Source organism: Enterococcus sp. DIV1298c (genome assembly GCF_017316315.1).
GTDB classification, from domain to species: Bacteria; Bacillota; Bacilli; order Lactobacillales; family Enterococcaceae; genus Enterococcus_B; species Enterococcus_B mangumiae.
The window spans coordinates 1-49,686 of record NZ_JAFLWG010000033.1 but is presented as its reverse complement, the minus strand read 5'-3'; the positions used below and the strand labels follow the sequence as shown (position 1 = coordinate 49,686).

The 49,686-nt window shown below is 40.0% G+C and carries 39 protein-coding genes; 3 read left to right on the top strand and 36 right to left on the bottom strand.

Annotated elements, in window-relative coordinates:
* Positions 1-628: hypothetical protein (locus tag JZO83_RS08365; protein WP_242542525.1), on the top strand; the 628-nt coding region annotated here is incomplete at its 5' end.
* A gap of 17 nt (positions 629-645) precedes the next feature.
* Positions 646-1,263, top strand: coding sequence for a hypothetical protein (locus JZO83_RS08360; protein WP_207115485.1), 618 nt, complete (start codon positions 646-648; stop codon positions 1,261-1,263).
* Positions 1,264-1,461: 198 nt separating this feature from the next.
* On the opposite strand, the gene JZO83_RS08355 is transcribed toward JZO83_RS08360, so the two are convergent.
* The 13 genes from JZO83_RS08355 to JZO83_RS08295 form a co-directional block, all read right to left on the bottom strand.
* Positions 1,462-1,956, bottom strand: a complete 495-nt coding sequence (locus JZO83_RS08355) for a hypothetical protein (RefSeq protein ID WP_242542523.1) — start codon at positions 1,954-1,956, stop codon at positions 1,462-1,464.
* 18 nt (positions 1,957-1,974) lie between these two features.
* Entirely contained in the window at positions 1,975-2,529 is a 555-nt protein-coding gene (locus JZO83_RS08350; RefSeq protein WP_207115484.1) for a hypothetical protein, read from the bottom strand.
* Positions 2,530-3,053: 524 nt separating this feature from the next.
* On the bottom strand, positions 3,054-3,677 hold the full coding sequence (locus tag JZO83_RS08345) for a hypothetical protein (RefSeq protein WP_207115483.1): 624 nt from the start codon (positions 3,675-3,677) through the stop codon (positions 3,054-3,056).
* A 265-nt stretch (positions 3,678-3,942) separates the two neighbouring features.
* A complete protein-coding gene (locus tag JZO83_RS08340) occupies positions 3,943-4,524 on the bottom strand; it encodes a hypothetical protein (protein WP_207115482.1) in 582 nt (193 codons plus the stop codon).
* A 14-nt stretch (positions 4,525-4,538) separates the two neighbouring features.
* Positions 4,539-5,105, bottom strand: a complete 567-nt coding sequence (locus JZO83_RS08335; RefSeq protein ID WP_207115481.1) for a hypothetical protein — start codon at positions 5,103-5,105, stop codon at positions 4,539-4,541.
* A 499-nt stretch (positions 5,106-5,604) separates the two neighbouring features.
* The gene (locus JZO83_RS08330) at positions 5,605-5,871 is read right to left on the bottom strand and encodes a Txe/YoeB family addiction module toxin (protein ID WP_207115480.1); all 267 of its coding nucleotides are present in this window, start codon (positions 5,869-5,871) and stop codon (positions 5,605-5,607) included.
* The gene (locus JZO83_RS08325; RefSeq protein WP_206857299.1) at positions 5,871-6,134 is read right to left on the bottom strand and encodes a type II toxin-antitoxin system Phd/YefM family antitoxin; all 264 of its coding nucleotides are present in this window, start codon (positions 6,132-6,134) and stop codon (positions 5,871-5,873) included. The genes JZO83_RS08330 and JZO83_RS08325 overlap by 1 nt, the downstream gene beginning before the upstream one ends.
* 162 nt (positions 6,135-6,296) lie before the next feature.
* Positions 6,297-7,445: an LCP family protein gene (locus tag JZO83_RS08320; RefSeq protein ID WP_207115479.1), complete on the bottom strand. Its 1,149-nt coding sequence runs from the start codon at positions 7,443-7,445 to the stop codon at positions 6,297-6,299.
* A gap of 114 nt (positions 7,446-7,559) precedes the next feature.
* Positions 7,560-8,420 carry a shikimate dehydrogenase gene (locus tag JZO83_RS08315; protein WP_207115478.1) on the bottom strand — a complete coding sequence of 287 codons (861 nt, stop codon included), beginning with the start codon at positions 8,418-8,420 and terminating at the stop codon, positions 7,560-7,562.
* Between the two features lie 185 nt (positions 8,421-8,605).
* Complete coding sequence (locus JZO83_RS08310; RefSeq protein WP_206857304.1) at positions 8,606-9,376, bottom strand: ATP-binding cassette domain-containing protein; 771 nt, start codon at positions 9,374-9,376, stop codon at positions 8,606-8,608.
* Positions 9,377-9,378: 2 nt separating this feature from the next.
* Positions 9,379-10,260, bottom strand: coding sequence for an ABC transporter permease (locus JZO83_RS08305; protein WP_207115477.1), 882 nt, complete (start codon positions 10,258-10,260; stop codon positions 9,379-9,381).
* Positions 10,257-11,282 carry a tryptophan ABC transporter substrate-binding protein gene (gene trpX, locus JZO83_RS08300; protein ID WP_207115476.1) on the bottom strand — a complete coding sequence of 342 codons (1,026 nt, stop codon included), beginning with the start codon at positions 11,280-11,282 and terminating at the stop codon, positions 10,257-10,259. Before trpX ends, JZO83_RS08305 begins: the two co-directional genes overlap by 4 nt.
* Before the next feature lie 423 nt (positions 11,283-11,705).
* Positions 11,706-12,344, bottom strand: a complete 639-nt coding sequence (locus JZO83_RS08295) for a hypothetical protein (protein WP_206857307.1) — start codon at positions 12,342-12,344, stop codon at positions 11,706-11,708.
* A gap of 192 nt (positions 12,345-12,536) precedes the next feature.
* Between JZO83_RS08295 and efbA the strand changes: the two genes are divergently transcribed.
* Positions 12,537-14,237: a fibronectin-binding protein EfbA gene (gene efbA, locus JZO83_RS08290; protein ID WP_207115475.1), complete on the top strand. Its 1,701-nt coding sequence runs from the start codon at positions 12,537-12,539 to the stop codon at positions 14,235-14,237.
* A gap of 84 nt (positions 14,238-14,321) precedes the next feature.
* Here the strand turns inward: efbA and JZO83_RS08285 are convergent, their stop codons facing one another.
* The 23 genes from JZO83_RS08285 to JZO83_RS08175 all read right to left on the bottom strand — a co-directional run bounded on the left by JZO83_RS08285 (position 14,322) and on the right by JZO83_RS08175 (position 49,586).
* Positions 14,322-15,257, bottom strand: coding sequence for an ETX/MTX2 family pore-forming toxin (locus JZO83_RS08285; protein ID WP_207115474.1), 936 nt, complete (start codon positions 15,255-15,257; stop codon positions 14,322-14,324).
* A gap of 205 nt (positions 15,258-15,462) precedes the next feature.
* Complete coding sequence (locus tag JZO83_RS08280) at positions 15,463-16,365, bottom strand: LysR family transcriptional regulator (RefSeq protein ID WP_207115473.1); 903 nt, start codon at positions 16,363-16,365, stop codon at positions 15,463-15,465.
* A complete protein-coding gene (locus JZO83_RS08275) occupies positions 16,362-17,063 on the bottom strand; it encodes a carbonic anhydrase family protein (RefSeq protein ID WP_206857320.1) in 702 nt (233 codons plus the stop codon). Before JZO83_RS08275 ends, JZO83_RS08280 begins: the two co-directional genes overlap by 4 nt.
* 41 nt (positions 17,064-17,104) lie before the next feature.
* Positions 17,105-17,746 carry a YfbR-like 5'-deoxynucleotidase gene (locus JZO83_RS08270; RefSeq protein WP_206857321.1) on the bottom strand — a complete coding sequence of 214 codons (642 nt, stop codon included), beginning with the start codon at positions 17,744-17,746 and terminating at the stop codon, positions 17,105-17,107.
* Positions 17,747-17,948: 202 nt separating this feature from the next.
* On the bottom strand, positions 17,949-18,581 hold the full coding sequence (gene pyrE, locus JZO83_RS08265; protein ID WP_207115472.1) for an orotate phosphoribosyltransferase: 633 nt from the start codon (positions 18,579-18,581) through the stop codon (positions 17,949-17,951).
* A 3-nt stretch (positions 18,582-18,584) separates the two neighbouring features.
* Positions 18,585-19,295: an orotidine-5'-phosphate decarboxylase gene (gene pyrF / locus JZO83_RS08260; protein WP_207115471.1), complete on the bottom strand. Its 711-nt coding sequence runs from the start codon at positions 19,293-19,295 to the stop codon at positions 18,585-18,587.
* Entirely contained in the window at positions 19,292-20,221 is a 930-nt protein-coding gene (locus JZO83_RS08255) for a dihydroorotate dehydrogenase (RefSeq protein ID WP_206857327.1), read from the bottom strand. The genes pyrF and JZO83_RS08255 overlap by 4 nt, the downstream gene beginning before the upstream one ends.
* The gene (locus tag JZO83_RS08250) at positions 20,218-20,994 is read right to left on the bottom strand and encodes a dihydroorotate dehydrogenase electron transfer subunit (RefSeq protein ID WP_207115470.1); all 777 of its coding nucleotides are present in this window, start codon (positions 20,992-20,994) and stop codon (positions 20,218-20,220) included. Before JZO83_RS08250 ends, JZO83_RS08255 begins: the two co-directional genes overlap by 4 nt.
* Positions 20,995-21,160: 166 nt before the next feature.
* A complete protein-coding gene (gene carB / locus JZO83_RS08245; protein WP_207115469.1) occupies positions 21,161-24,346 on the bottom strand; it encodes a carbamoyl-phosphate synthase large subunit in 3,186 nt (1,061 codons plus the stop codon).
* Positions 24,346-25,425, bottom strand: coding sequence for a carbamoyl phosphate synthase small subunit (locus tag JZO83_RS08240; RefSeq protein WP_206857337.1), 1,080 nt, complete (start codon positions 25,423-25,425; stop codon positions 24,346-24,348). Before JZO83_RS08240 ends, carB begins: the two co-directional genes overlap by 1 nt.
* A gap of 4 nt (positions 25,426-25,429) precedes the next feature.
* Positions 25,430-26,710, bottom strand: coding sequence for a dihydroorotase (locus JZO83_RS08235; RefSeq protein WP_207115468.1), 1,281 nt, complete (start codon positions 26,708-26,710; stop codon positions 25,430-25,432).
* A 20-nt stretch (positions 26,711-26,730) separates the two neighbouring features.
* The gene (locus tag JZO83_RS08230) at positions 26,731-27,657 is read right to left on the bottom strand and encodes an aspartate carbamoyltransferase catalytic subunit (protein WP_206857341.1); all 927 of its coding nucleotides are present in this window, start codon (positions 27,655-27,657) and stop codon (positions 26,731-26,733) included.
* A gap of 12 nt (positions 27,658-27,669) precedes the next feature.
* Complete coding sequence (locus tag JZO83_RS08225) at positions 27,670-28,953, bottom strand: solute carrier family 23 protein (RefSeq protein ID WP_206857342.1); 1,284 nt, start codon at positions 28,951-28,953, stop codon at positions 27,670-27,672.
* 14 nt (positions 28,954-28,967) lie between these two features.
* Positions 28,968-29,507 carry a bifunctional pyr operon transcriptional regulator/uracil phosphoribosyltransferase PyrR gene (pyrR, locus tag JZO83_RS08220; RefSeq protein ID WP_206857343.1) on the bottom strand — a complete coding sequence of 180 codons (540 nt, stop codon included), beginning with the start codon at positions 29,505-29,507 and terminating at the stop codon, positions 28,968-28,970.
* A gap of 239 nt (positions 29,508-29,746) precedes the next feature.
* Positions 29,747-30,658 (bottom strand): RluA family pseudouridine synthase, encoded by a 912-nt coding sequence (locus tag JZO83_RS08215; protein WP_207115467.1) that lies wholly within the window; start codon positions 30,656-30,658, stop codon positions 29,747-29,749.
* Complete coding sequence (gene lspA / locus JZO83_RS08210) at positions 30,655-31,119, bottom strand: signal peptidase II (RefSeq protein ID WP_206857345.1); 465 nt, start codon at positions 31,117-31,119, stop codon at positions 30,655-30,657. The genes JZO83_RS08215 and lspA overlap by 4 nt, the downstream gene beginning before the upstream one ends.
* Positions 31,120-31,123: 4 nt before the next feature.
* Complete coding sequence (locus tag JZO83_RS08205) at positions 31,124-31,822, bottom strand: CBS domain-containing protein (RefSeq protein ID WP_206857347.1); 699 nt, start codon at positions 31,820-31,822, stop codon at positions 31,124-31,126.
* Positions 31,809-32,192: a hypothetical protein gene (locus tag JZO83_RS08200; RefSeq protein ID WP_207115466.1), complete on the bottom strand. Its 384-nt coding sequence runs from the start codon at positions 32,190-32,192 to the stop codon at positions 31,809-31,811. The genes JZO83_RS08205 and JZO83_RS08200 overlap by 14 nt, the downstream gene beginning before the upstream one ends.
* A gap of 100 nt (positions 32,193-32,292) precedes the next feature.
* The gene (locus tag JZO83_RS08195; protein ID WP_206857349.1) at positions 32,293-32,778 is read right to left on the bottom strand and encodes a DUF6773 family protein; all 486 of its coding nucleotides are present in this window, start codon (positions 32,776-32,778) and stop codon (positions 32,293-32,295) included.
* Complete coding sequence (locus JZO83_RS08190) at positions 32,765-32,974, bottom strand: helix-turn-helix transcriptional regulator (protein WP_206857350.1); 210 nt, start codon at positions 32,972-32,974, stop codon at positions 32,765-32,767. The genes JZO83_RS08195 and JZO83_RS08190 overlap by 14 nt, the downstream gene beginning before the upstream one ends.
* Positions 32,975-33,179: 205 nt before the next feature.
* A complete protein-coding gene (locus JZO83_RS08185) occupies positions 33,180-40,304 on the bottom strand; it encodes a QWxxN domain (RefSeq protein ID WP_207115465.1) in 7,125 nt (2,374 codons plus the stop codon).
* A 101-nt stretch (positions 40,305-40,405) separates the two neighbouring features.
* Positions 40,406-47,647 (bottom strand): QWxxN domain, encoded by a 7,242-nt coding sequence (locus tag JZO83_RS08180; protein ID WP_207115464.1) that lies wholly within the window; start codon positions 47,645-47,647, stop codon positions 40,406-40,408.
* A 268-nt stretch (positions 47,648-47,915) separates the two neighbouring features.
* The gene (locus JZO83_RS08175; RefSeq protein ID WP_207115463.1) at positions 47,916-49,586 is read right to left on the bottom strand and encodes a formate--tetrahydrofolate ligase; all 1,671 of its coding nucleotides are present in this window, start codon (positions 49,584-49,586) and stop codon (positions 47,916-47,918) included.
* Positions 49,587-49,686: the final 100 nt, after the last annotated feature.

The window sequence follows — 49,686 nt, the reverse complement described above, 5'->3', positions numbered from 1 at the left end:
GGAGGACAAAATGGAACTATTGGAAAAAGAAACACTTGCATGTTGGGATTGGAGTGGAGAAAATATACCAAATTATGTTAATTATAGCTTCTTTAATGAACCTAATTATCAAGGAATTCACAGTCACCAACAAGCCGTATTAGGATATCTAGAATTTCTAAATCGAATCGTACGATGTAACCGCTGGGCATCAGTCCTCAGAAAAAAAACTGGGAAACCTGCAAGTATAGAGCAATTCAACGATTATTTCTGTTCAATTAAAGCTGACCCACTCATCTATATCAAGCGAGATCCCGACTACTTAAGTTGGGAAACATACCCAATTTATGTCAATAAAAAAATGATGAAGGCCGAAGAAGTCACTCCCGATAATCTATTTAAAAATAGAGGAATCTATGAAAAAACTTTTTTCCATGAAACTCAAACAATCAAAGTGACTAGAGAGCAATTTTTAGCTCTCAATCAACGTCTCTTTCCTGAAAGAAACCAATTAAAAATTTACGAATGGAATACATCCTTCTCCAATCATTATAATCGTGCACGTGATTGTTTCGGTGCCTATCTATGGACTATTTATGATGAAAAAAGGCATCGTTTTACAGTTACCAGTATACTTTTGGAACCTTAGTAAAAGGAGACAAATAGATGGAACTATTAGAAAAAGAAACACTAGCATGTTGGGATTGGAGTGGTGAAAATATCCCAATTTATGTTAATTATGCCTTCTTTATTGAAAATAATAATCAAGGAATTCACAGTCACCAACAAGCCATTCTAGGATATCTAGAATTTTCGAATCGAATTGTACAATGTAATCATTGGGCATTCGACCAAAGAGAAAAAACTGGGAAGCCTACAAGCATAGAACAATTTAACGAATATTTTTGTTCAATTAAAGCTAACCCACTCATCTATATCAAGCGAGATCCTGATTACTTAGGTTGGGAAACATACCCGATTTACGTCAATAAAGAAATGATGAAAGCAGAAAAAATTAATCCTGAAATCCTATTTAAAAATAGAGGCATCTATGAAAAAGCCTTTTTCCATGAAACTCAAACAACTAAAGTGAGTAAAGAACAATTTTTGGTGCTTAATCAACGATTCTTTCCTGAAAGAGAGCATTTAAAAATCTACGCGTGGGATACATCCTTTTCTAATCGCTTTAGTCGTGCGCGTGATTGTTACGGTGCATATTTATGGAGTATTTACGATGAAAAAAGAAAACGATTTACAGTAATCAGTGTATTTTTGAATCCTTAGTGATGAACCCGAATTTGAAAAAATGCTTTTTCTTCACTTATTTACATATGCAACTGAGAGTCATCACATGACTTTCAGTTGCATATTATTATACTTGATCAATTGTGTCATTCAATCAGCTATTGAAATTCCGATCACTGTAAATTTATGTTGCGCTTTGTCATAAATCGTCCATAAAAATCCATCATATAATTCTCTTCAAAAAGAAAAGTAATTTGACCATTCGCTATTCCATGCATACACCGTTAGCGTTTTTTTGTTAGGAAACAACCAATCATTAAGTTGTATAAAGTGGTTTTTTTTACCACCATAACTGTACGGAGGATGAAGAAAAAGAAAGGTATACATAGATTGATAACCACCTGCACTTTTGTTGTCTATTGATATTAAGTCCTCGATCGTTGAGAGTTTTCCATACATTAAGGCTGGATTCACTGCATATCTATACTGGAGTTGATTGCCATATCTAGGTAAACAATCAAAATAAAGTAATTCAGTATAGTAAATTCCCGGAACATTCCTTTTTTCATTCATCACTTTAATAAACTCAAGTGCTACTTTTCGATGACTAGAGCGCCCTTTATACTCGGTCTCCTCAAAAAAAACATAATCTATCAAAAGACCCTGCACTGGAATGTTTCTCTTGTGGGCATTTTGTTTAAACTCGAATGTTTCTTTTCTCAATAATCTCATGATTGACCTCCTTCTTTCTCAAGTTCCTAAAACTGTGAACTTCTTACTTTCTTCATCGTAAACTGTCCATAAGTAAGCATCTCCACTCATCTTCTTTATGTAAGAAAAATAATCTGACCAAGTATTATTCCATTGATAAATAATCAGTTTGCCTCTATTCTCAAAGATGTGATTGTTCAATTGAATAAAATCTTTCTCTCCCCCTTTGTATAATGAAGATAATTTAAAGAAAGCAGTGGCATAATCAGAAGTATATTTCTTATCCGAATTATAGGCTGTGGAAAAGAAAACATTCTCTTCTACTAAAGACCCTTGCATCAGTGTTTGATTGATGGAATATGTTTTTCTCAAATTGACAGGGAAATTCACTCTATCCGTATACTCAATTCTTGTATGTCCTCTCTTTTGATTGATTGCTGTCACAAAGGCAAGTGCTGCTTCTTTGTGAGTTTCTTCCCTTTTGTAATTTTCTTCATGGAAGAAACCATAAGTAAGTACTAACTCTTTCATACAGATATTTTTCTCAACCATAGTCAGAACAAATCGATCTGTTTCCTTTTCCAAAAATTTCATCTTTACCTCCTCTAGAAATGTTGTAGGTACTTAAGAGTATTTTTCACGTATTGTTCAAAACCTAATCGAAGCACCTATCACTGTAAATTTTTCAGTTTCTCTCTCATAGTTTGTCCATAAATAAGCCCCGTATTCCTCTCTACCTATTGAAAAATAATTTGACCAATCATTGTTCCATTGATAGATAATTAATTTTTCTTGTATAGGAAATAGATACTCATTGGCTTTTAAAAAAATCTCTTCTCGCTGAGGTTTATATATCTGTGAAAGTATGGAATAAGCATAAGAGGATTCATATTTTCCATGTATGCAGTTAATAAGGCATTAAGCACTGCAAACTGGGCAAATTCTCATAGTTGAAATTTCTCTGCATACATTTCATGATTGTCAGATTTTCTGTTTCCTTATGTTTTATTACTCAATTATTTGCTTTCACAAAAGGAAAAGATAGGCGCCCCAGCCCACACGCGCATAATTGAAATAATTTTTTAAGTTCTAAAATTTATGAATTGAAATTGCATTTTTTAACCTTCATATCCTAAATAAATATTAATGACTGTAAATCTCTTTGTATTCGTATCGTAAATACTCCATAAATAGGCACCGATGCATGCTCTAGGATAGTTGAAGTAATTTGTAAACTCTGAATTCCATGAATAGATGATTAATTTGTCTTTTAAAGGAAAGAAACGTTCATTTACCAGATTAAAGTCTGTCTTAGATAACTTTGTACCATGAAATTCATCAAAAAAAGCTTCCTCATATACCCCGCCATCCATAAAAAATTCCTCCGCAGTTAGTTCAATGCCTGCCATCATTTCTTCATTGACTTCAATGGGGTATCCATCTAAGTTTAACGTAGTAGGATCAATATCTGTGTAAATAATTGAATCCGAATTTAGTTCACGAAATTTCGCTGCATACATTTCACGGGTAACATTTTTTCCAGTTTTTTTGCGTTTTTTTGATGACCAAAGATTTGTTCTTATTAAGCGACTTGTATAATTTAAGTAAGCCAAAATTGCCTCTTTATGGGTGATCTTTCCTTGGTAATCATTTTCCTTAAAGAACGTATAACCAACGTAATACGGAAAAAGTATATCCTTTTTTTTTCTTAATTCTAATGTTTCTTTTACCAATAATTCCATTTCTTTTCCTCCTCTAAAAATAGAGTATGTACTTCATAGCTATTTTTCTTATACAAAAAAATTACTTACACTAGAAATTCAATGTTTCTTTAAAATCTTCTTTCGTGTAAACTTATCTGATTTTCTAAATCGCTTATTTGTTTTAACCATACGACTTATGTAACCTAAGTTCCTTAAAACCGCCTCTTGAATACATCAATCAGACATGATTGTTGCTGGACTTACCTACTAAGCATGATGAAATATTTAACTACCTAAGTGAAACTCAATCTGTCATAGAAGATCCTATGACAGTCAGTTTATTCGATGCAGTATCGTAAATCGTCCAAAGAAAGGCATCCATCCATTCTCTCCCAGGAGAAAAGTAATTCGACCAATTGTTATTCCAAGCATAAATGATCAACGCACTTTTCTTAGGGAATAATAATTTATTCAAGGAAATAAAATCTTCTTCGTTCCCACTATATGAATATGGTGGGAAAAGAAATGTTTGTGCATACCAATTTAAATAGCTTCCAGAAGCTGTTTTTTCAACAGAAAAGAAAACATCTGTCTTCATCTGTTTTCCATACATTAACTCTGGATTTACGGCATAACTCAACTTAATTGGGCTACATCGTATGGGTAAGTGATCAAAATAATGCAAATCTGTATATAGAAGACCTGAAATATTTCTTTTTTCATTCATTACTTTGATAAATTGAAGAGCGGCTTTGCGATGACTGGAGTATCCATGATAACCTGTTTCTTCAAAAAATACATAATCGAGTAAAAGTCCATTGATTGGAAATTTTCTTAAATAGAGTTTTTGTTTAAATTGATACGTATCTTCTTTTAATAACTTCATTCTGTCCTCCTCATTCAACTCAATGTTGATGCCCCACATACCGTAAATCTTTTTCTTGTTGGCTCATAAATCGTCCAAAGGTACGCTCCTTTTCCGGAATGTTTTCCATAAGCGAAATAATCTGACCACGTGTTGTTCCATTGATAAATGACTAATGTTTCCTTCTCGGGAAACAAGTAATTGTTCAGTTCAATGAAATCTTTCTTACTTCCTCTATAAAAAAAAGGAATTTTAAAAAAAGCGTAGGCATAATCTGAAATATAATGCCCTTCTAAGTCACTATATGTAGAAAAAAAAGGATCGACTGGAATTCTTGTTGCTTCCATTAAATTGAGGTTTATGGAATAGGTTGCGAATATATTGACTGGAAATTCAAGTTTATTCGTATACTCAATTTGATCATGTCCTCTTCTTTGATTGAGGAACGTAACAAATGCCAAAGCTGCTTTTTTGTGACTTTCGTATCCTTGATTATTCTTTTCTTGAAAAAACGCATAGTTGATTGCTAGATCTTTCATCCAGATATTTTTTTCAACCATGGTCAGAACAAATCGATTTGTTTCCTTTTCTAAAAATTTCATTTTTCCCTCCTCTAGAAATGTTGTATGTACTTAACTATTATTCATATACTTTAAAAAAAGATTTATTTTATCCCTAAATTACCAGACTTATTCTTAAAATTCATATTGATCTTTCGAACCTCTAAAACATCAAATCGACAATCTGAAAACTAATTTAAAATCGTTATTTTATGTAAATCAAAATAGTGGGAAGATCTTTATAAATTTATATTATAGCATGATAAATAAATCGACAAGTTCTTTCGTTTAAACCATGTTGTTTTTTTATTACCTCATACCTATGAAACAAACATTTATTTTTTAAGAAATAAAGGTAAAAATAAGCGCATAAAAAAAGCGTTAAATAATTTTGGAACCTTAGGGATAAGTACGTTTTTAAGGAAATAAGCATGCGTTTGAAACTAGTAAAAAGGAAACACAAAAAGACTCTTCTAGAAGTAAATACTTCTAGAAAAGCCATAAAAAAATATTTGATGACAAGCTATCACTGTGTGACCGATTATTCATAGTGAGTCCATGCAGAGTAAATCTCAACAATTTTTTCTTTATCATTTATTTTATACACCACTCGATGTTGGCGATTCAATCTTCTTGAATACCTTCCTTCATGAGTTGGCTTTAGCTTTTCAAATGCTTGTTTAGGGCAATAAGGATCAGTTTTTAATGTTTCGACAATAGCAAGAAATTGATTTTTTAAATTAGAGCTCTTTAGCTTTTTTAAATCTGCTTTAGCTGAGTTTTTAACTACTACCTTATAACTTCCCATCAAAGGTCATCCCAATCAATCTCATCTACATTTGTAAATCCCGTATCGTCTTGTTCTCTTTTCTTTACGATATCAAGTGTACCCGTTTGTTCTAAAAGTAGCGTTTCTTTGATTGCTCGCCAATCTTCTAAACCAATCAAGACCGCGTTATTCTCACTACGCTCACTAATAATCTCGATTTCTGTATGATTTTCATTCACTTCTTTTAACAATTGATAAAATTTCTTACGGGCAGCACTCGGATTTAAAGTAGTATTAGACATTTTAATCCTCCTTTTTTGCATTTATCACCTACATTTTAACGTACTCAATTAAGTACGTCAATTATAAACCTATTCTTATAGCAAGCAAAATAAATTTACACCACAAAAAAGACTCTTCTAGAAGTAAATGCTTCTAGAAAAGCCTTTAAAAAACATCAACGATCATTCACTTAAAAATTGTTCAATCTTTTCGCGGTTCATTTGTTTATCTAAGACGAGGATACTACCAGCGTAATCACTCTGTCCATAACTCCAAGTATTATCTGCTGGAACACTTAAACGATCGATTCCACCAGCACCACGTAAGATAGAAAAACTATTTTTGACTAAAAAAGTCATCGGCACATCTGTGGAAGTATAGCCGATTGCTTTTCCAGCGGCATACGGCGCACGGATCAAGTTCAATGGATTTTTCAGTTGACCAAAAATCGCATCCATCACTTGTTGCTGTCTTCTGACACGACCGAAGTCCCCTTCTTCATCCATACGGAAACGTGCATATTGCAACAGCACGTGACCGTCCATCCGTTGTTTACCTTTGGCGATATCGACACCATCTAGATTCAAGTCTTTTTCAGCGTCGATCGACACACCATTCATGAACATCGCATCGATCACTTTTTCAAATGATTTGAAATCGACTTTCATATAGTATTGACAGTTCAACCCAAAGTTTTCTAATAAAGTCTGGCGAACCAACTCAGCGCCACCGTAGGCATACGCCGCATTGATTTTATTGTCTCCAACACCTGGGATCGTCACGAAGCTATCACGCATGAATGAGATCAATTTTGGTTTGCGGGCAGGCCCATCTAATTGTAGGACCATGATCGTATCTGCTCGCCCTGCGTCTTCGCCCCTTGTATCGCTACCTAAAATCAGGATGTTATGCGCGCCACTTGTTGATTGGGCACCATTGAATGTTTCTGAAGTCGCTGGTTCAAGTGACTGATCATTTTCGGCTACGAATTTCCCAACGAAAAATGAAATCAGCGAAAAGACAAATAAAATCAATAAGATCCCTAAGATGATCTTCCACCAAGAACGTTTTTTACGTGGCTTATTGGATGGTTTCTTTTTAAAGAACCCTTTTTTCTGTGGTTGTTGCCCTGAATGAACGTGTTCTTCGTAAGGTGTTGGTCTTCGAGGGTCACTGGTTCTTTCTTCGTAAGAACCTTCATACGAAGCGTTTGGTTCTTCTCCAAGATCTTCCTGTTTCCTATTGGTGCGTCGCCAAGATAACGGCGATGATTTTTCATTGATTGGTTTTGCTTTTTTATGGATGTTCTTATAACGATCCATCCGACTCATTGTAGTTCCTCCCTTTGTTCAACTCAGTAAAATCATACGATACTTCGTTATAAAAAACAGTAAGGTTAGCGTAAATTTAACTAAAAGCTAACGAATCCTCTGAGTATACGCTTATCATTCTTTTGAATCGAGTAAAGGTTGGATCTTTTCAATTGGCATTGTTTGGCCTGTCCATAGTTCAAAAGCGATTGCGCCTTGATATAGTAACATGCCTAAGCCATTTCTGGTCAAACATCCCTGTGCTTTGGCTTCTTTTAAAAAGCGTGTTTCTCTTGGAGAATAAATCAAATCAAACACTGCGATTTTGGGATGGAGCAACTGAGGATCGATCGGTACCATTTCTTTTTTCTCCCCCATGCCCATGTCGGTACCATTGATCAAAAGATCCGTGTCTTCCAGATCTTTTTTCAACTGTTCAGTGTCTGCATAATCCTTGATGGTGATGTGGCAACCTGTTTGTTCGGCAATTTTTTGGAAAGTTGAAGCGACATTTTCAAAAGTTGCGTTCTTTCGTTTATAGATGACGATTTCTTTTGCTTGATCTAACGCTGCTTGAACAACGATTGCTTTTGCTGCACCACCAGCACCTAACATAGTCACTTTTTTATCTTTTATCGCTATTCCTGCTTCATTGACAGAACGCATAAACCCCATACCATCGGTGTTGTAACCAATCAAACGGTTGTCTCGATGCACGATCGTATTGACCGCGCCAATCAACTGCGCTTCTTGACTTAGCTCATCTAAATAAGGAATGACCGCTATTTTATTAGGCATTGAAAGATTGACGCCTAACATGTTGAATGTGCGAATGCTTTCGACTGCCTGCTTGAGATTCGTTTGATCGACTGTGAATGCCAAGTAAATGGCATCGATCGAACGAGCTTGAAAGGCTGTATTGTGCATCAATGGCGATAAGCTATGGGACACGGGAGATGCAAAAATCCCTGCTATTCTTGTTTTTCCTGAAATCATGAAAATCCTCCTACAATACGCTAAAAATGCCGCGTCCATTCGTAGAAACTACGAAAGAACAAGCGGCATCAATCATTTTTTATTAAATCTTGACTTTACAAATTTTGATTGTTATTATACCTGCTACCCACAAGTATAAAGTGAAGGAAACAAACTTGTCAAACACAGATGCATCCGCAAAATAACTAATCGATCACTTCTTCAAAGAAGTGTAGGAGATCATTCATTGATAATGCTTGTTTTTCTTCTTTTGCTAAGTCTTTGACGATCCGTCCTTTTTGTAAGACGATCAATCGATTCCCGTATTTTAACGCATCTTCCATCCGGTGTGTGATCATCAAACAGGTTAACTTTTGCTCAGTGATCCGTTGGTTTGTCAGTTCCATTAATAGCTTAGCTGTTTTTGGATCGAGTGCCGCCGTATGCTCATCAAGTAAAAGCAATTCTGGTGCTTTGATCGTTGCCATCAGTAAGCTTAATGCTTGTCGCTGCCCGCCAGATAATTCGCCAGCAGGGGTGTCTAAATGTTGTTCCAAGCCATTTCCTACTTCTTGACAAAGTTTATAAAAAACTTCTTTTTGATTTTTTAATTGGCGTAAACGAAGTGTTCGTTTTTCGCCGCGCTTTTGTGCTAACAATAGATTTTCTGCCACTGTCATCCGTGGGGCAGTTCCCATTTTCGGATCTTGGAACACCCGTGATAGAAATAAAGCTCGTGCTTCTTCTGACAGCTTAGTGATTGGCTGATCTTTAAAATACACGCCACCTTGACTTAATTGCAGTGTGCCCGCAATCGTATTGAACAAGGTACTTTTACCTGCGCCATTTCCGCCAAGTACAGTGATAAAATCCCCTTCATTGATGGTCAATTGGATCTCATCCAATAATACTTTTTCTTCGTGCATCCCATTATTGACTACTTTTCTACCATTTTTGATCGTTAAGATTGCTGTCATCATTAGACCTCCTTTTCAAATCCTGTTTTTAGTTTCAATGCTTGTTTTACTTGAGGGATCATCAAGCAAGCGGCTAAGATGATCGCTGAGAATAATTTCAAGTAGGTTGTGTCAAAGCCTAATTTGATGACTGCTAAAATCAATAATTGATAAATAATACTTCCGACAACAATCGCTAACAATCGCTCGATCAATGTCAATTCTTGGAAAATCACTTCACCGATGATGATCGAAGCTAAACCAATTACGATCACGCCGATCCCTTTATTGACATCTGCATAGCCATCATTTTGGGCGATCAATGCGCCTGATAATGCAATCACGCCATTGGATAACGTCAAGCCTAAGATTTTCATACGATCGGTCTTGATCCCTAACGAACGGGCCATTGTTTCGTTATCCCCTGTTGCGATATAACCTTGCCCTAGATCTGTATTGAAGAAGAAAATCAAGACGCTGATCAAAAGTCCGAGAGATAAGAGTCCTAATAATACAGTATCAAAGTAATTCGGTAAATGAAGTGCATAGAATACATCCTGTAAGGCAGGATGATTCAACAACGAAAGATTCGGTGTGCGCATCACGAACAGGATCACTGAGTTCAACCCTGACATTACTAAGATGCCGGCTAAGATAACTGGGATTTTCCCTTTTGTATACAGCAAGCCAGTCACAAGTCCTGCGGCCATTCCTGCTAACACACCTAAAATCGTCGCAAGTATCGGACTAACACCATGCGTGATTGCTGTCACACAGACAGCACCACCGAGAGGAAACGAGCCTTCTGTTGTCATATCCGGAAAATCTAAGATCCGGTAAGTCATAAAAATTCCTAAACCTAAGATGGCCCATAACATGCCTTGAGAAATTGCGGATACGATCATTGTTCTTCCTCCTTGATCTCTGTCAGTACTTTTGCGTCTTTTTTGATTGATTCAGGGATCGTGATCCCTAGTAATTCTGCTTGTTTTTCATTGACGATGATATCGCCCTTGTCGAACACGTACACAGGTGTTGTTGCTGGTTCTTTTCCATTTGCTAAAGCGGCTGCCATTTTACCTGTTTGAACGCCTAAATCGTATTGATTGATTCCGATCGTCGCTAATCCTCCTTGTTCGACCATTGTGTCCACTGAAGGAATTACAGGGATATTTGCTTTATTTGCTTCTTTGATGACGGTTTGCATTGCATTGGCAATCGTATTATCTAAAGGTACATAGATAACATCCACCGACTGGCTCATCACTTGGACAGTCTGGGCGATCTCATTCGTAGAAGGAACAGCATATTTTACTGGTGTCAGTCCTTTTGCTTTCGCAGCTTCTTCTGCTTGGCTGACTTGATAGCGAGAATTATCTTCTGAAGAAGCATATAAAATTCCGATTGTTTTTGCCTCCGGTAATAGCTCTGTGGCTAATTGGATCTGTGCTTCAACAGGTGGTTGGTCAGAGACTCCTGTGATGTTTCCACCCGGTGCTTCTAAGCTTTGGACTAATCCTGCACCGACAGGATCAGTCACCGCACCTAAGGCGATTGGAATATCTTTGGTCGTGTTTGCTAATGCTTGTGCGGCTGGTGTTGCAATTCCTACGAGCGCATCAGGATTTCCTTGTACCAACTGCTGACTCATCGTTGCCAGTTTACTTTGGTCGGCTTGACCATTTTGGAATTGGATTTCTAAATTTCGTCCTTCTTCCAAGCCTGACTCTTTTAAGCCATCTTTGATACCTCGGTAGATCTCATCTAACGCAGGGTGGCTAACAAACTGTAAAACCCCCACTACTTTTTTATCAGTTGTGCGATTTCCTTCAACTGCTGGTTGATCATTGATTTTTTCATAAACGAACGTTCCGGTCAAGTATATAAGTATAAGTGCGATCACTGCAATCAAGCGTTTATTTTTCATTTTTATTTCCCCTTTTTTATTATGTAATTTTTAAAAATAAATCGGCTGTTTTGTAACTTCGAGCGAATGAACAAAAAAAGACAATCACCGCTTGTACGGTCATTGTCTTTTACCAACAAAAAACCGCATAGATGTCTCTATGCGGTCGTCAAATTCATGTCCAGCATAGATACAAACTTTAGAATCGTACATTGTTGTACTCTAAAAAGTTGTATCTACGAAAAAGTTCGCCCTTGATACAACTTATCTACGCCAGTTACGCCAATTATTTTTATTTTCTGATAAAAATTGTTTTGATAAGTTCATCTTGGACCATCCTTTCATTCAAGTGTTATCCTAAGTCTAATCGAATTTTATTTATCCGTCAACTGATTTTTTTATTATTTTCTTTTTTGTTATTTTTCACTAAGCTCAACTTGTTACTTACTCTGTCGTACTCAACGTGGTACGATCTGTGGATTGTGCCGTTTCTTCCTCATTTGCTAACTCTTTTTCCAGTTGCTTGATATTGATCAATGGCAAACGATTCAGTGCAGGAATCAATGTTCTTTCCAGGTCTTCTTTGTTTTCATCAGAAAGGACTAAACGATTCCTTTCTTCTCCTCTTTCAAAGAAAACGATAGTGATTTCATCTTTGTTGATCCCGTATTGTTGTTCTAATTCTGACGTGTCATAAACCAACGGATAAAAAAAGATCGTTCGATTCAATTCACTGCTTTGTTGTGGGTCTTCGAAGATATCGATCACTTGTTGGTAAAGCTCTCCTTTTGGCAGAGTGAACATCACAGAGACTGCCCGACTGTCGGTGATCTCCTGATGCGCAGATGAAAATGGTAAAGGCTGAAGCTTTTCAGAATCAATCGAAGAATAGATCAACGTATCCACTTGTGCTTCTTTGATTTTACTCGGCAAAAAGAACATCGCAGCCGTCAAAAGTAAGGAACACACTAAAAGAAGTCCGATCCGTCTGAAATATTTTTGAGGATGTTGCTCAAAATCCTCTGATAAATTAGTGTAACTTCTGATGATTTTATCCTTTATCTCTACGATCAATCGCTGCATCCTCTATTCCCCCACGTGTCCTTTATCTAATTATACCTAAAATCAATCGAAAGAACGAAATAAAACACTAGTTTTTCATGGAATTCCTGCATTTTTTCTCTATTTAACGAAAGAAATCATCTGGTCCATTGGTCTTTCCTTTCTTTTTTCGTTATAATAAGTGTACTTATGAATAGAAAAGAGGAATGAATCATGTCCTTTGATGGTGTATTTACCCATGCAATGATCCATGAATTGCGCGAAACACTATTATCTGGTCGAATCTCAAAGATCCACCAGCCTTATGAAAATGAAATCATTTTGGTGATTCGTTCTCGTGGAAAGAACCACCGATTGTTGTTATCTGCTCATCCGAGCTATGCCCGTGTCCAGATCACAGAAATCGATTATCAAAATCCAGAAAATCCGCCAAACTTTGTGATGATGTTACGTAAACATCTTGATGGTGCGATTTTGGAAAGTATCGAACAAATCAAAAATGACCGTGTGATCCACTTTCATTTCTCAAAAAGAGATGAATTAGGTGATTTACAAAATATCGTCTTGATCGTTGAGTTGATGGGTCGCCATAGCACCATCGTCTTAGTGAATCAACAATCCCAAAAGATTTTAGATGCGATCAAACACATCGGCAGCTCACAAAATACGTACCGTTCCTTACTTCCTGGAGTCGAATACGTGGCGCCACCTGAACAAGCTGTGCTTAATCCTTTTCAAGCAACAAAAGAGCAAGTTTTTGAACGTCTATCAAAAGTCGAGCCAAATGCTAAAGCCTTACAGCAAGTATTCCAAGGACTGGGTCACGACACAGCATTGGAATTGAGCGAACGGATCAACCAGCGCCCAAATGAAAAAATGGCTGTCTGGGAAGAATTCTTTGCGGCTGTTGACCAACCGCTACCTACACACTATGAATTAGGTACAAAAGAATACTTCACACCGTTTGCCTATCAATCGTTTGCAAAACAAGCTGCTTCTATGCAGGAGTACCCTACTTTAAGTGCATTGCTAGATGCATTTTATCAAGAGAAAGCGGAAAAAGATCGTGCCAAACAACAAGGGGGCGAATTGATCCGTAAAATCGAAAATGAATTGAAACGCAATCGCAATAAGTTGAAAAAACGCGAACAGACATTGCTTGACTCTGAAAATGCGGAAGAGTTTCGCCGAAATGGGGAGTTATTGACGACATTCATGACCCAAGTACCCCGTGGTGCGACCGAAGTGACCTTGGCGAACTACTATGAAGAAAACCAGCCTGTCCGTATTGCCCTTGATCCGGCATTGACACCGAATCAAAATGCTCAAAAATACTTTCATCGTTACCAAAAGCTTAAAAATGCGGTCAAATTGATCGGCAAGCAAATCGAAGAAGCAAAAAGTGAAATCGACTACCTTGAATCGGTTCTTTCACAATTGGAGATTGCGGGACCAATGGATATTGAAGTGATCAAAGAAGAACTGTTAGCAGAAGGCTATTTGAAAAAGAAAACAAGTAAAAAGCAAAAGAAAGCAAAACCTTCGCAACCTGACCGCTACATTTCTTCTGACGGCACTGAGATCTTAGTCGGTAAAAACAATCTACAAAATGATCAATTGACGATGAAGACTGCTAGAAAAACCGATCACTGGCTTCATACGCAAAACATCCCAGGCTCTCACGTGATTATCAAAAGTGACCAACCTTCTGATGAAACCATCACAGAAGCTGCTGAATTGGCTGCTTACTATTCGAAATATCGTCATTCAGCCCAAGTACCTGTGGATCTAGTGCAAGTCAAACATATCCGTAAACCGAATGGCGCAAAACCTGGGTATGTGATTTACGAAAACCAAAAAACGATCATTGTAACACCAGAAGAAGAGAAAATCCAAGCAATGAAAAAGGAATAATCTTTTTTCGTTAAAAAACCGATCGCCAAGAAGTGATTACTTCTTGGCGATCGGTTTATTTTTTGATGATAAAAATGGCTTGAATTAAAATTGATAGCCTGTCGCAATGATTTCTTTTGTTCCAGTTGTGCGGTCGAAGGCTTCTAAAACAAACCCTGAACCGTAATCGACACGATAAGTGCCTCCGCCCATTCTACGACCAGTTACATTTGCATCAACGCGTCGCCAATTGTTTCGGCTTTCAGAAATGTAACGGTTCCAATAGCTATCCGAGAGTACTTGGCGATCACCGACGACCGTCCCTACGCCATATGTATGGATACGTCCAGCAGCATCTTTTTTATATGGGATATCTGCTCGGATCTGTTGCTCTAAATTGACCGTACCTGTTGCTTCTCCGGTATAGAATACCCAATTGACTTCAACAGTATGACCAGGCCTTACATTGATTGCTTGACCGGGAACCGTCCAATTTTTTTGTACTTCTCGCGTCTGTGAAGTGGTTGAACTAAAGTTGTAATTCAGTTCGACACCCATCGTTGCAGAACCAAACATGGGTACACGGATCTCTGCGCTAGTGGATGTTGCTACTCCAGCGGACTGTGTAGTCGAAGTTGTTGTTGAGTCGATATACATTTCCGAATATGAAGGTGTCGTAAACGTTTGATCTTGGTTCGTACTATTATGGAAAACACTTGTGTTGACAGTTCTTGAACGCTGTCTAGTGCCCATATCATTATTGACACCTACCGAATATGCTTGACTAGAAACATTTCTTGGATTGTATTCATCCCCAGTAAGTCTTTCATTCACACCAATATCTCCCCATTGATACATTTGATAGGATAAAGCGTACGAAATGGTACTCATCCGATCGATCGTGCTTTGGTTGACCGATTTTAGATATCCTTCTCCGATTGGCGGAAGAGACTCACCGGCTTCTACCATCGGTTCTCCTGTAAATAAGCCTAAACTCGCCGCTCCGACGACACCCAACATCACCTTTGTTACTTTTTTCATTTTCTTACCCCCTTTTTTTCCAATCGTTGAGCGAATATGTTCCTCAAACGATTGGCTACTTTTAGTATGAAACATTTTCTTTGAATCATCTCATTGTGTACATTACTGCAACAATTTTTTATCTGCATATTGATCTGCGTAAAAATAAGCCTGAAAACCAATTATTTGGCATTCAAGCTTACCTTTTGTTCATTTCTATTGGATATTACTTCCTCTGCTCCATCACTCGTTGGATACTTGCGATAAACTTCTTGCCGATCTCACTTAACGGCTGTTTTGCGGAATAAATCACGTAAAGCTCATTCAGCGGACTATCCGCCAATGGGATCAATCGTAAATATTCTTTGATTTCACCAATTACGATACCCGATCCTGATGCATAGGCATCTGTCTCTAACACAATATTCATCAATGTGCCTCGATCACTTGTATAAATCACTGATTCTTGTTCAGGGATCTCAATCAAGTCTTCATAAAAATAAGGAAAATTATTGCCATCCTGAGTAAAACGAACTTGCGGAAAAGCAGCGAGTTCTTCAATATTTATTTCTTCTTGTTGCGCGAGTGGATGCCGCTGTCTTAGAAAAATATGTGTTTTAAATGTCCCTAGAGATTGAGCGATCAACTCTCCTTGTTCTAAGTAGCGCTTGATCCCTGTGCGATTATGGTCATTCATATATAAAATCCCTAATTCGCTTTGTTGTTGTTGCACCTCTTCGATCACGTTTGCAGTCGTCGTTTCCATGATACGAAATTGTTTGACTTCTGCTTTGAACGTCTCGATCAGTTGTGCAGTTAGCGGACCTAAGAAATCATAGTGCTGGGAAGCAATCGAAAAGCTCTCTCTTTTTTCACTTTTTTGATAATAATTCTCCAATGAATCTAATTGAACTAAGATCCGTTCCGCACGCTTTAAAAAAATCTGTCCTTCTTCTGTTAGATAGGCTCCTCGATTCGTGCGGGTAAATAAATTGATACTCAACTCATTTTCCAATTCTTTGATCGCTGCAGAAAGGCTCGGCTGAGAAACAAATAACTTTTTCGCCGCTTCTCGAAAGCTTCCGTTATTCGCTACTGCAGTAACATATTTCAATTGTTGGATATTCATTTCGTCCCCTTGTAATAATAAATTTTTCGATTCTTCACTGGTTGTAACGGACGATTATTGGGTTGTGCGTATTGTCCTTTGAACGGAATCAAGAAATCTCGATTCAATCGACCAACTTGGTCCATGACGAACCATTGGATCGGACCACTTGTTGGTGGTGTTGTTAAGGAACCAACATAGTGATAATGACTCTTTTGTTCAGGGAAAAAGACAGATGCATCTGTCCAATGCTCATGTGCATCAAGATCCCACTCGTCACCATTCTGGCGGTCGTATAACCAGCCTTCTTCTTTTGTTAAATGATACATGACGCCAACGACTAAGTTTTCTTGTCGTTCATTGGTGTGTACAAAATGAAATTCGATATCTTCTTGTTTTCCATTGATGATATGTTCTGATGGCATATGAAAATGGATGTCGGTCAAATAGTATGTTTCTTCATTGAAAAGGACATAACTGATTTGATCATATGGCACAAGATGGATCGTATTCTTGAACTCCTTATCCGTGAATCGTTGTTTCTGATAGTGAAAAGAAAGCGTCTCTTTCGTATTACTGCTCTCTTCACATGTTGTCAGAGGAATGGGCGATTGTAATTCAAACTCGGCTCCTTTTGCAAACCAATCACATAATCCTGCCCAATGTTCCGGTCCTCTTTCACCAGAATAACCCCATTCAACATCCATATTCTTCTTCAACTAAAATTCCTCCTGAACCAGTTACCTACACGGCACCTCGACTATTCTTTTTCTTTTTTGACAATGCTTGAAACAGCTGCTAAGAAATCTTCTTTTCCATAGAATTCTTGATTGAGTAATTCTGGAAAAATCTCTTTGAAAAAATATTGAACGGATGGACGATGGTCAAAACCTTTGATCGTTGTGACCGCCTCAATAAACATTTCTTTATAGACTTTCTCCGGATTATTTTTACTGATCTCATCAAATGATTCATACAAAAGATCGATTTTATCTGAAACAGCGAGTAATTCACCTTCGACCGTATCGTCTTTACCTTCGAACAAACGCCGGCGATAAACGTCTTGTAAAGCTTCAGGGATTTCTTGATTGATAAACTCATCCGTCATCTTTTCTTCGACGGTCTGCAGCATCCCTCTCAACTCTTTACTTGCATATTTCACTGGTGTTTTGATGTCACCGATAAAACGTTCGGTATAATCATGGTTCAAGGCTTTTTCATATAAGAGCTTCCAGTCGATCGTTTGTCCGTGGAGTTCTTCAATGTCACCCAATACTTGTGCAATCGAAGCTACACGATAAGAGTGCGCGGCGACGGTATGTTCCGTGTGTTTGAAAAATCCCGGAGCTCTGGTGATTCTTTCCAAGTTATTTAACCCTAAAATAAATTCATTCAATCCCATAAAGAATCCTCCTCTTTGAGATGACTTTTCCGATAATCTTATCATTAAATAACTGGAATTCGCAAATTTTCAGCTTATTATCTTAACAAGTTTTCATGTGCAAAAGAATAGTTGTCGCTATGTATCTTCAGGTTTTCACTATATCTCAAACAGAAAAAGGGCTGAAACAACATCCGTTTTTCCGCCCTTTTTAATCTGATCTCTAAGCTGTTGCCCAGTTCTCAGGATCTTTTTTCCATTCTTTCAACAAAGCAAGCTCTTCTTCGTTGATTGTTTTATTTTCTAATGCAAATTCGATCAATACAGAATAATTCGTCAAGGTGATCAATGGTAGACCCGCTTGTTCAAAGTTCGCTATTCCTTTTGGCAACTCATACGTAAAGATTGCTGCAACACCTAAAACGTCCGCACCTTCTCTTTTAGCTGCTTCAGCCGCTTCTAACACACTTCCGCCTGTTGAGATCAAATCTTCGATGACGACCATTTTTTGACCTTCAAAGATGCGCCCTTCGATTTGATTCCCTTTACCGTGTGCTTTCGCTTTACTGCGAATATACACCATCGGTAAGTTTAGGATTTCTGCTACCCAAGCGGCATGAGGAATACCAGCAGTTGCTGTACCGGCGATCACTTCAACATCTGGGAATTCTTGTTTGATTTTTTCAGCTAACCCTTGAGCGATTTCTTTTCTGACTTTGGGATAGCTCATCGTAATACGGTTATCGCAATAGATCGGGCTTGTGATTCCACTTGCCCAAGTGAAAGGTTGGCTTGGACTTAAGAAAACAGCTTCGATTTCTAGCAAGTCTTTAGCAATAGTTTGTTCAATGTTCATAGATTAACGACTCCATTCTGCTTTGATTGTTTGGTACGCTTGGTAAGGATCTTCTGCTTGTGTGATTGGTCGTCCAACAACGATGAAGGTCGAACCGATTTCTTTTGCCCGCGCTGGTGTCACGATCCTTGTTTGGTCGCCTGCGACTGTTCCCTCTGGACGAATACCAGGGGTCAAACAAACAAATTCTTCCCCCGCTTTTTCTTTGATCGATGAGACTTCTAAAGCAGAAGAAACGACACCGTCTAACCCTGCTGCTTTGGCACAAGCGGCATAGTGGATCACACTTTGCTCCAATGGTACTTCGATCAGTTGGTCATGATGCATTTCTTCTTCGCTCGTTGAAGTCAGCTGAGTGATTGCTAAGAGTAAAGGACGTTTCTTTCCTTCTGGTGTGCCATCAGTCAATCCACGCATGGCTGCTTCCATCATACGGATTCCGCCAGCCGCATGCACACAGGTAATATCTACACCTAATTTTGCCAAACCGCCCATGGCTTTTTCGACAGTATTCGGAATGTCATGCAATTTCAAATCTAAGAAAACATCGTGACCGGCATCTTTTAGCCAGCGGACAATGATTGGTCCTTCTTGGTAAAAGAGTTCCATGCCGATCTTAACAAATAACTTTTCGTCTTCTGGGAAACGTTGCATAAATGTTTCTACTTCTTCCCATGATGAAAAATCTAAAGCAATAATTGGTCGTTGATTCATTGATTTCTACCTTCTCTCACTTCTTTGATCAGTTGCTCTAAAGACTCGATGCCTAATTCATTCATTCGTTCGGGTAACTCAGCGATCAGTTTCGGACAAATGTAAGGATCCGTAAAGTTCGCCGTTCCGACAGCGACTGCGCTAGCACCTGCCATATACATTTCTAGTACATCATCCACGGTTTGCACTCCGCCCATCCCGATGATCGGTAGATTGGAGACACCCGCAACTTGGTGGATCAAGCGGATCGCTACTGGTTTGATTGCCGGTCCTGAAAGACCGCCTGTTTGATTGGCAAGGATCGGTTTTCTTGTTTTCAGATCAATACGCATTCCTAATAAGGTATTGATCATCGTGAAACCATCCGCACCGCCTGCCTCGATGGCTTGCGCCACTGGAATGATATCCGTGACATTCGGTGACAACTTGACATAGACAGGTACGTTCGCTACCTTTTTCACCGATTGGGTCAACTGGAAAGCAACGTCTGGATCGGTACCAAAAGCAATCCCTCCGTGTTTGACATTCGGACATGAGATATTTAATTCGATGGCGTGGACATTCGGAGCATCTCCGATTTTGCCACAGACTTCGACATAATCTTCTTCGCAAGCACCTGCCACATTCGCAATGATCGGCAAATCTTTGTACACAGCTAATTCAGGTAACGTTTTGTCTAAGACTACTTCCATCCCAGGATTTTGTAACCCGATCGCATTAAGCATGCCAGAAGGCGTTTCGGCTACACGTGGTGTAGGATTTCCAAAGCGGGCTTTAGGGGTTGTCGCCTTGATCATGATCGCACCTAGCTGATTCAGATCATAATATTTTCCGTATTCTTTTCCAAAGCCGAAGCAGCCACTTGCTGGCATGATTGGATTCTTTAAGTTCAATCCCGGAAGATTGACGGCTAAACGATTACTCATAAAATCACCTCTCCTGCTTGGAAAATCGGTCCTTCATCACAGACTTTCAAGCTTTTCGTTCCTGTTTCATCACCTGGGACATGGCAGACACAAGCGTAACATGCGCCAACGCCACATGCCATGCGAGACTCTAATGACAATTGGACATTCGGATGACCTGCAAAAAGCTGTTCCACTGTCTTTAGTAACCCGTTTGAACCGCACGCAAAAACGGCTGTCGGCTTTTCTTTTGTCGCAAGTAAAAGATTCCCAACATTGCCATGGATCCCATAGGTGCCATCATCGGTTGCGATCCTCGTATCGCCCAACTCTAGGAATTCCTCTTCGTAATACATCACTTCTTGTGAGGCAAATCCTAAGAAGTGAATCGTTTTGACGCCTAGTTGTTTCAATTGCTTCGATAATTCGTAGAGGGGCGGAACACCGATCCCTCCACCAACGATGAACACTTCATCTTCTTCCTTCAATCCAGAAAGATCGAAGCCATTTCCTAATGGCCCCAAGACATCTAAAGAATCGCCAGCAGTCAACGCTGTGAAATGCTTTGTTCCGTCACCTTCAACACGGTAGATGATACGACAAGTTTGTTGTGATTGATCGATCTGGTTGATACTGATTGGTCGGCGCAACAACAAATCTGCTCGGGGTACCCGAATATGAAGGAATTGTCCAGGTTGTTTCATTTCTTTGACCAACTCACCTGTTAGTGTCATTTCATAGATTCGTGGTGCTAGTTGCCGCTGTTGAACGATTTTCATTACTTCTTGCTTCATCTCTACACTCCTATTTTTGGGACTTTCCGCTATTTCGTTATACTGCTAACTACTTCTTTTTGTGGGTCGTGTCATCAAACATCAGTTCCAAGCCACCACAGGGACTAACTAGAAAAAAATCTTTTTTCATTTATTTATTGGAGGGCAAATTGCCCTCCTCTTGTATTTAGATTGCTTGTGTTGAAAAGGCGCGTGATTCCATCACACGAACGATTGCATCCGCCGTATCAAGTGAAGTGAACAATGGCGTGCCATGCTCAACTGCTTCGCGTCGAATGATAAAGCCGTCTTTTGAAGCATTTCCTCGGTCTTTATCGATCGTATTGACGACCACTTGTGCTTTGCCTTCTCGGATCAGGTCAACCACGTTTTTCTCTGTTGCTTCTTCGGAGATCTTAGCGACTGGCGTTACTACAAGACCATGTTTCTCAAAGAATGCCGCGGTATTTTTTGTTGCTAGCAAGCTATAGCCGATTTCTGCAAAGCGTTTCGCTAAGCCTAATGCTTCTTCTTTAGTTTCATCGGCGATCGTGAACAAGACAGCGCCATAATCAGGCAAACGTAAGCCAGAAGCTTCAAACGCTTTGTACAACGCTTTGTCTAGGTTTTGATCTGAACCCATGACTTCTCCTGTTGATTTCATTTCAGGTCCAAGATATGTGTCAACTTTGTGCAGCTTAGTAAATGAAAAGACCGGTGCTTTGACATGGACGTTTGCTGTTTCTGGATATAAGCCATCTTCATAGCCTAAATCTTTTAATTTTTCGCCTAAGATCGCCTTCGTTGCGATCTGCGCCATTGGGATATTCGTGACTTTGCTCAAGAAAGGAACCGTACGACTTGCGCGCGGATTCACTTCGATCACGTATACTTGATTTTCATGGATCACGAATTGGATGTTCATCATCCCGACACAATTCAAGCCACGTGCTAAACGAATCGTATAATCTTCGATCGTTTGCTTGATTTCGTCAGAAAGAGCTTGCGGCGGATAAACTGCCATCGAGTCTCCTGAATGGACACCCGCACGTTCGATGTGTTCCATGATTCCTGGGATCAAGACTGTTTCCCCATCACAGATCGCATCGACTTCGCACTCACTACCGATCAAATATCGATCGACTAACACTGGATGTTCTGGTGAAGCTTTCACCGCATTCTCCATATAGTCTTCTAAGTCACGTTGGTTTTCGACGATCTCCATCGCACGTCCGCCTAAAACATAGCTTGGACGGACTAACACTGGATAACCGATTTTATTTGCGACAGCAACTGCTTCTTCTTTGCTTGTTGCGGTATCCCCTAGTGGTTGAGGAACGCCTAATTCTTGTAAAGCTTGTTCGAATAAGTCACGGTTTTCTGCACGATCAAGGTCTTCGATCGTTGTTCCTAAGATTTTTACGCCTGCTTTTGCTAAAGGTTCAGCGAGATTGATGGCCGTTTGTCCACCAAATTGGACAATGACACCGATCGGCTGCTCTAATTCGATGACATTCATGACATCTTCAAAAGTTAACGGCTCAAAGTAAAGTTTATCAGAAATCGAGAAATCTGTCGAAACGGTTTCAGGATTACTATTCATAATGATTGCTTCATAGCCTGCTTGTTGGATCGCTTTGACGGAGTGGACAGTCGCATAGTCAAATTCGACCCCTTGTCCGATGCGGATCGGGCCAGAGCCTAGGACTAACACAGATGGTTTTTCTGAACGATGACTTTCGTTTTCGATTTCATATGTGCTATAGAAATAAGGCGTATGCGATTCAAATTCTGCTGCACAAGTATCGACCATTTTGTATACTGGTTGGATACTGTTTTCTGTACGAAGTTGGCGAATCGCATCAGGTGTCGTTTTCCACATTTCAGCGATTTTTCGATCAGTAAACCCATTTTGTTTCACAAAATGAAGTAGGTCCAATTGATTTGGATTTTCGGAAAGCTCCTTTTCAAGCTCAATGATATGCAATAATTTGTCTAAGAAGAACAAATCGATTTTCGTCAAGTCTGCTAATTCTTGGATTGGGTAGCCGCGACGGATTGCTTCGGCTAAGTAGAATAACCGATCATCTTGCGCACGAACGATTTTCTCCATTAAAAGTTCTTCACTGACTTCTTTCAATTCAGGCAATTCAAGGTGGTGCGCACCGATTTCTAATGAGCGGACTGCTTTAAGTAAAGATTCTTCGATGTTACGACCGATCGCCATGACTTCTCCTGTCGCCTTCATCTGTGTGCCTAAAACACGTTCCCCGTTTTCAAATTTATCAAACGGCCAGCGTGGGATTTTTGCTACCACATAGTCCAATGCTGGTTCAAATTCAGCGTAAGTTGTTCCTGTGACTGGATTTTTCATTTCATCCAATGTCAAACCTAATGCGATTTTAGCGGCTAGTTTCGCAATTGGATAACCGGTCGCTTTACTTGCTAAGGCAGAGGAGCGTGAAACACGAGGATTCACTTCGATGACATAGTAGTTGAAGCTATGAGGATCAAGTGCTAATTGAACGTTACAACCACCTTCGATTTTCAATGCGCGAATAATCGACAGTGACGCATCTCTTAACATCTGGTATTCATGGTCTGCTAAGGTTTGACTTGGAGCAAAAACGATCGAATCTCCTGTATGGATACCAACTGGATCGAAGTTTTCCATGTTACAAACAACGATTGCATTGTCTGCCGAGTCACGCATCACTTCGTATTCGATTTCTTTGAAACCTGCAATACTGCGCTCGATCAAACATTGTGTCACTGGGGATAAACTCAAGCCATTTTCCGCGATTTGACGCAGCTCTGCTTCGTTATCACACATCCCACCGCCAGTACCGCCTAATGTGAAGGCTGGTCGTACGATGATTGGATAACCGATTTTGTTGGCAAAAGTCACTGCTTCTTCCACCGTCGTCACGATTTCTGATTCGGGGATCGGTTGATCCAACTCTTCCATCAACTTTTTGAACAAGTCGCGATCTTCTGCTTGGTCGATCGCACTTAATTTCGTCCCTAATAATTCGATCCCTAATTCGTCTAAGATTCCTGACTCAGCTAATTCCATCGCCATATTCAGACCTGTTTGCCCACCTAAAGTTGGTAAGATCGCATCCGGACGTTCTTTTCGTAGAATGCGTGAAACAAATTCTAATGTGATCGGCTCAAGGTATACTTGATCAGCAATTTCTTTATCGGTCATGATCGTTGCTGGATTAGAATTGACTAAAACGACCTCATAGCCTTCTTCCTTTAAAGCAAGACAAGCCTGTGTGCCTGCGTAGTCAAACTCTGCAGCTTGACCAATGATGATCGGACCAGAGCCGATCACCATGATTTTGTTGATATCTGTGCGTTTTGGCATTAGAATTGCTCCTTTCCAGCATCCATCATTTCCATAAATTCATCGAACAAATGTAGCGCATCATGCGGCCCAGGAGCAGCATCCGGATGGAATTGGACACTGAACGCTGGATAGCGACGATGTCTAACCCCTTCAACAGTGCCATCATTGACTTCCACATGTGTGACTAGTAAGTGTTCTGGATCGATCGTTTGTTCATCGACCGCATAGCCATGATTTTGGGAGGTGAAATCGATTCTTCCAGTAGCTACCTCACGAACAGGATGGTTCAACCCACGATGCCCGAACTTCATCTTGTAAGTGTCAGCGCCATTTGCTAGGGCAAACAGTTGATGGCCTAAACAGATGCCAAAAATCGGAATCTTTCCTTGGATTTGTCGGATCATTTCAATGGCTTCTGGTACATCTTTCGGATCACCAGGGCCGTTCGTCAACATGACACCGTCTGGCGATAATGAAAGGATCGTTTCCGCATCCGTATTATATGGTAACACGGTCAAGTTACAGTCACGCTTACTCAACTCACGTAAAATACTGTGCTTCAACCCGAAATCAATGACTGCTACATTTCTGCCTGTTCCTGGACTAGGGTATGGTTTGTTTGTTGAAACTTGTTGTACTTGGTTTGTTGCCAAGACGGTTGCTTTTAGTTGGTCGTAAGCATGTTCAAATGAATCACCTGCATCCACGATACTTGCTTTCATTGTACCGACTTCACGGATCTTACGTGTCAATGCCCGTGTATCGATACCTGAGATACCAGGGATTCCCTTTTGTTTCAAGAATTCGTCTAATGTCATTTGATTGCGCCAGTTAGATGCCACGCGTGCATGTTCTTTGACGACTACCCCTTTACAGGTTGGTGCAATTGATTCGTAATCATCACGATTGACGCCGTAGTTTCCTACCATGGGATAAGTAAATGTGATGATTTGACCGTTAAAACTTTGGTCTGTGATCGTTTCTTGATACCCTGTCATACTTGTAGTAAAGACGATTTCTCCAAACACATTGCCTGTCGCGCCAAATGATTTTCCTTTAAATACTGTGCCATCTTCTAAAATCAGCAACCGTTCCATCCAGTTATTCCCCCTTATGCCAAACAAGTTTCCCGTCGACAAATGTCATTAATGTTTCTCCTTTGATCTCCCAACCAACAAAAGGTGTGTTTTCGCCTTTTGATAGGAAATCTTTTTTGTCGATCACCGCTGTATGCGCGATGTCATACACTGCCAAGTCTGCTGGCGCACCGATCGTTAACGTGCCCACTTCTAAACCGAAAATTTCTGCTGGTTTGACTGCCATCCAATCGATGACTTGCTCTAGCGTGAATTTTCCTGTTTCAACAAAATGGGTATACACTAATTGGAAAGCTGTTTCACTTCCAACGATCCCAAATGGTGATTGTAAGAAACTTTGACTTTTCTCTTCTAAGCCATGCGGTGCATGATCAGTTGCGATACAATCGATCGTGCCATCAAGCAACCCTTCGATCAGTGCTTCACGATCGGCTTTTCCTCTCAACGGCGGATTCATTTTCCAAAAACCAAAATCTTCTGGAATATCTTCATCGATCAAGATCAGATGATGGGGAGAAACTTCTGCAGTGACATGGATGCCGGCTTTCTTAGCATCGCGGATCACTCGCACACTTTCTTTTGTTGATACATGGCAGACATGATAATGAACACCTGTCGCTTCTGCTAACAGAAGGTCACGCGCAATCTGTGAAGATTCAGTCACACTCAAAATACCTGGTAGTCCTAACTCTTCCGCTTTTTCTCCCGCATGCATCACACCGCCAAATAATAATGACTCGTCTTCCGTATGAGCAACGAGCGCTTTCTTGTTTTTTGCTGCTTCTTTCATTGCTAAGTACATCGTGCCAGCTGTTTGAACACCCACACCATCATTGGTGAATGCAAATGCGCCCTCGTTGATCAAGGCTTTTTGATCAACTAATTCTTCACTTCGTAGATTTTCAGTGATCGGTGCATATTGTAAGACTTTCACCACTGCATCACGTTTGATGATGTCGTAGATATTTTTTAATTTTTCAGGAGTATCTGGAACTGGGTCCAGATTTGGCATCGCACAAACAGTGGTAAAGCCGCCACGTGCTGCGGCTTTCGTTCCTGCTTCGATCGTTTCTTTATAAGTAAATCCAGGTTCTCTCAAATGGACATGTACATCGACTAAACCAGGAGTGATCAGTTGTCCTTTTGCATCAAACACTTCATCAAATTCGGTCTCAGGAAAACCTGTGCCGATTGCTTTGATCTTTCCTTCTTCGATCCAAATTTCTGCTGGGATTGTTTCATTTCTTTTTGTGTTGATTTGACCGTTTTTAATGAGTGTTTTCATGTTTCTTCCTCCTCTTATGTTTATGCTTTTCCACTTAATACAGCTTCTAAGATCGCCATTCGTACAAATACACCGTTGCTCATTTGTTGTACGATCCGTGATTGTAATCCTTCAACTAATGAATCTGCCAGTTCGACATCGCGATTTACTGGAGCTGGGTGCATGATGATTGCATGCTTTTGCATTTTCTTCGCGCGTTCTACCGTCAATCCGTATTCTTGGTGATAACCTTCTTTTGAAAAACTTTCTTTTCCATCATGACGCTCATGTTGTACACGCAACATCATCATGACATCGACTTGATCGAGTAATTCATCTAGCGGTAGATAGTGACCGTAAACTTCAAATTCGTCGTCATACCATTCTCTTGGTCCAGAGAAGAAAACTTGGGCACCAAGACGTTTCAACATTTGCATGTTTGATTTTGCGACACGAGAATGTGTGATGTCGCCGACGATCGCAATTTTCAACCCGTCGAAATGTCCAAATTCTTCATAGATCGTCATCAAATCAAGTAAGCACTGTGTTGGGTGTTGTCCGCTGCCGTCACCACCATTGATGATCGAGCATTGGATCGTTTTACTTTGGATCAGTTCATCGTAGTAGTTCTCGTCTCCATGACGGATCACAGCTACATCTACACCAAGTGCAGACATCGTTAAAACAGTATCGTATAATGTTTCGCCTTTTGTGACCGAGCTTGTACTTGCTTCAAACTCGATTACTTCAAGCCCAAGTTTCTTTTCTGCTACGTCAAAGCTTTTATGGGTTCTCGTGCTGTTTTCAAAGAACAGATTCGTGGCAAAATACTGAGGTTTTTGCGGTGTCCAGTTAGCTCCTTGCTTAAATTCTTGCCCGCGACGGATCAACCCCATTACTTCTTGGTCCGTCAATGCTTCTACCGTTAATAAGTGTTTTAAACTGATGCGTTCTGATTTGATGATCATGCGATGTCCTCCTTAATTTTCTTCGCTTCGTGAAGTTTCTGGTAAGATAAGATTCAAAATAATTCCTAAGACTGTTGCAAGTGCCATTGCAGATAAGGTGAATGTTCCTACTTCAAGGACTAATCCCCCGATACCTACGACTAAGATGACTGAAGCAATCAATAGATTTTTCTTTTTGTCAAAATCGATTTTGTTTTCGACTAAAATTTTCATTCCGCTTGCGGCGATTACACCGAACAAGATGAAACTGATACCTGAAATAACAGGGCCAGGGATACTTAAAATCAGAGCGCTTAGTTTGCCAACGAAGCCAAGAACGACTGCGAAGACCGCTGCGCCTCCGATGACGAACACACTGTGTACGCGTGTGATTGCCAAGACACCGATATTTTCACCATAACTTGTCACTGGAGGTCCTCCGACAAAAGCGGCAACTAATTGCGCCAACCCGTCCCCTGTCAATGTGCGATGCAATCCTGGGTCTTCGAAGAAATTCCGTCTAGTCAATTTGTTCAAGACCATCAAGTGCCCGATATGTTCGGTCATCGTGACAAAAGCGATCGGTGCCATGGTAGTGATTGCTCCGATATAAAGCTTTGGTTGATACTGTACAAATGGAATCTCAAAGTTCGGTAGTGCGAACCACGGTGCGTCAATGATCGGTTGTGTGTCGACGATCCCAAAGAGCAGAGCGACGATGTAACCTGAAACGATCCCTAACAAGATCGGTAATAATCCTAAGAAACCACGTAGGAACATGTTGAAGAAAATCGTCAATCCTAAAGTGATCAGAGCAACTAGCAGATATTTGAAATCATAGTTATCTTGATTGAACATCGCGTTGTTTGCTGCATTTGCGGCTAAACCTAATCCGATCACCATAATGACTGGTCCCACGACGATTGGCGGTAAGATCTTGTCCAACCAAGCTGAACCGATTTTTTTGATGATCCAAGCGACGATCAGATAGACCAGAGCGGTTGTCATCGCCCCTTGTGCGATTGCTGGAAAGCCATCTGTTTTCATCAGCATTTGCATCGCTGCGATAAAAGCAAAACTACTTCCTAAGTATGCTGGGATCTTTCCTTTTGTCGTGATCAGATAAACCAGTGTACCTAACCCTGAGCTGACTAAGGCAATCCCTGGGTCGATCCCGACTAAGATCGGTACTAAGACGGTTGCGCCAAACATCGTGAACAGATGCTGTAAACTCAATCCGACCCAGTGTCCAATGGTTGGTCGATCATGGATATCTAATACCACGCTATCGTTGTGAAACTTTTTTTCTTCTGACATATTGCCTTACCCCTCTACTTTTCCTCTTTTAAGATCATGATGCGATCTTGTCCATCTAATTCTTGCATCTCTACTAAGATTTCTTCTTTTTTGGCAGTTGGGATGTTCTTCCCTACATAATCTGCGCGGATCGGTAATTCACGGTGTCCGCGATCAACGAGTACTGCTAATGAGATTTTTCTTGGACGACCAAAGTCCATGACCGCATCCATTGCCGCACGGATCGTGCGTCCTGTGTAGAGTACGTCGTCGATCAAGATGACTTCTTTTCCTTCTAGGTTGACCGGAATATCTGACGAATGTAATTCTGGTTCTTGGGCGATTTCTTTTTTATCATCTCGGTACAAGGTAATATCAAGTTCTCCTACAGGTACTTCAATGTTTTCTAGTTGTTTCAACCGTTCGGCGATTCGAGCAGCAATATAGATCCCTCTCGTTTTGATACCGACTAAAACGATCTCCTCAATGCTTTGATTTCTTTCAATGATTTCATAGGTGATACGCGTAAGAGCTCGTTTCATCGTTACTTGATCCACTACTTCTTTAGCTTGCATCTTTTTCCCTCCAATTTTTTACACAAAAAAACTCCTGCCCTAAGAGGACAGGAGGAATGTTTTAGACTGAGTGTATACTGCTACACTGGTCGCTTTGAGTATGCGACGTCATTGAGTAAGTCTCGCTATGGCGCACCACAGGTCTTCTTACTCACACCCTTCTTAGCCTCACGGGACTAAACTTAAAGGACTTCTATTAAGTTTTTCTTTTATTGGTTATAACTATACCGTTAAGTGTTTTAAAAAGCAACATCTTTTCTCAACTTCTCTAAAGTTTTTTCAAAAACTTCTGGCAGTGGGGCTTCAAACACTAGATTTTCTTTTGTTACAGGATGTGTAAAACCTAACAGCTTAGCATGTAGGAACTGTCCATTTCCCTTCAACGTTTTCTTCGGTCCATAGACAGGGTCTCCTGCTAATGGATAACCGATGTACTTCATGTGGACACGGATCTGATGCGTACGACCAGTTTCCAGTTGTAATTCCACTAACGTAAAGTTTTCAAAACGTTCTAAAACAGTAAAATGAGTGACAGCGGGTTTTCCGTCTTCACGGATGGCTTGCATTTTTCGATCGACTTTGGAACGACCGATCGGTGCATTGATCGTTCCTTTCTCGTGAGGAATGACACCATGAACTAAAGCAACGTATTTTCTCAGAGAAGTTTTATCTTTTAATTGTTGTGCTAGAGATTCATGGGCTTGATCATTTTTAGCGATCATCAATAAGCCAGAAGTATCTTTATCGATACGATGAACGATACCGGGTCTGATCACTCCATTGATCGATGACAGACTTTTCATGTGATACATCAATGCGTTGACAAGTGTGCCGTGCGTATGCCCCGCCGAAGGATGAACGACCATTCCTTGTGGTTTATTGACGACAGCAACATCATCATCTTCATAGACGATCTCAATCGGTAAATTTTCAGCCAAGATTTCAAGCTCTTCAGGCTCTGGTACTTCCATGACAATCTCATCAGCCGATTTTACTTTATAATTTGCTTTGACAGGTTCACCATTTACAGCTACCGCACCGTCTTTTAACCATTGTTGGACTTGCGAACGACTGTAATCAGCAAATAAATTCGTGAGGACTTTGTCGATCCGTCCTGTTTCTTGTTGGATAGTTGCTTTTAATTGTGTCATTTTTTTCGTTGTTCCTTTTCATCTAAAATAATGTAAATCAATACGCAGATCACACCGATCACCAATGAAACATCGGCTACGTTGAAAATCGGGAAATTCATGAAATCAGTTTGGAACATGTCGACCACATACCCTAAGCGGACACGATCGATAAAGTTGCCGATTGCGCCAGCTAGGATCAATGTCAGACCGACCATGAACCAACGGCTCCCATTGTTACGGTTTTTGATCATCAACGTCAAGACCACGACAACGGCAATGATCGTCACGACAGTAAAGAACCACATTTTTCCTTCTAACAAACTCCATGCTGCGCCAAAATTACGAATATGATTCAGCGATAAGATGCCAGGAATCACTGACTTTGTTTCGCCTAAAGCAAAGTTCTCGACGATCAACCATTTTACCCATTGATCCAAACCGACGATCAATGCACTTATAATCCAATATATCACTAACAAATAATCATTCCTTTTCTACTTCATGATAAATATCTCTCGGGCGAATGATCCCCAACAAGTTTCCGTTAGGGTCACCATTTTTGGTGATCAGCACGGCTTCGAGTGTTCCTTGCTCACCAAACATTCTTTCTACTTCAGCAATCGTTGTCTGGGCTGAGACAAAGTGGTAATTGGTGTATTTACCATCTTGTATGATCAGATCTGCGGCAGTTTTTCCTTGTAGATCGATCACACCTTGATGACTTTCTTTTGCCAACCAAAAGCCTAACATCCGCAAAGTGACTAAGCCCTTGAACGTTCCTTTGTGATAAAGCGGAAATTGAGAATAGCGCTTTTGTGCCACTGTCTCCAACAAACGAGGCAACGGGATATCCCATTCAAAACCAGTCACATGCTTTGCGAAACGCGGCAACACGGTTTCAGGACGAATCAGTTCTTGCTCGATTTTCTGGATGCGATTTGTCGCCCAGTCATTGGGTTCAGCAATAATGAAGTCTACCGCGATGCGGTCATGCACGATCGCATTACGCAATTGCGCCAATTGTAAGAGGTCATCTTCGTATTTACGCACACTTTGATGTTGTTTTTGTGCTAACCGTCGAACGAGTTCGGTAAATCCCATGTTTCGTGGATTCCCCATCTCTTCTTGGAGCCATTTTTCGATTCGATTAAAGCTGCTTAAAAAAAGATCAGAATTCTTCATCAACAGTCTCCTTGATTGTATATGCTTTATTTTTGATGAACAAAAAGAAGCCGATCATCATGAATACGATCATGACACTATAGCCTATATTCTGGAAAAATACCGCACTGATCCCTGAGAATAAAAATAGCAAAGGATAGAGTTGTATCAACAGAATATTCATGGTGATCGTATATCCTTTCTTTGGCTCAGTAATAACGTACTTAGGACTTTTCAGCCAAAAAAAGGAAGCTTGCATCGTAAATGGGGATTGGACAGTCACTTTAGTTGACTGATTATGAAACAAACTGATTTTTCGGTCGTCGATACGCAAGGTGATCGGACTACCCATTCCGTAAAAACCAGTATTTCTAGTGAATTTTACTTCCATTTTTGCTCCTCCTATTATGCGGTAGTCTCTCTTAAAATACAAGCGGAATCTGTAGGACCAACGAGTGTTAGGTAAAAACATTTGTTAGCTTTGTCGTGGCTCATTCCAGATCATCATCGATCTTATTTTCTAACCTTTTCTGACTCAAGCGATTGACAGAAAAAACAACAAACAATAATCCAGCCATAAAAATGACCGATGATAAAAAGGTAATCCCTACTACAGCTAACAAGTGAGGATCTAGGTAGCCAGAGTAAAGATGTTGATATAAGGAATAGTTTCTGATACCGGTCCCTAAAGCAACGAGGAGACTCCCACCAACAATCGATACGGCTTGTAATATTTTAGCATGTTTCGAAGTATCGATGATCTCATGTCCGATCAATGCCCCACGAATCAATAAATAAAGGACTGCGGCTCCTAAGATAAGAAGCTCGGCAAGAGAATCAGACACAGGCAGATCCAACAGATAACTCTTTACAAATAAAGAGATACCTAATAGCACTAATAGCAGTAAAAAGGCTTCACTTTGTATTTTATTATTTATTTGGATGATACGCTCATCTTTAGGCTTATTCTTTTTCATCTTGATCCTCCCAAAATAGTTCATCTAGTGTTTGATTCAATTCATGGCAGATCGCCAGACATAGCTTAAGCGTAGGATTGTACTTTCCCGCTTCGATCAACCCGATTGTTTGACGTGTGACACCCACACGCTGGGCTAACTCTTCTTGGCTCAATTCACTTGCTAAACGTGCCAATTTCATTCGAATATTTTTCACGTTGATGGCTACCCTCCATTCTAAACTCTTATCGATATTGTAAACTATAAATTGCTTTATGTAAAATATATATTGCAAAAAATCATTAGAATAATTACTCAAAAGAACCAATCGTCGAAAAAAAAGCAATAGCCACAAATGTTGAAGAACAATTTTTGTGGCTATCCCTTTATTTCTAATGGTTAAATACTTCTATTTTTGCTTTTCAACGATATTGCAAATTCAACTCACTTCGTTTTTGTTTCACTGGTGTTGTTCTCTGTCCTTCATTCAGGAAGATACTCGCTTTCGTGCTAAAACCGACAAGTTTCTGGATACGCGGTTTCCCTTTTTTCGACTTGCTCTGATTTTTCTTGCTTTGTTTTGGCGTTGCCGGGTTAAAATTCGCCTTTTTGGTATTTACCTGTTGAGTCTTGGTTGTAGAATCAGGAGAGAGAGTTGTGCTATCTGGCTGTTTTTGCGGGACTTTCAACTCCGGACTCTTTTCTACCGTATAGAATGACCCTGATTTCATCAATGCGACCGCAATGAATGTTTCTCCAGTTATTTTTATTTCACTCTGTTCACTACTTACATCTCGTTTAAAAACTTTTGGCCGTTGATTGAATTTATTCCCTTTTGCCACATCTCTAATCATGATCATCAATGTTTCTGCATCAAGCATTTGGATATTCATGCTTAGCATTGCATCCGTTTTTTCTGCAAGGATCACTGCCTCATTCGATAACATGGGCGATCCTTGAACATCGGCTAATTGATCGACATAACTGTCAAAGTATCTTGTTTTGAAAAAACCTTCAAATCTTCTGAAATATTGATCGCGAACATCTTGTCCACATTTTGAAAAACCTTTGGCTACATAGGGATACCCTGATACAACATCATATGCCATGGAAACGACATGGGCTGTTTCATGCATCAAGGTTTCTTTGGGATCTATCGCTAACTGAAGGTTCGGTAGATGATCTGGATCAATATGGTTCGTATCAGCAATAAAGATGATTCGACATTCTGGATCACGAGTCATCATGAATGCACTGGTACGGGGGATAGCTTCAACCTTTGTATAATAAGCTTGTCTCGCTTCATTTTTTTCTAATTTTGTAGAGACGATCCAAATATTCTCAAATCCCCAATCCGCTGACTGTCGGAGAAACCGTTCCCCTTTTTCTGATACAGACAATAAGCGTTTAAAGATTTCTCTTAAATATGGCTCTCGATTTTTGATCTGATACATGTCAAACATCTCTACTGCGTACTGTCCTTCCGGCGTTCCAGCAATCTTGTCTAGTTTCAACAACTCAATACATCGTTCTTTTGTACGTTGGAAATAGTCGATCGCTTCATAGAATGCTTCTGAAACTTTCTTAAAATACGGTTGTAGATACTCTGGCGCCTTGTTCGGATTCAAACCAGAAAAAGTTTGGTAATCAACTGGCTGCAAATGATACATGTGTGCAATCGCCTCAGAAATTCCTTTTCTCTCTTTTTCTTCATCCAGTGAGACTACGATTTTTGGCTCTGGGATAAAAGTAGAGAGTTTCTTGCATACGACATTTCGATCGACCGGCCTTTTTAGGGGTTCAACAACTAATATTTCTGCTTGTCGAAACTCATTCCACTCTTTCCATCTTGCTGGCGTATTTGGAAGCGGAGGATAGGACTTCGTTTCGCGGGATGTTCCAGCACTACCACTTGAGGTTCCTGGAATCAAGTCGTCACTTGTACCGGCTCTTCTGATATGGCTTTGCAACTCAAACGCCAGCTTCTCTCTCTCAGTCTCGAATCTAAACGAACGTTCATTCAAATCAAATCGTAAAACCGTCAGCGGTTCAAGGATATCCTTTTTAACTAAATGGTACCGATTCTCTTCTTTATTCAGTAAGATCAGCGGGATATAGCGATCATTGATTTTTATATAAGACCGACCTTCAGCACTCCACATCAAGCCTCTTTCATCGGGAGCCGAAAGCGTAGCCGCATCCCACAAAGTTTCAAATTGATTGAGGCGATGTGTCACTTCGGTTTCGACAGATTTCGAAATCACTGGTGAGGTCACTGGTTCAAAATACCATTCAATCCCGTTGAAATTGACAGGTAAAAGCTTCTCTCCATCAAAAATATCGTAGCGAACACCATGTTTTTCGAGTACCTGTATGTGAACAGGAACGATCTGTCCATCCATTTTGATCGCGGAAATTCGTTGTCCATCCTTTTTTTTGTAGGTATATACTTTTCCCTCTCCATAAAGTTTTGGATATAAGTTGGGTTCTTCTACAAATATCTGATCGACATCTAAGCTTCTGGATAGTCGCTGGATCACGACTTTTTGTCTTGGAGTAAAAGTTGCTGGTCCTTCAAACTCTCGTAGCTGCTCACCGCGCAAAGTAAAGTACTTTCCGGACACATCCCCATTTTTAAGATCGTTCACTTTTAAATACAAGTTATTTTGCATACGTTTCACTCGAACTTCTGGACCGTCTTTCGACAAGCGAGCAGTCACAAAATTTTGCGTCACATCAGGCTGTTGTTTTTTTAATAGGTCGAGCTTTGTCAACACTGCTTTTAGTTCTTTACTTACAAATTCTTCATTTTTTAAAGTCACTAAGCGTTTCAAAATGAATTGCCCGCCTCCTGTGATCATTTCCACTCCAGGATCAAAAGCACGTATCGCAGTTACGAACAGCCCTCTAAGCTCTGGCAACGTAGGGAGATAGCGAGTGCCTGTTTTCAACGTCGTACTTAACCCACTTTTAACAACCGACTTTGCGACTCCTAAGGCAAAACTCATACTAAAAGATGTGACTTGTCCTAAAACTGGAATGAGTGATACAGCATCGAGCAGACAATTAGGGACCGCTTCTTCTGCATTATGTGCCGAAACACCAACAACGCAATCATAAAAAGGAATCACATGTTTTAAGACATCCCAAACTTTCGTCGCTACTGTCTGTTCATTTCCTGATGCATATAGTTGTTGATAGAGCACATCCTTATGCTCCAAACTGATTTGATTGGCTAGCGTTGTATTTCCTTCGCCATGAGGATACTCTTTGTCCATATGCACTTGGGTTGTAAACATGTAATCCTTTTTCCCGATGCGGATCTTATCTCCGTTTTTTCGGAATTGTCCGTCCCAAAGATCTTTGCGATCCATCAGACCATAGATAAGATACAAAAAAGGATCTTGATCGACTCGATAAAATTTATATCCTCCTTCATCCAGACGCTTCAGCGCATACCATCGTTCCTCATTTCCATTTTTAGCGACGAACAGATCCGTTTGATTCAAGTTAAGTTTCGTATCTAATAGCTCCTCTTGTTTATATAATAAAAGGGGCGGGACTGAGCGCATATTTTTAGGAGGATCATACTGACGAACTTCACTTTTGAATTGAGCAGAAGCTGCGTAAATGTGACTATTGGGAGAAAATAGAAAAGCGAGTTCCTGTTGCGGGATCGATTGGATCGAAAGCTGGATCAAAAATTGATTGAGCAAGTGATAGGATTCTGCGACATCTTTTGTTAGCCGAGTATACCACCTTTCAAGATCCGGTGGCGTCCATTGTCCAGGACAAGGATTGCCCCCAGCTAAATACACTTGCCCTGCCGCCATGCTGACCCTGATTCCCAATCGATTGCACTCTGCCAGTACCTCATCAACTAGCGCTAGTTTTCGCCGCCAGTCAATGACTGCTTGTTGATAGGTAGCGGTCAGGTCATTAAGGATCGCTTGTGTTTTCATCAGCTGGAAATACCCTCTTTGTGAATAGCTGATAAAGGTCGTGAGTGCGACTTCGATATAGTTGTCATTCACAAGAGCCGCTCGCATTTTATCAGGTTCAAGTTGTGCGACAGTCACTAATGCTGGTGTCAAAAGAAACGATAACTCTTCAAAGTGGTGGACGCCTTTGAGACTGAGCGTCTCTAAAAAAAATTCTCCTAGTAAACGAGTCTCAGTTTGGTTAAACTTTTTAGAAAATCCTAGATCTGCCAATAAGCTCGCACCTGTTAATTGTGTCAGTGAACTATAGTCAGAAATCAATAAATTGTCTGGGAGATTACTTGATTTCAGCAAGTAATGAGGCAATGCTCGGTTAGATAAGGTTGCCCAAAGCCGTTTCAAATTTCGTTCTGCGTCTATGGATACCTTGCTATCCTGTTGGGAAGAAAAATTGATCCGCCCAGTTTTTTTCAATTCTTCAAATGTAAACAAGCGCCGGAGATGACCAAGCGTAAAAGCGGATGGGTCAGGTACATCAACGATATTTTTTGCAATATATGCTTCAATCGAACTGCCCAACACATTTTCAAATGCCCACTTCATCACTGTTTTTTCGGCACTCGCATCTGAAAGCACTTCTTCTGGTGCACCACCATACAGTTTCAATTCTTTTAAAATCACAGAAGCGACTGCTTGGATCTTTTCAGGCATCACACTCGTTCGTTCACCCGACTCGATGAACCATTTTCCCATCGCACTTAAAACATCTTCTTTCGTCACCTCGCCAACGAGCAAGCCTTTCTCTCGAAAAAAAGCTTCGACTTGTTTCATTACTTTCAGACTACGCCACTGCTCGTTGTTTGTTGTATTTTTAGCTTCTTCTCCTATTGTTGTTTCTGTTTGGTTCATTACGTTCATCATAGGCGCCGGAGAAGTTGGCATGCTTGTGATGATCTGTTCGTCGCTCACAGGACGTGGCACGACAGTCAATAAGGATTCGTCGGTTTCAATCAGATCCCACAACCATTTGACAAAAGTGATTTCAGCATGTTCATTTGAAATGACGCCATCGAGTTTTTCATCAAGGATCACTTGGGCAATTTGTTTTACTTTGACCATATCGATGATTTTTTGGGTCGCTCCTTCAAGTAACACCCAGTTGGAAACAGCCTCAGCAAAAAGATTCGGATTTGTCGTATTACACGCAATCCCCTTGTCAGTTAAAAAATTTGCCACTCTTTGCTGTATGATTTCTTGATTTTCAATCGATGTCTGTTGTTCTGGCGTTTTTTCTGGTTGGAAAGGTGTCTTTATCGAAGAAGACAAGCCATTTTCACGTAGGAACAATTCAATTTTTTGTTTTACTTGTTTTTCTCGTTCCTTCTCTTGATCTTTTTTGATTTTATTGATATCGATGCCCCAATTTTTTTTCTTTGTTTTCTGGTATACATACCCGAGCTGTGCATTATTTTCTTCCCATTGCAACAAAATCGCTCGTGCCTCACTCACTGTCAAGGGTTTCTCTGTCGCTCCATGTGCTTGCCGTAACATCGTTGCTGCGGCTATCTGTCTTCGAACGATTTCTTCATATCGTTTTCCATTTAAGATCCATTTACGCATCTCGATGACTAGCTGAGCTGGTGTCGGTTGATCCAAATAGATTCGTTGCTTGCTTAAAAAATCTTGGGCGACATTATTCACTTCTACAGTTTTTGCTCGCATGTTAAAAAGTTGTTTCTGGTGATAGATCGGTGGAATCTTTGTATTCTTGGAAATACTCGCCGGGCGCTCATGGATAAAATCTTTATAGATTTGCTTATTTACCTTCATTTGTTGCAAAAAACGAGTAACTGAGGGAGTTTCTGCTGGAGACAGATGATATATGTGAGATTGCTCGTTCACCTCTTTGTATGGATACCCCATTAGTAGCGTATTTGTTTTCCATTGCTTATAGATTGCTTGCAATTGGCTGTTCGACAAAAACTCCCCTATCCGAACATCTTCTACCCCATAACTTTCCAATATGAGATAAGCGAGGTATTGTGCTCTTTGAGATTGTGTATTATCTTCATTCCCCCAATTTCTACCCGCCCATCTTTGGACCACTTCAATCAGTTCGAGGTCATTTGCTGACGACTGAAGTAAATTTTGGTCAACGAAAAAGGTTTTAAGCATCACATTGGCAGAAGCAGTCTGATTTTTTCTATCATAAAGCAACTCGTCATAACGAAAATTAGGTAATACAGACAAATTTCCCGCAGGTCTTTTATTTTGAGAAATGGCATCAATGATCTGAATAACTTGTTCATATTCTGAATCCTTAGCGGGAATAACTGGTGAACTCTGAAGATGTTCAGCGGCGGCCGAACGATCTGGTTGGCTATTCACCGGCACCGCCTCTGCACCCCTTCCAACTAATGGATCATATTTTTTAATGAAATCATCGAATTTTTTTGACAATCTGTTGCCTAATTCCAATAGTTTAGCCAGCGCTCCTGGTTCAATTTCAGTGATGTCTGGTTTGTCTGCCGCCGACTCTGTTGGTAATGGATCGAAAGGAGTTGTCACTCTCGGGTTGTTGAAGTGCTCATTGGTTTGCTTGTCCGTTGAGTCATACGTGTCAAGATTGACCGAAAACGTTTGACCCATCCATTCAAAAAAATGATCCATTACTGAATAGCCATTCTTATCCGCTTGTTGTTCTGTAAAGGTAGTATTTTCTGGTTGGCTAAAAAATGATGTAAAAAGCTCAGTCATTTCATTCCAAAAAGCTTCAATAATAGGAGTGTCTTGCTGATCCACTTGTTTTCTTGCTTGATTTATCGTCGTGAGATTTACGGGCTGATCAAAATCACCCATTGTTGCTTGAAACATCTTTCTCATCTTTACCGCTGCTTCTTCAGCGGTGAAAAGGTGTGTGCTATTTTTGTTTTGACGATGCGTAAAATGGAATTTTTGAAAACCTGCAGGTACCTTTATCGGCTGTTCATTCTTTTTTTGTGCTTTTGCTACAGCAATCTGACAAACGGTTTTAAAGTGGGCTTGTGTCTGATTCGCACCGTTAAAAAGTCCTAGTGAGTTTTGATGAAACACCTCACTTGTGGTCGTACAATTCTCTAAATGTGAAATACTGTACGCCATTTTATGTATTCCTATGCTCCATTGGTGTGCCTTTTCAACCAAGTAAATGAGTGGATTTGAAGGCAGTGGTGCCTGAATCGTTTGAGTCATGTTCCTAGGAGTATTCTGCGGTAGAGGTTGTACAAACCGGCGTGGATTAGCAGTTGAGCTTGACGCTAAAGATTGCACGCTGATTTCTTCGCCTTGCTGTCGTGCTTCCACAAAAGTATCCACTTCAAAAGCAGCTTTCGTTTCTTGTACCGCACGTTGACGATTCGGCAGATTCGCATCAACTATTCGGAAATTTTGCCCAATACTTAACAGGTACAGCATTCCTGCTGGCGTCCATATGCCTCGTCCAACAGGGTAATGCCCAAGTATTTGAGCAAGCAGATGTAGTCTCCTTTGTTGCTCTTTTTGAGTGAGGTGCTTTCGGGATTTGCTGTTGAATAGACCGGTTTTTTTTCGATGTTCTTCTATAGGCATCTTCAAACTCCTTTATTAAAATTTGTACAGGTCCACTAAAAGATTGATCAGATGTGTGCTTGATTTAGCACTTTTTTAATTCAGCTAGCTAGTATTCAATTTTAAATATTCAACCCAACTAATTTCTTTTGTTTCTGTCGCTTTGTCTGAGACACATTTTGTGCCTTGCTTCTACCAATACCTTTATTGACAAGCGTAGTGAAACTTTGCAAAAGTGACGGATTAGGACTTGTTGGCTTAGAAACTCCAGTTGATGGATTTGCTTGTTCCAATCGACTATTTTTAGCAGGTCCTAGACTGACTTCTCCTTCTTGTAAGTTCAAGTCACTTCGTTTCATTCTTGGGTGTTGTGGAGGCTTCATCTCTTGCGGTTGATCCAAGTGCATTTCTGTGTTATTTCCTGATTGCATATCTACAGGAACGGAAAATGCGGTTGTCGTAGCTGTAGACTCAAGCGTGCTTCCTAAAGTAGTTTCTTTCGTCACTTCCAACTCAATATGTCTTCCTATCGTTGCAAAATCTCCGCTTGCTACCAATGACATGCTTATGAGGAAATTGCCATCTCCAAGTTTCTCAATTGGTTCATCGGTCGAACGTTTTTGGCGTAAGATTGCTTGTTCAAAACTATAGCCATAGGCAATATCTCTTAGAAGTGTAGCAACGTATTCCGCGTCAGTCATCAAATAATTCGCAAACAACATCGGATCCTTGCCTAAATTTTCAAAAACCGTCATCATCGATAAGCCTTCTATTTTTAGATCATCGGCCACCGCATAACCGAACTTATAAAAACCATCCGATCCGAAATCCTTAAAATAACGAGAAAAGAAGTCTATTTGTGCATCCTTCCCTCTTTTTCTAAATCCACGAGCAGCCATTCCATAAGAAATAATATCATTAGCCATTGAAGAAAGATGAGATGCCTCATGCAGCAAAGTTTCTGATACAGGTGGGGCTAATTCAGCTTCTGGCCAAACATTAGGATTCTTATTGAAAGAATCAGCCATGATGATGATTCGATTTTCAGCATCTTGTCTAATGACAAATCCATACGTTGAAGAACGTTGCTTATTTGCTGAATAGAATACCTGTGTAACCGGATCTTTTTGAAAGTCCGTGGAAGCAATCAAGATATTCTTAAATCCCCAATCTGCTGATTGTTGAAGAAACAATTTGTTTCTTTCTGCAATCGTCAAAAGCCTTTTGACTACTTCTCTCAATACTGCCTGTTCCTCTGGCTTCCCATATAATACAAACATATTCGATAAGTAAGTCCCTCGCTCTGTACTACTTATTTGCTTTAACTTCAGCATTTTCTTACATTCTTTGATGACATTATCTAAAATTTCCAAAGACACAGTATACTCTTTTGCAAGTGTCTTTTGAAACTGTTTGAGATGTTCAGGCATCTTATTAGCATCTAAACCAACATAAACACGCACTTTATTTTTCAGATCATCCGGTAAACAATGCTGGATACCTTGCGTGATACTTTTTAAGGTCTCAGCTTCATTTGTCATGATTTTTTTCCGTTCTATCGGAATAAACTTAGTCAATCGAGGAAGTACGACTTGATTCGATTCTGCTCGATAGTTGATGCTAAGGTCAGTGATTTCGATGGCATTCATTCTCGCTTTCCATTCCTGCCATCGATTAGGTGATCTTGGTAACCAGAGATATGGTGGGTATAAGGGATTATTTATGGTCTGGTAAACTAGCGCAGTTTGGGCAGAACCTGCTCCTCCTCTTGATCCTCTTGATGTACTCGCTCCTTCATCGAAACCACCAGCCATCAACATGCCCTCGGGACGTTCAACAATCTTTTTCTCCAAATCAGTTTCAAAACGAAATTGATTGATTTCCGGATCAAATCGCAAGATTGTCTTTTCCAAAAATATATCTTTTTTCACTAATTGATATTGGTTAGTCTCTTTGTCTACTAAAACTAAAGGAATATAACGATTTTGAAATTTAATGTATGATCGCCCTTCCTTACTCCACATCAAACCTTTTGCATCTGGGGCCGAAAGAGTCGCCGGGTCAGTCAATGCCTCATAGTGTGACTGCCATTTCGCAAGGTTACGTCCCACAGCTTCATGAAGTCTTGGAGATATCTCTCCTTCAAAATACCATTCGATTCCATTATAGTTTACCGGTAATACATGATTGCCAGCTAATACATCATACCGCGCACCATGTTTTTCTATCACTTGGGTTCTAACAGGAACAAGTTTTCCGTTCATTTCAATTGCCGTCTTTTGTTGTCTCATACCGTTTTTCAGTATATCCATGACTGCGCCTTCGCCATAGCCTTTAGGGTAGTAATTCATTTTCTTAAAAATCGTTTCGTCTGGCTGGAGTTCGATCTTTACAGAATCAATAAGTTCCTTTTCTCTCTCTGTAAACGAAACAGAACCTTCAAACTCCCTCAATTGGTCGCCTCTCAAAGTAAAGTATCTTCCATAAACATCGCCTTTTTTATAATCTGATACTTTGACATATAAATCATTCTTTATTTTTTTCACCAGAACTTGCGGACCATTTCCTGGTAAACGTGCTTCGATCGTTGATTTCGATAGTTGGGGCACTGGTTCCGCCCTGACATGTATTTCTAATTTTTCTAACACTTGCTTGAACTGGATGTTTTTTGTGATAGCAGGCAAATTTTTTAGTTTCACTAAATTATGGATGACTATGCGTCCACCACCTATGGCTAAATCGATCCCTGGGTCAATGTAACGTACGCCACTCATTAAAAGACTTCTAACTTCAGAAAGTTTGGGCATTATTTTCGCACTATTTTTTACTAACCCTGTTAATCCACCTCTTGCGAGAACTCTTGCTAATCCTAAAGCAAATCGGGCACTCATGGAACTGATTTGACCTAATACTGGGAAAGCTAAAATAGCATCAATACTACAATTAAAAGCCGCACTTTCCGTATCTTTGTTGATGATCCCAACGACACAATCATAAAATGGGATGATATGGCTAACAACATTCCAGGTTTTACTTGCCATCGTCTGGTCATTACCTGATTCATATAATTGGGTATATAATGCATCTTTATGTTTCATGCTAATAAGATTGCATAAGTCTTCCCTCTGATCACCATGGGATAATTGATTATCTTGATTGATTTGTAGCATAAAAGAATAGGAATAATCACCGATTCGAACCTTCTCCCCTTCTTTTCTATACTTCTTCCACCAAAGTGATTTTAGATCGATTAAATCGTTCTTTAAAAATAGAAGGGGATCTCTATCCACACGATAAACAGTGTAACCACCGTCTTTATCTAACCTCTTCAACGCATACACTCGTTCTTCATTGCCACGAATGGCGACAAAGATATCTGTTTGTTTTTGGGTTAAGATCAAATCATCCCTTGTTTCTTTTCTCTTGGCTATCAGAAGGGACGGAAGTGATCCGATCGGTTTTGAGGCAAGAGCCGCTTCATCTCTAAACTCAGCCTTTCCTTCATAGATTCGAGTCTCAGGAGAAAACATAAAATCTAACTCTGCTTGACCAATCGAATGAACGGATAAACTGATCAATTTTCGATTAAATAAATGATAAGACTCCGCCACATCACTTGTTAACTCTCTGTACCACGGTTCAATGCTACGAGGAATCCACGGTCCTGGACAGGGATTCCCTCCAGCTAAATATATTTCTCCTGCCAATGGAGGAATTCTTATCCCGAGTCTTTCACATTCCTTTAGCACCTCCTTCACTAGCGCCTGTTTTCGCCGAAAATTGATCACTGCTGTCTGGTAGCCTCCATAGAATCGATTGACTTCTTCTTGATGTTCCATGATCGCAAAATAACCTCTCTGGAAATAACCAATGAACATACTGATCGCGACTTCCTTATAGTTTCCTTCCGCCATAGCTGTTCTCAAGGCTGGTGCATCCAACTGAGCAGTAGTAAATAGTGCCGGTAGTAAAAGATGATTATATTCTTCTATATCTTTCACCCCGCGTTCACTGACTGACTCAAAGAAAAGTTGGCCCAACGTACGTACCTCTTTTTGCTCGAATTTTTTGAGAATACCTGAAGCTGCCAATATTCTTGAACCTACCAGATGTAGCAACGAACGATAATTGGAAATCAACAGATCGTCAGGCATTTCACTGGATTGGAGAAAATAATTTGGCAGTATTTGGTCCAAAGAAACATTCCATAAATAACCTATTTTAGACTCAAATTCTCTTTGTTTGCTCGGATCACTATATTTGTGAAGAGTGAGTTGCCCGTCCTTCACCAACTCATTCAGACTGAATGATTTTCTAAGCTGACCTATCGTAAAACTCGCAGGATTAGGATGGTCAATAATTTTTTTCGCTGCATACGCATCAATTGAACTACCCAAGACAGTCTCCAACACCCATTTCATCACTGTTTTTTTTGCATTATAATCCGAGATCAGCTCATCCTCTGCTCCGCCGTATAATTTCGACTCTTTCAAGATGATCGTTGCTACAGCTTGAAATTTTTCGGGTCTGATTTCTCCCTTTTCTTTGTTTTCCACAAACCATTTTGCCAAACCACTTATGATCTCTTCTTTTGTTGTGTGATCGATCACTATTTTGTTTTCACGTAAATGTTCTTTCATTTTCTCAAACACTTGCTGACTGATCAAAATATTTTCTTTATCTTTTAAACTAAGATTTTCAATTTTTGGTTGCTTATCAGGCACACTGGTTACATCTTGCTTTTCCAAATCTTGTTTTTCTATTTTTTTCTCTAGCCATCCTGTAAAGGTTAGTTCTGCTTCCTCGTTTGAAATAAGTCCGTTATTTTCCTCGCCAAGCATCGCTTGAGCAATTTGCTTTAATTTGACCGGGTCGACTACTTTTTGATTTGCTCCCTCAAGCATCGTCCAATTAGAAACTTTATCAACAAACGCTTGAGGTTTTGTTGGATCACAAACGATTCCTTTTGTTTTCAAAAAAGCGACAATACGTTTATCAATCACTTCTTCTCGTTCGCTAAAAATACTTGGTTTCGTTCCTTCTTCAACTACACTAGTGGTTTCATTCGTAGGAACGATCCGATTTTCTTTAAGAAAAGATAGGACCTTTTGTTCCTCTGTCCGGTCTGATTTATCTTTGAGAGTATCTGGTGAAATCGCATCGATGGTAGTATCTTTGTAGTTATATCCTACTTGTGCATTATTGTTCTCCCACTGAAGTATGACTGCTCGTGCATCGTTTGTTCCCAAAATCGTCATATTCGATCCAAATGCTGTTAGCAACTCCTTAGCGGCTAATGCTTCTCTACTTACGATCTCTTCATATTTTTGCGTTTTAAATAGCCATTTTCTCATCCATCTCACCAGTTCACTCGGAGTTGGGTCTTTTAACGTACTGTCTTGTGTTTGCGCAAATTTGGTCATCTCTTGATTTACTTTTTCTGTTTTCTCCCGATCATTAAAAAGATCGCGATTGTAAATAATAGATGTGATCGTTTGATTTTTTGGCACAGTGGCAGCAACATCATTTAAGAAGTCCGCAAAAATTTGATTACACACCATTGTTTCTGTCCGATAATAAGAACCAACAGGTGTTTCCTTCTCGGAGAACTGAATGGGTTTTGACTTATCTTCATAGGTATAATTTTCCAAGTGTACATTGGCTTTTAACTGCATGAAAGTTGCTTGTAGTTGTGCCGTAGTTAACGCATCCCCTAGTCTGACATTTTTTAAGCCATAGTACCTTCGAATGAGATAGGCAGCAAATTGGTTTTTAGACGAGTCTTGCGAAATATCATTTTTATGACGGATTCCTGCCCAATTCTCTAGTGCTGTGATGACTTCCATATCACTAGCAGTTCGATCAAGAACTTTTTGTTTTACTAAAAATACTTTCAATTTATTGATGACGTCTTCTGTTTTATGTTTATTTCTATACAAAGAAAGATCGTAAAAAAAATTTGGTAAAGGTTCTTGATAGCGTTCAGCTGGGACACGATTTTGTTCAATATCTTCCGCGATCTTTCTTGCTACCGCTAGCTTGGAAGAATCAGAAGCCTTCTTGTTGCTTGGCACTGGTTGATTTTCTGTGACTGCTTTACTCCCTTCTCCCCCTCTATTATTGAAACGAGGATCATTGATTGGCCTTGCCTCAGCTCCACGTATAGTCAATGGGTCCCTTTTCTTGATAAAGTCAGTAACTATCTCGTCCAATTTACTAAACAACTGCCAAAATTGGGTCGCAAATCCTACCTCTTCTTTAGTTAAAATAGAGGCTTCACTTGAAAACTCAGTCGATTGAAAAGAAGGTGGAATATTGGTATTGATCGAAGACTTTCCTGGATAATCTGCTTCTTTTTCATAGATCATACTGCGGGCAACCTTGTCTAAAAAGCGGCTGATCACTGAATCGCCATTTAAACTTTCTTGTTTTTCTGTATAGATTGGTTGGTCAAATTGCCTGAAAAACGTAGTAAAAGCGTTCGTTAATCCGCCAAAAAAGTCGGCTTCCTCTGGACGGGTATTTGTTGTATTTCCTGTCGTCTGTTGACTCGTCTGATTCACTGTTTTTTCATATGCTTGTCGAAAAATATTTTTCAGCTTTACCGCTGAATCTTCAAATGAGAATTGGTTTTCGGAACTTCCGTCGCTATTTCTTTTGAACGAAAATTGTTGGATATTATTCGGGTGAGCTATTCGTTGTTGATTGATTTCTTGGGATTCAGCAATGGCAACTTTACAAACGGTTTTAAAATGAGCTTGGGTATGGTCAGGTGATTCCCAAAACCTCAATTTTGGGAGGGAGGAAACAGTTTTATTAGTTGTACAGTCATAAACTTCCGCAATTTGGTGTGCTTTTTTATGGATATTCAAACTCCAGTCATGAACAATATCAACTAAATCAATCGTCATATTTTGGGGATGAACGGGTAGTTGAAGTGGAAAAATTGCAGTGCTATTTTCCGGCAAAGCCGGACTGATCAACGTAGTATCAACAGTCGAGTTCGAAGCAAGTGCATAGAGCATTTCCGGACGCATGCCTTGTTGTTTTACTTCAACAGTGGTTTCTGCCTCAAAGACAGCTCTGTGATCATGTGGTGCTTGCTTCAGGTCGGGCGTTTCTCCAATCATGGCTTGCCTTTTTTTTGGCGCTTCTCCTTGGACGACTACATTTCCTAAGATACTAGAAACATATAAAGATAATAACAATGGCGAGTGAAGAATATCTGGGGTAGGACCACGACCAGTCACCCAACGAGAAATCTCATTGACCTCCTCTTGAAAAATCCGCTGATTCTCTTTCTCATTCTGCTTATTGTTGAATTGACCATTCCGTTGTCGATTACTTTGATTATCAATTGGCATAGCTCTCTCTCCTTCTTTATATCCCTTCGATTTCACCCTACAGACATCAACAAAATTTTATGCCACCATTATACATGTCACTTCATTAGCCTTCGTGACTAGTTTTTTTAAAATAATAAAAACTTGAACTTTTAATCTTTTTGGTATATATCGAACAATATAAAAAAAGACGTATCATCTAAAAAATAGTGGAGCTACTTTTTAGATGATACGCCTTCGGATAGAAATAATTTTAGTAATGACTATTTCAAATTTTTATGTTTCTTGACTAGAATAAACCGATGACTTCCCCTTCGTTCGTCACGTTCATATTCAATGCTGCTGGTTTTTTTGGCAACCCTGGCATTGTCATCACATCACCAGTCAAGGCCACTAAAAAGCCCGCACCTAGTTTAGGGACAAATTCACGAATCGTGATCGTGAAATCTTCTGGAGCACCGAGTAAAGCCGGATCATCAGAAAAAGAATACTGGGTTTTCGCCATACAGATCGGTAAATCAGACCAACCATGTTTTTCAAACTCAGCCATTTGATTTTCTGCTTTCTTACTAAAAGAAACATCCTTGCCACCGTAGATTTTTTGTACGACTGCTTTTGCTTTTGTTTGGATCGAATCTTTCTTTTGGTAGAGCGGTACATAGTTAGACTCTTGTGTTTCAATCAGTTCCACAACACTTTGTGCTAATTCGACACCGCCTTTTGCGCCATTCGCCCACACACTTGCACGTTTTGCTACGACTCCTTCTTTTTCACACAGATCGGTCAATAACGCTAATTCCGCTTCTGTATCAGTGACGAACTCGTTGACTGCGACAATCACTGGAATATTGTAGCTTTGCATGTTACGGATATGCCGTTTTAAGTTAGCAAAGCCTTTTTCTAACGCAAGCAAGTTTTCTGTTTGTAATTCCCCTTTATCTAGTCCTCCATGCATCTTCAAAGCACGGATCGTTGCGACGATCACGATGGCATCTGGTGCGCTGTTCAAATTAGGTACTTTGATATCCAGGAATTTTTCGCCACCTAGATCTGCCCCAAAACCAGCTTCAGTCACTACATAATCACCAAGTTTTAATGCTGTTTTGGTTGCGAGTACACTATTACAGCCATGAGCGATATTGGCAAAAGGTCCTCCATGGATCAGTGCTGGCGTACCGTAGATCGTTTGTACGAGATTAGGTTTGATTGCATCTTTTAATAACAATGCCAATGAACCTTCTGCATGCAAGTCACCGGCTGTCACAGGACGGCGATCATAGGTATAGCCAACCACGATCCGTGCCAAGCGTGCTTTCAAATCATCTAGATCCGCAGCTAAACATAGGATCGCCATGATCTCGCTGGCTACGGTAATATCAAACCCGTCTTCTCTTGGTACGCCTTGAACAGGGCCGCCTAAGCCGACGATCACATTTCTTAAAGCACGATCATTTAAATCGACTACACGCTTCCAAATGACACGTCTAGGATCGATCCCAAGCTCATTCCCTTGATGAATATGATTATCTAATAAAGCAGATAACGCATTATTGGCAGATGTGATCGCATGCATATCCCCAGTAAAATGCAAATTAATATCTTCCATTGGTAAGACTTGCGCATAACCACCGCCAGCTGCACCTCCTTTGATACCCATCACAGGTCCTAAAGATGGTTCACGTAAAGCGATAACTGCTTTTTTATCCAACTGGTTCAATGCATCCCCTAACCCGACTGTCACCGTCGACTTGCCTTCGCCAGCTGGTGTTGGATTGATTGAAGTGACTAAAATCAGATGGCCATCTTCTTTTTCCGAAAAGTCCTTGATTGCCGAAAAATTGATTTTAGCCTTATATTTTCCGTATAATTCTAGTGCATCTTCAGCGATCCCAATGCTATCTGCTACCTCAATTATCGGTTTTAGCTGTGTTTCTTGTGAAATTTCTAAATCACTTTTCATTAAAACGCTCCTTTTCACGAACTATTCGCGCAAATAATTATTTTTCGTTAAGTTATATTCATTATACTCGTTTTTATTCCAAAAAAAAACAAAAAAAGCC

Coding starts and splice junctions, on each gene's coding strand:
- JZO83_RS08310 (WP_206857304.1), bottom strand. CDS start 9,376: ATGACAGCAATCTTAACGATCAAAAATGGTAGAAAAGTAGTCAATAAT.
- JZO83_RS08230 (WP_206857341.1), bottom strand. CDS start 27,657: ATGATCATCAAATCAGAACGCATCAGTTTAAAACACTTATTAACGGTA.
- carB (WP_207115469.1), bottom strand. CDS start 24,346: ATGCCAAAACGCACAGATATCAACAAAATCATGGTGATCGGCTCTGGT.
- JZO83_RS08250 (WP_207115470.1), bottom strand. CDS start 20,994: ATGAAGCAAGAAGTAATGAAAATCGTTCAACAGCGGCAACTAGCACCA.
- JZO83_RS08335 (WP_207115481.1), bottom strand. CDS start 5,105: ATGAAATTTTTAGAAAAGGAAACAAATCGATTTGTTCTGACCATGGTT.
- JZO83_RS08215 (WP_207115467.1), bottom strand. CDS start 30,658: ATGACACAATTAAAAGCAACTATCCAACAAGAAACAGGACGGATCGAC.
- pyrF (WP_207115471.1), bottom strand. CDS start 19,295: ATGAATCAACGACCAATTATTGCTTTAGATTTTTCATCATGGGAAGAA.
- JZO83_RS08195 (WP_206857349.1), bottom strand. CDS start 32,778: ATGAAAAAGAATAAGCCTAAAGATGAGCGTATCATCCAAATAAATAAT.
- JZO83_RS08205 (WP_206857347.1), bottom strand. CDS start 31,822: ATGAAGAATTCTGATCTTTTTTTAAGCAGCTTTAATCGAATCGAAAAA.
- JZO83_RS08185 (WP_207115465.1), bottom strand. CDS start 40,304: ATGCCTATAGAAGAACATCGAAAAAAAACCGGTCTATTCAACAGCAAA.
- JZO83_RS08330 (WP_207115480.1), bottom strand. CDS start 5,871: ATGGGAAGTTATAAGGTAGTAGTTAAAAACTCAGCTAAAGCAGATTTA.
- JZO83_RS08350 (WP_207115484.1), bottom strand. CDS start 2,529: ATGAAATTTTTGGAAAAGGAAACAGATCGATTTGTTCTGACTATGGTT.
- JZO83_RS08255 (WP_206857327.1), bottom strand. CDS start 20,221: ATGAGTAATCGTTTAGCCGTCAATCTTCCGGGATTGAACTTAAAGAAT.
- JZO83_RS08270 (WP_206857321.1), bottom strand. CDS start 17,746: ATGGGATTGAATGAATTTATTTTAGGGTTAAATAACTTGGAAAGAATC.
- JZO83_RS08180 (WP_207115464.1), bottom strand. CDS start 47,647: ATGCCAATTGATAATCAAAGTAATCGACAACGGAATGGTCAATTCAAC.
- trpX (WP_207115476.1), bottom strand. CDS start 11,282: ATGAAAAATAAACGCTTGATTGCAGTGATCGCACTTATACTTATATAC.
- JZO83_RS08345 (WP_207115483.1), bottom strand. CDS start 3,677: ATGGAATTATTGGTAAAAGAAACATTAGAATTAAGAAAAAAAAAGGAT.
- JZO83_RS08175 (WP_207115463.1), bottom strand. CDS start 49,586: ATGAAAAGTGATTTAGAAATTTCACAAGAAACACAGCTAAAACCGATA.
- pyrR (WP_206857343.1), bottom strand. CDS start 29,507: ATGCAAGCTAAAGAAGTAGTGGATCAAGTAACGATGAAACGAGCTCTT.
- JZO83_RS08320 (WP_207115479.1), bottom strand. CDS start 7,445: ATGAGTCGGATGGATCGTTATAAGAACATCCATAAAAAAGCAAAACCA.
- JZO83_RS08225 (WP_206857342.1), bottom strand. CDS start 28,953: ATGTCAGAAGAAAAAAAGTTTCACAACGATAGCGTGGTATTAGATATC.
- JZO83_RS08305 (WP_207115477.1), bottom strand. CDS start 10,260: ATGATCGTATCCGCAATTTCTCAAGGCATGTTATGGGCCATCTTAGGT.
- pyrE (WP_207115472.1), bottom strand. CDS start 18,581: ATGAACATTGAACAAACTATTGCTAAAGACTTGCTAGAAATCGAAGCT.
- efbA (WP_207115475.1), top strand. CDS start 12,537: ATGTCCTTTGATGGTGTATTTACCCATGCAATGATCCATGAATTGCGC.
- JZO83_RS08200 (WP_207115466.1), bottom strand. CDS start 32,192: ATGGAAGTAAAATTCACTAGAAATACTGGTTTTTACGGAATGGGTAGT.
- JZO83_RS08235 (WP_207115468.1), bottom strand. CDS start 26,710: ATGAAAACACTCATTAAAAACGGTCAAATCAACACAAAAAGAAATGAA.
- JZO83_RS08360 (WP_207115485.1), top strand. CDS start 646: ATGGAACTATTAGAAAAAGAAACACTAGCATGTTGGGATTGGAGTGGT.
- JZO83_RS08285 (WP_207115474.1), bottom strand. CDS start 15,257: ATGAAAAAAGTAACAAAGGTGATGTTGGGTGTCGTCGGAGCGGCGAGT.
- JZO83_RS08325 (WP_206857299.1), bottom strand. CDS start 6,134: ATGTCTAATACTACTTTAAATCCGAGTGCTGCCCGTAAGAAATTTTAT.
- JZO83_RS08315 (WP_207115478.1), bottom strand. CDS start 8,420: ATGATTTCAGGAAAAACAAGAATAGCAGGGATTTTTGCATCTCCCGTG.
- JZO83_RS08280 (WP_207115473.1), bottom strand. CDS start 16,365: ATGAATATCCAACAATTGAAATATGTTACTGCAGTAGCGAATAACGGA.
- JZO83_RS08340 (WP_207115482.1), bottom strand. CDS start 4,524: ATGAAGTTATTAAAAGAAGATACGTATCAATTTAAACAAAAACTCTAT.
- JZO83_RS08295 (WP_206857307.1), bottom strand. CDS start 12,344: ATGCAGCGATTGATCGTAGAGATAAAGGATAAAATCATCAGAAGTTAC.
- JZO83_RS08355 (WP_242542523.1), bottom strand. CDS start 1,956: ATGAGATTATTGAGAAAAGAAACATTCGAGTTTAAACAAAATGCCCAC.
- JZO83_RS08240 (WP_206857337.1), bottom strand. CDS start 25,425: ATGGAACGGTTGCTGATTTTAGAAGATGGCACAGTATTTAAAGGAAAA.